55 protein-coding genes and 3 pseudogenes (1 of these 58 running past the window's edge) are annotated in these 55959 nt (G+C 60.8%); 5 read left to right on the top strand and 53 right to left on the bottom strand.

From position 1 onward, the window contains the following. Positions 1 to 291 (top strand): annotated as a pseudogene (locus BT116_RS07350) (IS4 family transposase); the annotation flags it as partial. 45 nt (positions 292 to 336) lie between these two features. Here BT116_RS07350 and BT116_RS07345 read toward each other — a convergent pair. The 11 genes from BT116_RS07345 to ccmA all read right to left on the bottom strand — a co-directional run bounded on the left by BT116_RS07345 (position 337) and on the right by ccmA (position 10193). Continuing rightward, on the bottom strand, positions 337 to 2430 hold the full coding sequence (locus tag BT116_RS07345; RefSeq protein WP_072341678.1) for an LTA synthase family protein: 2094 nt from the start codon (positions 2428 to 2430) through the stop codon (positions 337 to 339). Between the two features lie 375 nt (positions 2431 to 2805). Continuing rightward, a complete protein-coding gene (locus tag BT116_RS07340; RefSeq protein WP_072341675.1) occupies positions 2806 to 3213 on the bottom strand; it encodes a hypothetical protein in 408 nt (135 codons plus the stop codon). A 14-nt stretch (positions 3214 to 3227) separates the two neighbouring features. Then, positions 3228 to 4430, bottom strand: coding sequence for a c-type cytochrome biogenesis protein CcmI (gene ccmI, locus BT116_RS07335; protein WP_072341672.1), 1203 nt, complete (start codon positions 4428 to 4430; stop codon positions 3228 to 3230). Further along, positions 4423 to 4896, bottom strand: coding sequence for a cytochrome c-type biogenesis protein (locus BT116_RS07330; protein WP_003199166.1), 474 nt, complete (start codon positions 4894 to 4896; stop codon positions 4423 to 4425). Before BT116_RS07330 ends, ccmI begins: the two co-directional genes overlap by 8 nt. After that, positions 4893 to 5429 carry a DsbE family thiol:disulfide interchange protein gene (locus BT116_RS07325; RefSeq protein ID WP_072341669.1) on the bottom strand — a complete coding sequence of 179 codons (537 nt, stop codon included), beginning with the start codon at positions 5427 to 5429 and terminating at the stop codon, positions 4893 to 4895. The genes BT116_RS07330 and BT116_RS07325 overlap by 4 nt, the downstream gene beginning before the upstream one ends. Next, a complete protein-coding gene (locus BT116_RS07320) occupies positions 5426 to 7414 on the bottom strand; it encodes a heme lyase CcmF/NrfE family subunit (RefSeq protein ID WP_063322385.1) in 1989 nt (662 codons plus the stop codon). The genes BT116_RS07325 and BT116_RS07320 overlap by 4 nt, the downstream gene beginning before the upstream one ends. Positions 7415 to 7417: 3 nt before the next feature. Then, complete coding sequence (gene ccmE / locus BT116_RS07315) at positions 7418 to 7873, bottom strand: cytochrome c maturation protein CcmE (protein ID WP_063322386.1); 456 nt, start codon at positions 7871 to 7873, stop codon at positions 7418 to 7420. Continuing rightward, the gene (gene ccmD / locus BT116_RS07310; RefSeq protein ID WP_003199159.1) at positions 7870 to 8046 is read right to left on the bottom strand and encodes a heme exporter protein CcmD; all 177 of its coding nucleotides are present in this window, start codon (positions 8044 to 8046) and stop codon (positions 7870 to 7872) included. The genes ccmE and ccmD overlap by 4 nt, the downstream gene beginning before the upstream one ends. Further along, the gene (locus tag BT116_RS07305; protein ID WP_072341666.1) at positions 8043 to 8798 is read right to left on the bottom strand and encodes a heme ABC transporter permease; all 756 of its coding nucleotides are present in this window, start codon (positions 8796 to 8798) and stop codon (positions 8043 to 8045) included. Before BT116_RS07305 ends, ccmD begins: the two co-directional genes overlap by 4 nt. A 94-nt stretch (positions 8799 to 8892) precedes the next feature. Beyond that, on the bottom strand, positions 8893 to 9561 hold the full coding sequence (gene ccmB / locus BT116_RS07300) for a heme exporter protein CcmB (protein WP_003199151.1): 669 nt from the start codon (positions 9559 to 9561) through the stop codon (positions 8893 to 8895). After that, positions 9558 to 10193 (bottom strand): cytochrome c biogenesis heme-transporting ATPase CcmA, encoded by a 636-nt coding sequence (ccmA, locus tag BT116_RS07295; protein ID WP_072341663.1) that lies wholly within the window; start codon positions 10191 to 10193, stop codon positions 9558 to 9560. Before ccmA ends, ccmB begins: the two co-directional genes overlap by 4 nt. Positions 10194 to 10392: 199 nt before the next feature. Between ccmA and BT116_RS07290 the strand changes: the two genes are divergently transcribed. From BT116_RS07290 to BT116_RS30395, 4 genes and pseudogenes are all read left to right on the top strand, one after another. Further along, a complete protein-coding gene (locus BT116_RS07290; RefSeq protein ID WP_072341660.1) occupies positions 10393 to 11964 on the top strand; it encodes a flagellar hook-length control protein FliK in 1572 nt (523 codons plus the stop codon). Continuing rightward, positions 11961 to 12290, top strand: coding sequence for an EscU/YscU/HrcU family type III secretion system export apparatus switch protein (locus tag BT116_RS07285; protein WP_072341657.1), 330 nt, complete (start codon positions 11961 to 11963; stop codon positions 12288 to 12290). Before BT116_RS07290 ends, BT116_RS07285 begins: the two co-directional genes overlap by 4 nt. 312 nt (positions 12291 to 12602) lie before the next feature. After that, positions 12603 to 12788 (top strand): annotated as a pseudogene (locus tag BT116_RS30400) (EscU/YscU/HrcU family type III secretion system export apparatus switch protein); the annotation flags it as partial. 322 nt (positions 12789 to 13110) lie between these two features. Next, positions 13111 to 13296, top strand: a pseudogene (locus BT116_RS30395) (EscU/YscU/HrcU family type III secretion system export apparatus switch protein); the annotation flags it as partial. Positions 13297 to 13540: 244 nt separating this feature from the next. Here the strand turns inward: BT116_RS30395 and BT116_RS07270 are convergent. The 42 genes from BT116_RS07270 to BT116_RS07065 form a co-directional block, all read right to left on the bottom strand. After that, positions 13541 to 13936: a DUF2802 domain-containing protein gene (locus BT116_RS07270; protein ID WP_003183966.1), complete on the bottom strand. Its 396-nt coding sequence runs from the start codon at positions 13934 to 13936 to the stop codon at positions 13541 to 13543. 1 nt (position 13937) lies between these two features. Beyond that, complete coding sequence (locus BT116_RS07265) at positions 13938 to 14423, bottom strand: chemotaxis protein CheW (protein WP_003199144.1); 486 nt, start codon at positions 14421 to 14423, stop codon at positions 13938 to 13940. 72 nt (positions 14424 to 14495) lie between these two features. Beyond that, on the bottom strand, positions 14496 to 15371 hold the full coding sequence (locus BT116_RS07260; protein ID WP_072341654.1) for a CheW domain-containing protein: 876 nt from the start codon (positions 15369 to 15371) through the stop codon (positions 14496 to 14498). 96 nt (positions 15372 to 15467) lie between these two features. Beyond that, on the bottom strand, positions 15468 to 16259 hold the full coding sequence (locus BT116_RS07255; RefSeq protein ID WP_053120309.1) for a ParA family protein: 792 nt from the start codon (positions 16257 to 16259) through the stop codon (positions 15468 to 15470). A 49-nt stretch (positions 16260 to 16308) separates the two neighbouring features. After that, positions 16309 to 17193, bottom strand: a complete 885-nt coding sequence (gene motD / locus BT116_RS07250) for a flagellar motor protein MotD (RefSeq protein WP_072341651.1) — start codon at positions 17191 to 17193, stop codon at positions 16309 to 16311. A 231-nt stretch (positions 17194 to 17424) separates the two neighbouring features. Then, positions 17425 to 18165 carry a flagellar motor protein gene (locus BT116_RS07245; protein WP_063322393.1) on the bottom strand — a complete coding sequence of 247 codons (741 nt, stop codon included), beginning with the start codon at positions 18163 to 18165 and terminating at the stop codon, positions 17425 to 17427. Next, positions 18165 to 19298: a protein-glutamate methylesterase/protein-glutamine glutaminase gene (locus BT116_RS07240; protein WP_072341648.1), complete on the bottom strand. Its 1134-nt coding sequence runs from the start codon at positions 19296 to 19298 to the stop codon at positions 18165 to 18167. Before BT116_RS07240 ends, BT116_RS07245 begins: the two co-directional genes overlap by 1 nt. 48 nt (positions 19299 to 19346) lie before the next feature. Then, entirely contained in the window at positions 19347 to 21599 is a 2253-nt protein-coding gene (locus tag BT116_RS07235) for a chemotaxis protein CheA (protein ID WP_072341645.1), read from the bottom strand. Positions 21600 to 21629: 30 nt separating this feature from the next. Continuing rightward, positions 21630 to 22415 (bottom strand): protein phosphatase CheZ, encoded by a 786-nt coding sequence (locus tag BT116_RS07230; RefSeq protein ID WP_063322395.1) that lies wholly within the window; start codon positions 22413 to 22415, stop codon positions 21630 to 21632. Positions 22416 to 22433: 18 nt separating this feature from the next. Then, positions 22434 to 22805, bottom strand: coding sequence for a chemotaxis response regulator CheY (locus BT116_RS07225; protein WP_003199125.1), 372 nt, complete (start codon positions 22803 to 22805; stop codon positions 22434 to 22436). Positions 22806 to 22972: 167 nt separating this feature from the next. After that, complete coding sequence (fliA, locus tag BT116_RS07220) at positions 22973 to 23716, bottom strand: RNA polymerase sigma factor FliA (RefSeq protein WP_014337177.1); 744 nt, start codon at positions 23714 to 23716, stop codon at positions 22973 to 22975. After that, the gene (gene fleN / locus BT116_RS07215) at positions 23713 to 24546 is read right to left on the bottom strand and encodes a flagellar synthesis regulator FleN (protein WP_072341642.1); all 834 of its coding nucleotides are present in this window, start codon (positions 24544 to 24546) and stop codon (positions 23713 to 23715) included. The genes fliA and fleN overlap by 4 nt, the downstream gene beginning before the upstream one ends. Before the next feature lie 116 nt (positions 24547 to 24662). After that, the gene (gene flhF, locus BT116_RS07210; protein ID WP_063322396.1) at positions 24663 to 26012 is read right to left on the bottom strand and encodes a flagellar biosynthesis GTPase FlhF; all 1350 of its coding nucleotides are present in this window, start codon (positions 26010 to 26012) and stop codon (positions 24663 to 24665) included. 11 nt (positions 26013 to 26023) lie between these two features. Beyond that, a complete protein-coding gene (flhA, locus tag BT116_RS07205; RefSeq protein WP_072341707.1) occupies positions 26024 to 28153 on the bottom strand; it encodes a flagellar biosynthesis protein FlhA in 2130 nt (709 codons plus the stop codon). 339 nt (positions 28154 to 28492) lie between these two features. Further along, positions 28493 to 29629 (bottom strand): flagellar biosynthesis protein FlhB, encoded by a 1137-nt coding sequence (flhB, locus tag BT116_RS07200; protein ID WP_072341639.1) that lies wholly within the window; start codon positions 29627 to 29629, stop codon positions 28493 to 28495. Positions 29630 to 29632: 3 nt separating this feature from the next. Then, positions 29633 to 30409, bottom strand: coding sequence for a flagellar biosynthetic protein FliR (gene fliR, locus BT116_RS07195; protein WP_170845951.1), 777 nt, complete (start codon positions 30407 to 30409; stop codon positions 29633 to 29635). A 10-nt stretch (positions 30410 to 30419) separates the two neighbouring features. Beyond that, a complete protein-coding gene (gene fliQ, locus BT116_RS07190; RefSeq protein WP_003184009.1) occupies positions 30420 to 30689 on the bottom strand; it encodes a flagellar biosynthesis protein FliQ in 270 nt (89 codons plus the stop codon). Between the two features lie 23 nt (positions 30690 to 30712). Then, on the bottom strand, positions 30713 to 31462 hold the full coding sequence (gene fliP / locus BT116_RS07185) for a flagellar type III secretion system pore protein FliP (RefSeq protein ID WP_072341633.1): 750 nt from the start codon (positions 31460 to 31462) through the stop codon (positions 30713 to 30715). After that, positions 31462 to 31872, bottom strand: a complete 411-nt coding sequence (gene fliO / locus BT116_RS07180) for a flagellar biosynthetic protein FliO (protein WP_072341704.1) — start codon at positions 31870 to 31872, stop codon at positions 31462 to 31464. The genes fliP and fliO overlap by 1 nt, the downstream gene beginning before the upstream one ends. A 27-nt stretch (positions 31873 to 31899) precedes the next feature. Next, positions 31900 to 32358 (bottom strand): flagellar motor switch protein FliN, encoded by a 459-nt coding sequence (gene fliN, locus BT116_RS07175; RefSeq protein ID WP_072341630.1) that lies wholly within the window; start codon positions 32356 to 32358, stop codon positions 31900 to 31902. Between the two features lie 72 nt (positions 32359 to 32430). Continuing rightward, positions 32431 to 33399: a flagellar motor switch protein FliM gene (gene fliM / locus BT116_RS07170; RefSeq protein ID WP_003184019.1), complete on the bottom strand. Its 969-nt coding sequence runs from the start codon at positions 33397 to 33399 to the stop codon at positions 32431 to 32433. A 9-nt stretch (positions 33400 to 33408) separates the two neighbouring features. Beyond that, entirely contained in the window at positions 33409 to 33912 is a 504-nt protein-coding gene (fliL, locus tag BT116_RS07165) for a flagellar basal body-associated protein FliL (RefSeq protein WP_072341628.1), read from the bottom strand. Between the two features lie 229 nt (positions 33913 to 34141). Next, complete coding sequence (locus tag BT116_RS07160; RefSeq protein ID WP_072341622.1) at positions 34142 to 35518, bottom strand: flagellar hook-length control protein FliK; 1377 nt, start codon at positions 35516 to 35518, stop codon at positions 34142 to 34144. Between the two features lie 88 nt (positions 35519 to 35606). Beyond that, on the bottom strand, positions 35607 to 35951 hold the full coding sequence (locus tag BT116_RS07155; protein ID WP_063322400.1) for an Hpt domain-containing protein: 345 nt from the start codon (positions 35949 to 35951) through the stop codon (positions 35607 to 35609). Between the two features lie 31 nt (positions 35952 to 35982). Next, positions 35983 to 37689 carry an ATP-binding SpoIIE family protein phosphatase gene (locus tag BT116_RS07150; RefSeq protein ID WP_072341619.1) on the bottom strand — a complete coding sequence of 569 codons (1707 nt, stop codon included), beginning with the start codon at positions 37687 to 37689 and terminating at the stop codon, positions 35983 to 35985. A gap of 5 nt (positions 37690 to 37694) precedes the next feature. Continuing rightward, positions 37695 to 38000: an STAS domain-containing protein gene (locus BT116_RS07145; RefSeq protein WP_053182985.1), complete on the bottom strand. Its 306-nt coding sequence runs from the start codon at positions 37998 to 38000 to the stop codon at positions 37695 to 37697. A gap of 102 nt (positions 38001 to 38102) precedes the next feature. Next, positions 38103 to 38552, bottom strand: coding sequence for a flagellar export protein FliJ (fliJ, locus tag BT116_RS07140; protein ID WP_072341617.1), 450 nt, complete (start codon positions 38550 to 38552; stop codon positions 38103 to 38105). 6 nt (positions 38553 to 38558) lie between these two features. Then, positions 38559 to 39917 carry a flagellar protein export ATPase FliI gene (fliI, locus tag BT116_RS07135; RefSeq protein WP_072341614.1) on the bottom strand — a complete coding sequence of 453 codons (1359 nt, stop codon included), beginning with the start codon at positions 39915 to 39917 and terminating at the stop codon, positions 38559 to 38561. After that, positions 39907 to 40752: a flagellar assembly protein FliH gene (gene fliH, locus BT116_RS07130; RefSeq protein ID WP_072341611.1), complete on the bottom strand. Its 846-nt coding sequence runs from the start codon at positions 40750 to 40752 to the stop codon at positions 39907 to 39909. Before fliH ends, fliI begins: the two co-directional genes overlap by 11 nt. Before the next feature lie 7 nt (positions 40753 to 40759). After that, entirely contained in the window at positions 40760 to 41779 is a 1020-nt protein-coding gene (gene fliG, locus BT116_RS07125; RefSeq protein WP_003199086.1) for a flagellar motor switch protein FliG, read from the bottom strand. Then, on the bottom strand, positions 41772 to 43556 hold the full coding sequence (fliF, locus tag BT116_RS07120; RefSeq protein ID WP_072341608.1) for a flagellar basal-body MS-ring/collar protein FliF: 1785 nt from the start codon (positions 43554 to 43556) through the stop codon (positions 41772 to 41774). Before fliF ends, fliG begins: the two co-directional genes overlap by 8 nt. A 15-nt stretch (positions 43557 to 43571) precedes the next feature. After that, a complete protein-coding gene (gene fliE, locus BT116_RS07115; protein ID WP_003199082.1) occupies positions 43572 to 43898 on the bottom strand; it encodes a flagellar hook-basal body complex protein FliE in 327 nt (108 codons plus the stop codon). A gap of 188 nt (positions 43899 to 44086) precedes the next feature. Further along, positions 44087 to 45481 carry a sigma-54-dependent response regulator transcription factor FleR gene (gene fleR / locus BT116_RS07110; RefSeq protein WP_072341605.1) on the bottom strand — a complete coding sequence of 465 codons (1395 nt, stop codon included), beginning with the start codon at positions 45479 to 45481 and terminating at the stop codon, positions 44087 to 44089. A 5-nt stretch (positions 45482 to 45486) separates the two neighbouring features. Further along, positions 45487 to 46695, bottom strand: a complete 1209-nt coding sequence (locus BT116_RS07105; protein ID WP_072341602.1) for a sensor histidine kinase — start codon at positions 46693 to 46695, stop codon at positions 45487 to 45489. A 110-nt stretch (positions 46696 to 46805) separates the two neighbouring features. Beyond that, complete coding sequence (locus tag BT116_RS07100) at positions 46806 to 48281, bottom strand: sigma-54 dependent transcriptional regulator (protein WP_003199076.1); 1476 nt, start codon at positions 48279 to 48281, stop codon at positions 46806 to 46808. A 168-nt stretch (positions 48282 to 48449) separates the two neighbouring features. Then, positions 48450 to 48746, bottom strand: coding sequence for a flagellar protein FliT (locus tag BT116_RS07095; RefSeq protein WP_072341599.1), 297 nt, complete (start codon positions 48744 to 48746; stop codon positions 48450 to 48452). A gap of 11 nt (positions 48747 to 48757) precedes the next feature. Continuing rightward, a complete protein-coding gene (fliS, locus tag BT116_RS07090; protein ID WP_072341596.1) occupies positions 48758 to 49153 on the bottom strand; it encodes a flagellar export chaperone FliS in 396 nt (131 codons plus the stop codon). 132 nt (positions 49154 to 49285) lie between these two features. Next, complete coding sequence (gene fliD, locus BT116_RS07085) at positions 49286 to 50716, bottom strand: flagellar filament capping protein FliD (RefSeq protein ID WP_072341593.1); 1431 nt, start codon at positions 50714 to 50716, stop codon at positions 49286 to 49288. 82 nt (positions 50717 to 50798) lie between these two features. Next, complete coding sequence (locus tag BT116_RS07080; protein WP_072341590.1) at positions 50799 to 51164, bottom strand: flagellar protein FlaG; 366 nt, start codon at positions 51162 to 51164, stop codon at positions 50799 to 50801. A 72-nt stretch (positions 51165 to 51236) separates the two neighbouring features. Beyond that, positions 51237 to 52085, bottom strand: a complete 849-nt coding sequence (locus BT116_RS07075) for a flagellin domain-containing protein (RefSeq protein WP_072341585.1) — start codon at positions 52083 to 52085, stop codon at positions 51237 to 51239. A 276-nt stretch (positions 52086 to 52361) separates the two neighbouring features. Then, positions 52362 to 53288 carry a ketoacyl-ACP synthase III gene (locus BT116_RS07070; protein WP_072341701.1) on the bottom strand — a complete coding sequence of 309 codons (927 nt, stop codon included), beginning with the start codon at positions 53286 to 53288 and terminating at the stop codon, positions 52362 to 52364. 233 nt (positions 53289 to 53521) lie between these two features. Continuing rightward, on the bottom strand, positions 53522 to 55959 hold the 3' portion of the coding sequence (locus tag BT116_RS07065) for a glycosyltransferase (RefSeq protein WP_072341580.1). Its footprint extends 1051 nt past the window's final position; the window shows 2438 of its 3489 coding nt (coding positions 1052–3489); its start codon lies beyond the right edge, outside the window — the gene reads right to left on this strand; its stop codon occupies positions 53522 to 53524.

Raw genomic sequence — 55959 nt, 5'->3', positions numbered from 1 at the left:
TTGGGCTACAACTTGTTGCGCTATCAGATGGTGGAAATGAGTCGCCACTGTCCTGGCATTTACCCGTGCGAAATGAGCTTCACCGCCTGCACTTGGGCGATTCTCGGGTTTATCAACAGCGTCTCCGCCGACCGTTCCGGGAACATCCCCAAGTATTTGGCCGAGCTTCATGCTTCAGCGCCGCACTACGTGCTGCCGCATCGACGTGAGGAGCGCGTTTATCCTCGGGCGATTCGGCTGAAATCACCGAAATATCCGATCAGAAATAGAAATGCCAGTCAGCTTAACTGACTGGCATTAGGCCTTGGCAGGCCTCTTTTTTATGTGCGCCGTTTATCAGTCCGGCTTGCCGTCAACAACGCCGGCGGTGTTATCCAGCAGGCTCTTGGTCGCGGTTTGCAGGAAAGATTCGAGCTTGAGTTTCATCGGCGCGGTGTCCGGTGCATTCGGGATGATTTCCGCACGTGGGTTGGCGCCCAGTTCATAGCGATACATCTTCGGTTCCATTTCCTTTTCCTTCGGCAGGACCAGGATTTGGTCATCGCGGATGATCGCCGTGGTCTGCTCGCTGCCCGACGGCTTGATCACACCAAAACCGGGATCGCCTTGCGGCAGGTTCAACAGGTCACGGCCCCAGCACTGGTTCCGTACTTGCCCACCGATCCGGCCCATGATGGTCGGCACGATGTCGACCTGGGTACCCACGGTGTGGTTACGCTGGCCGAATTTCTCCTGGACACCCGGGCCGATCAACAGCATCGGCACGTTGAAACGGCCCAGGTCCATCTCGGTGATCTGGCGTTCGTTGCCAAAGCCATGGTCGCCGACCACGACGAACAGGGTTTCCTTGAAGTAAGGCTCCTTGCGGGCCTTCTCGAAGAACTGGCCCAGGGCCCAGTCGGCGTAGCGCATGGCGGTCAGGTGTTCGTTCAGGCGACCACGGTCGGTGACCCGCTCGACCGGCAACGGCGTCGGCAGTGCATAAGGGGTGTGGTTGGACAGGGTTTGCAGCAAGGCATAGAACGGCTTGCCGTTTTCCCGCGCCTTGAGCTCGATCAGGCCACGGTCGAACATGTCCTGGTCGGACACGCCCCAAGTCGGATCGGAGAACACCGGGTTCACGAAGTCGTTACGCCCGATGAATGTGGTCATGCCCTGGCTGCTGAAGAAACCCGACTGGTTGTCCCAGGCAAAATCGCCGTTGTAGACATACACGTCGTCGTAGTCACGGGCGCTGAGCAGTTGCGGCAGGCCCGACAGCTTGTGGCTGCCCTCCGGCGTCTGCATCAGGTATTCGAAACCCGGCAGGTTAGGGAAGCACGCCATGGTGGCGAACATGCCTTGGTGGGTGTGGGTACCGTTGGAAAAGAAACGGTCGAACAACAGGCCTTCCTTGGACAGTTTGTCCAGGTAAGGCGTGATGTTGCCCGGCGCGCCCAGGGCGCCCACCGAGTGACCGGCCATGCTTTCCATGAGGATCACGACCACGTTCTTGATGGGCAGGGTCTTGTCCGCCGGTGGCGTGTAGTCGCGGCGCACGGCGGCTGTCGCGGTATCCACCAGTTTATCGTCAGGCATCACCAGCATGTCGCGCACGGTCTGCTGCGCCAGCGGTTGCTCAAGGGTGGCTTTCCAGATGTTGTCGCGATCTTCGGACATCCGGCTCTTGGCCGCGGCCACCAGCGACAAGGTGCCGTTGAGGCCCAACTGGTTGGCGAAGTTCGAGTCGGTGGTGTAGACGTCGCCCCAGCGCAGGGGCGGCCCTTGGCGCAAGGTGCCGCGCGCGGCGGTCACGGCGACCAGCAGGCAAACGACAAACACCGCGACACGCCCATACCACGGGGCGATCTGCCGAGTGCCAATGGTGCCGCCACTGAATGGCCCACGGGGACGCGTAGCGCGGTCGGCACCCTTGAACGCCAGGCTGAGGATAATGGTGCCGCCGGCCCACGCCAGCAGGTAGCGCACCACCGGGAAACCGTACCAGAGCATGCTCATCACGGTTTTCGGGTCTTCCTTTACGTACTGGAAGACCAGGCCGTTGAGGCGCTGGTGGAATTCACGGTAGAAATCCATCTCCATCAAGCCCAGGAACAGCGCGATGCTGGAAGTGACAGTCAGCCAGAAACGAAAGAACCCACGGGCCGCCATGGCCCTTGCGCTGAACAACGCCAGCAACAACGGGATGCAGAGGTAGACCACCAGGCGCAAGTCGAAACGCAGGCCGTTGACGAAGGCTTCAACGAAGGTCGAGGCCGGTGTGTCGAGGATCATCTCGCGGTTATAGACCAGCAGTGCCACGCGCAACAGGCTGAACATGACCATCATCACCAAGGCACAAAGCAACGTGTAGGCCAGGTGCGATTTGACGGTCGGTTGCAGCAGGCGATGCGTGGTGCGCTGCTGACTCAGGGCGTCCGGGATTGCCATGTCGTTTAAGGACCCTATCGGAATTGGAGTGACAGAAAGAAACAACGGCGCGCCCTCTGTTGGCCAGAGCCTGGCCTCGGGGCTTGCGCGAGTGCGCAAATGTTGCACGAACGGCTACGGCATTGCCATTAAATAACCGGCGGCGATATGAGCGCGGGGGATTGTCCGCAAGATTTTGTGAAAATTTCGTTCAAAGAATATTCAGAAACACAAAATCCCCGGCCTGGTCCGGGAAGCTGTGGCGAGGGGATTTATCCCCGTTGGGTCGCGAAGCGACCCCATCACTGTGGATTCAATCTGCCTGACATACCGAGTCATCAGGTTTCAGGGCTGCTTCGCAGCCCAGCGGGGATAAATCCCCTCGCCACAGGGACCTTAATGAAACTGGCGTCCAAGACCCGCCGGCACGCCTTCGATGGTGGTGTCTTCCCATGGGCCATTCGGGCTGACGGAACGGCTCCAACCATTGTTCCAGCGGTAATAGGTTCGCTGGCGATAAAACGTGTTCGTCTGGTTGTCCAGCACATAGACCCCAAGCTTGGCGTCCCAATGGCTGTTGCCACCCGGCGGCGGGGCGAAGCTGGCGGAAGTACGCGGCAGCGGTTTGGCCGGTTTGTTCGGAATGACCGGTTTGCCCGGCGGTGTGGACGGCGCCGGTTTGCTGGTCGGGGTCGACGGCGGGATCGGTGGCAGCGGCGCCGAGGGCTCCGACGGACGCTGGACCGCACAAGCGCTCAGGCCCATGACGAGCGTGAGCAGGGTGATACGAGCGATGGCGGTCATGGTGCGAATTCCTGTTATTTGTCCGGACTGTCGATGGTCAATTGTTGCTGCGCCGTGGTGCTGCTCGCCAGGGGCTGGCTGCGGCCGATCCACTCACCCGCGGTCGGCTGGCCGGCCCGGGAGATGCGCGCCACCAGTTGGACTTCGGGGAAGTTCGACAGTTTCAACTGCGGCATCATGGCGTCCGCGTCACCCAGCTCTACCGTGACCGGCAGATCGGCGACCGTCAGGCGCTTGGCGGCCAGCGGCGCAGGTGGGCCGGAAACGGCGCGGGCGAAGATGAACACACTGTCGCCCGGCTGCACCTTGGCCTTGAGTGCCGGCGCCAGGTCCACGCGCACCTTGAGCAATGCCCCGGCCTTGACGATAGGCGCCTGGGCGACCTTGCCGCCACTGGCCTGCAGCTTCTCGGTGGCACGGGTAATGCCGCCCTGCAGCGCCTCCCGGGACTTGTCGCCCTCCGGCAGTTGCGCGAGCAGACGCCCCCAGTAATCGATCGCATCCTGATAACGCTCGCCTTCAAACGCGGCGATGCCCAACAGGCCGAGACTGGTGACTTCCTTCGGATCGAGCTTGAGCGCTTCGTCGGTCAAGGCCTGGACTTTATCCGACCATTTCTTGCCATCGGCGAAATACTGCGCCTGGGCCCACTGGCCCAACAGCTCCGGTTGACGACCGGCGACGGCCACGGTGCGCTCGAAGAGCTTCGCCGCGTCCGCCGGCCGATCCTGAGCCATGTAGGTACGCCCGAGGAAGTACAGCCCCTCGGCATTATCCGGCTGCGCCGCCACCGCGCGCTCCAGGCGCAGGGTCATCTCTTCCATCGACTGCGGCGCCTGGGCGAATTCACGGGTCAGCTCGACCTTGTCACTGGCACCGAAATGCAGGTAAAGCGCCAGGCCCAATACTGGCACCAGCACAGCGGCGAGCAACGGCAATGGCTTGCCCAGCCGGGATTCGCGCGGCGCATCCGCACCTTCGGTGTCGGCGAGCAGTTCACGGGCGGCTTCGGCGCGACCGGTGTCCAGTTGTGCGGCGTTGAGCACGCCCTCCTCCCGCTCGGTCTGCAATTCGGCGACACGTTCCTGATACAACGCCACGTTGAGTGCGGTACGGTCCTCCTCCAACTGGGCGCGGCGACCACGCAGTACAGGGATCAACAGAAAACTCAGGGCAACCAGAAGAAGCAGACCTGCGGCGAGCCAGAAATCAATCATGCTTGGTTTTATCCAACAGTTGGTCGAGGCGCTGGCGCTCTTCGACAGAAAGCGTGTCCGGGGCGGCGGTGCGCTGGACCCGGCGGCGGCGCACGATCACTGCAATGACAACGAAACCACCAAACAACAGCCCGGCGGGGCCGAACCAGAGCAGCGCCGTCTTGGAGGACAGGGCGGGGTTGTAGCGCACGAACTCACCGTAGCGATCGACCATGAAATCGATGATCTGCTGGTTGTCCTTGCCCTCGCCGAGCATGCGGAAGATTTCCTTGCGCAGGTCGGCGGCAATAGGCGCGTTGGAGTCGGCAATGTCCTGGTTCTGGCACTTGGGGCAGCGCAGCTCCTTGGTCAGTTCGCGAAATCGCTCGCGCTCGCCGTCGTTGGCGAATTCGTAGGTATCAATGGCGGCATGGGCCACACCGGCAAGGCTCAGGCCGAGGATGGCGGCAGCTAACCAGCGCTTCATGGCTTGGCCTCGTCCACCAGTGCCTGATACTTGGCGGCCAGTTTCTCGCGCCAGACCTGCTCGTCGATCACGCCGACGAACTTGTCGCGGATGATGCCCTTGGCATCGATGAAGAACGTTTCCGGCGCGCCGTAGACACCCAGGTTCAGGCCCAGGGAGCCGTCTTCATCGCGAATGTCCAGTTGATAAGGATTGTGGAACTCGGCCAGCCATTTCAAGGCGTCGGCATTGACGTCCTTGTAATTGACGCCGTAGATCACCACACCGTTCTGGGCCAGCTTGTTCAACACCGGGTGCTCGACCCGGCAGGAGATGCACCAGGTGCCCCACACGTTGACCAGCGCCGGCTTGCCCAGCAGGTCGGTGCGGGTCAGGGTCTTGTCGCCCTGCACCGATGGCAGGGAAAACTCCGGGAACGGCTTGCCGATCATCGCCGAGGGCAACTCGCTCGGGTTCAGGTACAGCCCGCGGTACAAAAACACCGCCATCAACAGGAACAGCGCCAGCGGCACCAACATCAACCAACGTTTCATGCAGTGGCTCCCGTCATGCCCAGGGTCTCACGCACCCGGGTTTTCACCTTGACTCGATAACGACGATCCAGCGCCGCCAACACCCCACCCAGGCCGGTGAGCAAGCCACCGAACCAGATCCAGCGTACGAACGGCTTGACGTGGACCCGTACCGCCCACGCGCCGTCGCCCAGGGACTCGCCCAGCGCCACGTAGAGATCGCGGGTGAAACCGGCATCGATGCCGGCTTCGGTCATGACCGAGTTCTGCACGGTGTAGAGACGTTTTTCCGGGTGCAGCACGGTGATTTCCTGGCCGTTGCGAATAACCCGCACAGTGCCTTTATCGGACGTGAAGTTCGGGCCCTCGAAATGTTTGGCGCCCTCGAAAACGAACTGATAGCCGGCCAGGTCCATGGACTCACCCGGCGCCAGACGCAGGTCGCGCTCGGCGCTGTTCTGGCTGGACAGCACCACGCCCAGGGCGCAGACGGCGATGCCCAGGTGGGCGACCTGCATGCCCCAGTAACTGCGGGTCAGGGTCGGCAGGCCCTTGATCAGGCCTTTGTGCCGGGTCTTGTCGAAGATGTCCCGTACACCCGCCAGCAATACCCAGGCCGCCAGCACGAACGTCGCCAACACCGCCCAGTTGAAATCGCCATACGCCACGCCGGCCACCACGGCCAGAGCAGCCGTGCCCAGCAGCACCGGGGTCAACATGCCCAGCAGCCACTTGACCGGGGTGTCTTTCCAGCGCACCAGCACACCGATAGCCATTACCACCATCAGGATCGCCATCAGCGGGATGAACAGCGCATTGAAGTACGGCGGCCCCACCGACAGCTTGGCGCCGGACAATGCATCGAGCACCAGCGGGTACAACGTCCCCAGCAGGATCATCGACGCGGCCACCACCAACACCAGGTTGTTGCCCAGCAACAGGGTTTCCCGTGACCAGAGGTTGAAGCCGACCTGGCTCTTGACCACCGGTGCACGCAGGGCGAACAGCGTCAGCGAACCGCCGACCACGAACAGCAGGAACATCAGGATGAACACGCCGCGCTCGGGGTCAGAGGCAAAGGCGTGCACCGACGTGAGTACGCCGGAACGCACCAGGAAGGTCCCCAACAGGCTCAGCGAGAACGCCGCGATGGCCAGCAACACGGTCCAGCTCTTGAACACCCCGCGTTTTTCCGTGACAGCCAGGGAGTGAATCAGCGCCGTGCCCACCAGCCAGGGCATGAAGGAAGCGTTTTCCACCGGGTCCCAGAACCACCAGCCGCCCCAGCCGAGCTCGTAGTAGGCCCACCACGAACCAAGGGTGATGCCGATGCCGAGGAAGGCCCAGGCGACGATGGTCCACGGACGCGACCAGCGTGCCCACGCGGCATCGAGGCGCCCACCGAGCAACGCGGCGATAGCGAAGGCGAAGGCCACGGAGAAGCCGACGTAGCCCATGTAGAGCATTGGCGGGTGAACGATCAGGCCGATGTCTTGCAGCAAGGGGTTGAGGTCGCGGCCATCCGTCGGCATCTGCGGCAGGATGCGCTCGAACGGGTTGGAGGTGACGATCAAAAACAGCAGGAAACCGGTGCTGATCATGCCCATTACCGCCAGCACCCGGGCCAGCATCACTTGGGGCAGCTGCCGGGAAAACACCGAGACGGCGAAGGTCCAGCCAGCGAGGATCAACGCCCAGAGCAGCAGCGAGCCTTCATGGGCGCCCCACACTGCGCTGAACTTGTAGTACCAGGGCAAGGCGCTGTTGGAGTTGCTGGCGACGTACGCCACCGAAAAATCGTCAGCCATGAAGGCATAGGTCAGGCAACCGAAGGCAAACAGCATGAAGGCGAACTGGCCCCATGCCGCTGGCTGGGCCAGGCTCATCCACAAACGGTCGCCGCGCCAGGCACCTAGCAACGGCACCACGGCCTGCACCAGTGAGAAACACAGGGCCAGGATCATCGCCAGGTGGCCCAACTCGGGAATAAAGATGCCAGCAGTCATCGATCAGCCCTCCTTCACGGGAGCGGGCGCCGACTGGCCGCTGTCTTTCAGCGCCTTGGTCACTTCCGGCGGCATGTATTTTTCGTCGTGCTTGGCCAGCACTTCATCGGCCACCACCACGCCGTCGGCGTTGAGCTTGCCCAGGGCGACGATGCCCTGCCCTTCGCGGAACAGGTCCGGGAGAATGCCGCGATAGGTGATGGTCACGGTCTTGTTGAAGTCGGTGACATTGAACTTCACATCCAGTGAATCCCCGGAGCGCTCCAGCGAGCCTTTTTCCACCATGCCGCCAGCGCGGATGCGGGTGTCCTTGGGTGCTTCACCGTTGGCGATCTGGGTCGGGGTGTAGAACAGGTTGATGTTCTGCTTCAGGGCGCTCAGGGCCAGGGCGACCGCGACACCGACACCCACCAGGATCGCAAGAATGATGACAAGACGTTTTTTGCGCAGCGGATTCACTGACCGTTCTCCCGGCGCAGACGACGCGCCTCTTGTTGCAGATACCGCTTGCGGGCCAGGATCGGCACCGCCACGTTGAGGGCCAGCACCACCAGGCAGATGCCATAGGCTGACCAGACATACAGGCCATGATGGCCCATGGCGAGGAAATCGCCGAATGAAGCGAAACTCATCGAGCGGCCTCCAGACTGTTCTGCACTTCGGCCTTCACCCAACTGGCCCGGGACTCGCGCTTGAGCACTTCCAGACGCATGCGCAGCAACAGCACCGCGCCGAAGAAACAGTAGAAGCCCAACACGGTCAGCAACAGCGGCAGCCACATCTCGACGGGCATCGCCGGTTTCTCGGTCAGCTTGAACGTGGCGCCCTGATGCAGGGTGTTCCACCACTCCACCGAATACTTGATGATCGGGATGTTGATCACCCCGACAATCGCCAGCACCGCGCAGGCCTTGGCGGCACTGTCACGATTGCTGATGGCGTTGCCCAGCGCAATAAGACCGAAGTACAGGAACAGCAGGATCAGCATCGATGTCAGTCGCGCATCCCAGACCCACCATGATCCCCAGGTCGGCTTGCCCCAGATGGCCCCGGTGACCAGCGCCACGGCCGTCATCCAGGCACCGATGGGCGCGGCGCATTGCAGGGCTACGTCGGCCAGCTTCATCTTCCACACCAGCCCGACCACACCGCACACCGCCAGCATCACGTAGACGGACTGGGCCAGCATCGCCGTGGGCACGTGGATGTAGATGATGCGAAAGCTGTTGCCTTGCTGGTAGTCCGGCGGTGCGAAAGCCAGGCCCCAGACCACGCCAGAACCAATCAACAACAATGCAGCGATGCTCAACCATGGGAGCAGTTTGCCGCTGATGCCGTAGAACCACTTGGGTGAGCCGAGCTTGTGAAACCAGGTCCAGTTCATCGTTGTTTCCATCACGGTTGCGGCTCGCCGTCACGAACCGCCGGGGCAGCCTTTACTTCCAAAGAAGTGGTCAATTTTTGACCAGGCCTCGTTATTATTCGCCGACGCTGATCTTCAGGCCAGCGGCTATTGCAAAGGGTGTCAGGGTTATCGCCAGGGCGGTCAGGCTCCCAAGCCACAGCAGATAACCGGTCGCGGGCATGCCTTGCAGCGCCGCTTGCAAGGCACCACTGCCCAGGATCAGGACCGGGATATACAACGGCAGGATCAGCAGCGCCAGCAACAGGCCGCCGCGCTTCAACCCCACCGTCAACGCCGCGCCCACCGCACCGAGCAGGCTCAGCACCGGCGTGCCCAGCAGCAGCGACACCAGCAGCACCGGCATGCACGCGCCGGGCAGCCCCAGCATCATTGCCAGCAGTGGCGAGAGCAATACCAGTGCCAGCCCGGAAAAAACCCAGTGTGCCAGTACCTTGGCCAAAACCAGAAGGGCCAGGGGGTGCGACGAAAGGACCCACTGTTCCAGTGAGCCGTCTTCGAAATCACTGCGGAAAAGCCCGTCCAGCGAGAGCAGGACCGATAAAAGCGCGGCGACCCAGACCAGTCCCGGAGACAAGGTTTGCAACAATTGAGTCTCCGGCCCGACCGCCAACGGGAACAATGCAATGACAATCGCGAAGAACACCAGTGGATTGGCCAATTCGGCCGGACGACGGAACAGCAGGCGCGCCTCGCGGGCAAGCAACAGGCCAAACACACTCATACGGCCCAGTTCCCCAGATCAATGTTGCGATAACCGGCCGGCATCCGCACCAGCGTGTGGTGGGTAGTCAAGAGCACCATGCCACCGTTTTCACAGTGCTGGGCCAAGTGTTCCTCGAGTTGCGCGACGCCCTGCTTGTCCAGGGCGGTGAATGGCTCGTCGAGAATCCACAGCGGCGGGCCGTCCAGGTACAGCCGGGCCAGGGCCACGCGGCGTTGCTGGCCGGCAGACAGGGTGTGGCTCGGCACGTCTTCGAAGCCGCGCAGCCCTACCGCCGCCAACGCCTGCCAGATCGCTTCGCGGCCGACCGGCGTATGCAATGCGCAGAGCCAACTGAGATTTTCTTCGGGGGTCAGCAAATCCTTGATACCGGCGGCATGGCCGATCCAGAGCAGATTGCGGGCCAGCTCGCTACGCTGGCCGTGCAAGGGCTGGCCGTTGAGCAACACCTGGCCTGCGGTCGGTTGCATCAAACCGGCCAGCAGGCGCAGCAGGCTGGTCTTGCCGCTGCCGTTGGGACCGCTGATCTGCACCATATCGCCGGGCGAGAGTCTCAATTCGAGATTTTCGAAAAGCAGCCGCAAGTCTCGCTCACAGGCGAGGCCAACGGTTTGCAGGAGAGGACTGGTCAAGGGATCGCGGGCCTTATACGGTTCAAGTCGGCGGTGCAGCGGCCGTTAAAGAGGTGCAGCATAGATGCTTTGACGGCCTGTTCCACAGAGCTGCGTCAAACAATTGCAAGGTTTTCGCCACTCCCTGAAAGACGGGCGGCATTATACATGTGATGCCCTACTCTAAAGAGGGCTTATTTTCCCCAGGGTAAGACCGCAGATGACAGGCGACATCAACATCCTGCCGCTGCCCCAGGCCACGGCAACGACGCGTATGCCAGCGGTGACGGGCGAGCTGCTCAAATTGCTGGCACCGGCCGAAGGGCTGATCGGCCCCGGCCAGACCGCCCAGGCCGAAGTGCTGTCGCTCAAGCAGGCGGACCAGACCTTCCAGTTGCTGCTCAAGGTCACGTTGGACAGCGGCCGCCAGATCACCGTGCAGGCCAGCAGCACCCAGCCGTTGCCACAGGGCACCAGCCTGGCCGTGACCCAACCGTCCGCCAGCAACCTGGCCATCACCGTGCAACAGGCCGTCGCTTCCAACGTCGCCACCCTGACCCGCATAGACACCGCACAGTTGCCGGTCGGCACCCTGCTGCAAGGCAAGGTGCTGACCAGCCAGGCCCTGCCGCAATTGCCGGGACAACCGGCGGTGTATCGCTCGTTGGTGAGCCTGCTCAACACCGCCCAGGCCGGCAGCACCCTGGACATCGACAGCCCGCAACCGCTACGAATCGGCACGCTGTTGAGTGCCCAAGTACAAGATGCCCAGACGCTGAAGTTCGTTCCGCTGAGCAACCGCCAGGAGCAATTGGCGGTGAGTCAGCAGTTGGTCACGCAAATGAGCCAGCAGGGCTCGCTGGACAATCTGATCACCGTCCTGCAAAACCTGCCGGCCAACGATGACACCGGTGCCGAGCTGCGCGCCGCGGTGACACGCCTGTTGGCCAGCCTGCCGGATGTCCAGCAACTGAGCACGCCCAAGGGGCTGGCCCAGGCCATGGTCGCCAGCGGTGTGTTCCTGGAAAGCAAGTTACTCGCCGGGCAGCCGCCGGGGCCCGCACCCGACCTCAAAGGCGACCTGCTCAAGCTGATCGCCCAACTGACGCCAGCCCTGCCCGCATCCACCAACCTCACGGCCATCATTGCCGCCAACACCCTGGCCCAAGTACTGCCCAGTTTTGTCCGCAACGCCCTGGGAACCCTCGGCCAGGTCAGCGCCAAGCCGCAACCCACCAGCTTCCCCCTGCCCTCGCGCCAGATGAAAGGCCAGGACGAAGAAGGCGACCTCGAACACCTGCTGCGCCTCGCCGCTGCCGCCGTGTCCCGCCTGCAAAGCCACCAGCTGTCGAGCCTGGAGCAAACTGGCCTGACTGACGACGGTCGGCTGATGAGCACCTGGCAATTGGAAATCCCGATGCGCAATCTGCAGGACATCGTGCCCTTGCAGGTCAAGTTCCAGCGCGAGGAAACCCCGCCCCGGGAGCAACCCAACGAGCGCAGGGAAGAACGCGAGCCAAAACAGCAGCTCTGGCGGGTGGAATTGGCGTTCGACATGGAACCGCTGGGGCCGCTGCAGGTTCAGGCGCAATTGCTCAGCGGCAGCCTGTCGAGCCAGCTGTGGGCCGAACGGCCGTACACCGCGAGCCTGATCGAAAGCAACCTGACAGCGCTGCGTGAGCGCCTGGTGACCTGTGGCCTGAACGTCGGCGACCTGGACTGCCACCTCGGCACTCCGCCCCAAGGCCCCAAGACTCGCCTGGAACAACGCTGGGTGGACGAAACCGCATGACAATCCACACCGAACCCCGCCAGGCCATCGCCCTCAAGTACGACGGCCACCACGCCCCGACCCTCACCGCCAAGGGCGACGAAGCCCTGGCCGAGGAAATCCTGCGCATCGCCCGGGAAAGCGAAGTGCCGATTTATGAAAACGCTGAATTGGTGAAGCTGTTGGCCCGGATGGAATTGGGCGACAGCATCCCGGAAGAGCTGTACCGCACGATTGCCGAGATCATCGCCTTTGCCTGGAACCTCAAGGGCAAGTTTCCCCAGGGCTACGACCCGAATGCGCCGAGTGTCGAGAAGGACGTGACGGACCGCGGCGACGACTACTGATCTGTGGCGAGGGGATTTATCCCCGTTGGGTTGCGCAGCGACCCCAATTTTTTTAGGCGGCTGCTGCGCACCCGAGCGGGGATAACACAGGGGCTGGGCTGGAAAAATTGATTCGCCAGAAAAACCTGTGGGAGCGAGCTCGCTCGCGATGGCGGACTCACATTCAACATCTCTGTTGACTGTTACACCGCTATCGCGAGCAAGCTCGCTCCCACAATGGGTTCTGGGCGAAGGTGATCAGCCGCCCTTGTGCAGCTTGCTCATCAACTCCGCCTCGGCTTGGGTCAGTTCGTCAGTACTGGCGTTCGCGATGACGCTGAGTTGGTGAAGCTGTTGGCCCGGATGGAATTGGGCGACAGCATCCCGGAAGAGCTGTATCGCACGATTGCCGAGATCATTGCTTTCGCGTGGAACCTCAAGGGCAAGTTTCCCCAGGGCTACGACCCGAATGCGCCGAGTGTCGAGAAGGACGTGACGGACCGCGGCGACGACTACTGATCTGTGGCGAGGGGATTTATCCCCGTTGGGTTGCGCAGCGACCCCAATTTTTTTAGGCGGCTGCTGCGCACCCGAGCGGGGATAAATCCCCTCGCCACAGGGGCTGGGCTGGAAAAATTGGTTCGCCAGAAAAACCTGTGGGAGCGAGCTTGCTCGTGATGGCGGACTCACATTCAACATCTCTGTTGACTGTTACACCGCTATCGCGAGCAAGCTCGCCCCCACAATGGGTTCTGGGCGAAGGTGATCAGCCGCCCTTGTGCAGCTTGCTCATCAACTCCGCCTCGGCCTGGGTCAGTTCGTCAGTACTGGCGTTCGCGATGACGCTGAGTTGGTGAAGCTGTTGGCCCGGATGGAATTGGGCGACAGCATCCCGGAAGAGCTGTATCGCACGATTGCCGAGATCATCGCCTTCGCGTGGAACCTCAAGGGCAAGTTTCCGCAAGGTCATGACCCGGATGCACCGAGTGTCGAGAAGAACGTGACGGACCGCGGCGAGGATTACTGATCTGTGGCGAGGGGATTTATCCCCGTTGGGTTGCGCAGCGACCCTATTTTTAGACGGCTGCTGCGCACCCGAGCGGGGATAAATCCCCTCGCCACAGGGGCTGAGCGGGAAAAATTGGTCCGCCAGAAAAACCTGTGGGAGCGAGCTTGCTCGCGATGGCGGGCGCACATTCAACAGTTGTGTTGACTGTTACACCGCTATCGCGAGCAAGCTCGCTCCCACAATGGGTTCTGGGCGAAGGTGATCAGCCGCCCTTGTGCAGCTTGCTCATCAACTCCGCCTCGGCTTGGGTCAGACCGCAGGCTTGGGTCAGTTCGTCGACGCTGGCGCCCATGCCCACCAGGCGGGCGGCCTGGGCGAAGGACAGGCTGGAGGGGTCGCGCTGTTCCAACTGGGCGAGTTTGTCCGGCAACGGCGCGACCACGGCACGCAGCTCATGGAGCGCTTCGCCCATGCGCACGGTGCCGTTCTGGTAATCATCGACGCGCTTGGCCAGGTCCTTGATGCGCTGATCGCGCAGCGCATCGCCCTGAGCCTGCTGAGCGGCGATCTGCCGCTGGCCGCGTATGTACGCCAAGAACATCGCCAGCGTGCCTGCCCAGAAAAGGAACAGGACAATGACTGCTACCTCAAGAATCAAATCAGATACTCTCCAGTTCCGACCACTCTTCTTCGCTCATCATCTTGTCCAGTTCAACCAGAATCAGCAACTCGTTGTTCTTGTTGCACACGCCCTGAATGAACTTGGCGGATTCTTCGTTACCCACGTTCGGCGCAGTCTCGATTTCCGACTGACGCAGGTAAACCACTTCAGCGACGCTGTCGACCATGATGCCAACTACTTGCTTGTCGGCTTCGATGATGACGATCCGGGTGTTGTCGCTGATCTCGGCATTCATCAGGCCGAAGCGCTGGCGGGTATCGATCACCGTCACCACGTTGCCACGCAGGTTGATGATGCCCAGCACATAGCTCGGTGCACCCGGTACCGGGGCGATCTCGGTATAGCGCAGCACTTCCTGAACGCGCATCACGTTGATGCCGTAGGTTTCGTTATCGAGCTTGAAGGTTACCCATTGCAGAATCGGATCTTCAGAACCCTTTTGAGACGACGCCTTATCATTCATACCCTGACCCCTCGAAAAACCGCCTGTGGCGGCGTGTATTCTGTCCGGCGACGCGGTACGCCGCCGGTTGTCTTATTTCGGTTTCTGGACCGGCTTCTTGCTGCCGCCCAGGTGTTTTGCCCCGCCGCTGGCGATCAGCTCCGCCAGCTCGGAAACGTCCAGCAAGGCGCACATATGCTCGATCACCGTACCGGCCAGCCATGGCCGTTGCCCTCGATGGCTGCGCCACTTGATCTCGTTCGGGTCCAGGCGCAGCGAACGGCTGACCTGATGCACCGCCAAACCCCATTCGTAACCTTGCACCGAAATCACGTATTGCAGGCCCTGGCGAAAATCATCGCGATAACGGTCCGGCATGACCCAGCGCGCGGTATCCAGCACCTTCAGGTTGCCGGCCTGGCTCGGCAGGATTCCGAGGAACCATTCCGGCTGGCCAAACAACGGTGTCAATTCCTGCCCGGCCAGGGAGTAAATCGATCCCAGGCATACCAGTGGCACCGCCAGGGTCAACCCGGCCACATCGAACAACAGACACTCGAACGGCTCGGCGGCCCAGGCCGGACGGTCGTCGCCCGGCACCGGTGGTGGCGGGTTGCTCGGCGGCAGGTGGATTTCCACCACCGGCGTCACCAGGCCTTGCAGCAACGGTGCAACGGTCGAGACCGGCGCCAGGATCGGCGCAGGCGCGTCCATGACCGCCACCTGAGGCTTGATGAACGGTGCCTCGACCGCCGCAGCCACTACTGATTTCCGTGCATCACGGGCCTGCTCTTCGAGCACGGCCGCCTGGAACTCATCCAGCACACCCTTGGCTTCGACATTCTCGGGCAACGCCTCGATCAGGCTGGGCTGTGGTGGCAATTCTTCGGTCGCTTCCTGCAATAGCCCATCCAGATAGGATTGCAGGGCCATTTGCGGACGCGAAGTTGTCTTTATCGGGCGGCTCATAGGAACAGTGCGCCACTTGAAGAGGTTATCGGCATGAATGCGCTAGGACTTGAGCGTTCGCAAGCGAACGCAATGCCAGTGGAAAGCCTCGTCACCTTAAGCCACCTGCTGTGGAACAAGCTGCTGGGCCAACAAGTGCTTGAGCAGTGCCCGGTAGGCCAGCACGCCACGGCTCTTGCCATCGAATTGCGAGGGCGTCACACCCGCGCGGCTGGCGTCCCGCAAGCGGGTATCGACGGGGATATAGCCTTGCCAGATGTCCTCCGGGTACATGTCCCGCAACACCCGCAAGGTGCCCAGGGACGCCTGGGTGCGACGATCGAACAAGGTCGGCACGATGTTGAAGGCCAGCGTCTGCTTGCGCGAGCGGTTGACCATCGCCAGTGTATTGACCATGCGCTCCAGGCCCTTGACGGCCAAGTGCTCGGTCTGCACCGGGATCACCAACTGCTGGCTGGCAGCCAAGGCATTGACCATCAGCAAACCCAGCAACGGCGGGCTGTCGATGATCGCGTAATCGAAATCTTGCCACAGCTGCGCCAGACTCTTGGCGATCACCAAGCCCAGCCCGCTCTGCCCGGGCGACTGTCGCTCCAGGGTGGCGAGAGCGGTGCTCGATGGCAGCAGGGAAATCCGCTCGTCGCTGGTGGACAACAGCAACTGCCCCGGCAGGCCCTCGGGCACAACGCCCTTGTGCAGGAACAGGTCGTAGTTGCTGTGCTCCAGGCTATCGGGATCGTAGCCGAAATAGCTGGTCATCGAGCCATGGGGGTCCAGATCGACGATGACCACGCGCTTGCCCGCCTCGGCCAGCAACCCGGCTAAAGCGATGGAAGATGTGGTCTTGCCCACACCACCTTTTTGATTGGCGACTGCCCAGACTCTCATTCGGATCGTTCCTCCCGGCCGAAACAAGCTCGACCGAGAAATAGCTCGGTTATAAAGCGGGTGACGGAGAATTGACGGCACTCTGTCTTCCCGGCGACTTGACCGGAGCCGGTGCAGTTTGTGTGCCAGCCCGCTTCAAGGCGGCGTCCGGTTTTGCATTGGCCGTGCCGGTACCGGTCAGGCTGCGGCGCACATCGAGGTTTCGCGACACGACCAATACTACGCGCCGGTTACGCGCGCGCCCCTCGGCCGTGGCGTTATTGGCCACCGGCTGGAACTCGCCATAACCCACCGACGCCAGGCGACCGGGGTTCACGCCCTGCATGGCCAACATGCGCACGATGCTCGCCGAACGGGCCGAGGACAGCTCCCAGTTGGTCGGGTACTGTGCGGTACGAATCGGCTGGTCATCGGTGAAGCCCTCGACATGGATCGGGTTGTCGAACGGTTTCAGGATCGCCGCCACCTTATCGATGATATTGAAGGCCATATCACTGGGCATGGCATCGCCGCTGCCGAACAACAGGCTGGAGTTGAGCTCGATCTCGACCCACAGCTCATTGCCACGCACGGTCATCTGGTTCGAGCTGATGAGATCACCGAACGCCGCGCTGATGTCATCAGCGATGCTTTTCAGCGGATCGCTGCCACCGGCGATACCGGCATCGACCTGCTCGGCATCCCTGACCAGCGGCTTGGCCGGCGTCGTGGTCTTGGGTCGCTCATCACCTATGGGGATGGGCTTGAGGGCGCGGTCGGAGTCGGAAAAGACCCCAATCAACGCCTCGGAAATGACTTTGTACTTACCTTCGTTGACCGACGAAATCGAGTACATGACCACGAAAAAGGCGAACAGCAGCGTAATGAAGTCGGCATAGGAAACCAGCCAGCGTTCATGGTTGACGTGTTCTTCATGATGCCTGCGACGTGCCATGTTAGAACGTGCCCAAAGTAAATGACGAAACAGAACCTGCCGCGGTCCTTGTGGCAAGGGGATTTAGCGCAACGTCGCAACGCCCCGCAGGGTTGCGCAGCAGCCCCAAGGCAAACGACTCGATCAACCTGACATATCGAAATGTCAGGTTTTGGGGCCGCTTCGCGACCCAACGGGGATAAATCCCCTCGCCACAGGTTTGGCGCAATCCTGAGCGTCCTACGCCCCCCATCAGTCCATGAAACCCTGGAGTTTCAACTCAATGGAGCGCGGGTTTTCACCTTCGGCGATCGACAGGATCCCTTCCAGCAGCATTTCGCGATAGCGCGACTGGCGCAACGCGATGGACTTGAGCTTGGCAGCGATCGGCAGCAGCACCAGGTTCGCGCTGGCCACGCCATAGATCGTGGCGACGAACGCCACGGCAATGCCGCTGCCCAGTTGCGATGGATCGGCCAGGTTGCCCATCACATGGATCAGGCCCATCACCGCACCGATGATGCCGATGGTCGGCGCGTAGCCGCCCATGCTTTCGAATACCTTGGCCGCCTCGATATCGCGACTTTCCTGGGTGTAGAAATCCACTTCCAGGATGCTGCGGATGGCTTCCGGCTCGGCGCCGTCCACCAGCAATTGCAGGCCCTTGCGCGAGTAGCTGTCAGGTTCGGCATCGGCCACCCCTTCCAGGCCCAGCAAGCCCTCCTTGCGCGCGGTCAGGCTCCAGTTCACCACCCGGTCGATACCACCGGCCAAGTCGACACGGGGCGGGAACAGAATCCAGATCAGCACTTGCATGGCGCGTTTGAAAGCGCTCATGGGCGACTGCAACAGCGCCGCGCCAATGGTGCCACCGAGCACGATCAACGCCGCCGGGCCGTTGGCCAGCGCGCCCAGATGCCCACCTTCCAGATAATTGCCGCCAATGATGGCGACGAACGCCATGACGATGCCGATCAGGCTGAGCACATCCATTACAGGCACGCCTCGACCAGGTGTCTACCGATGTCGTCCAGCCCGTACACCGCGTCGGCGAGGTCCGCCTTCACGATGGCCATCGGCATGCCGTAGATCACGCAGCTGGCTTCGTCCTGGGCCCAGATCGCACTGCCACCTTGCTTGAGCAGGCGCGCACCTTCGCGACCGTCGGCGCCCATGCCGGTGAGCACCACCGCCAGAACTTTGTCACCGTAGGACTTGGCCGCAGAACCGAAGGTAATGTCCACGCAAGGCTTGTAGTTCAGACGCTCATCACCCGGCAGGATTTTCACCGCGCCGCGGCCATCGATCATCATTTGCTTGCCGCCCGGCGCCAGCAGGGCCAGGCCTGGACGCAGGATGTCGCCATCCTCGGCTTCCTTGACGCTGATGTTGCACAGCTTGTCCAGACGCTCCGCGAAAGCCTTGGTGAACGCCGCCGGCATGTGCTGGATCAGCACGATGGGGGCCGGGAAGTTGGCCGGCAACTGGGTCAGGACCCGTTGCAGTGCCACCGGGCCACCCGTGGACGTACCGATAGCGACCAGCTTGTAGGCTTTGCGCTTGGGTGCCGGCGACGTTGCACTGGCGGGTGCCGAACGCGTAGGCGCAGGTGCCGGCGCGCTGCGTACCGGGGCCGGATTGAAACTGCTCGATGCCGTCGGCGCTGGCGCAGGGCTTGGCGCCGCAACCGGGGCTGGCGCCGGTGCGCTGTAGGCACCGACACGGCGATTGCTGCGGGAAATGCTGTGGACCTTTTCGCACAGCAACTGCCGGACCTTGTCGGGGTTGCGCGAAATGTCTTCGAAATTCTTCGGCAGGAAATCCACCGCCCCGGCGTCCAGCGCATCGAGGGTCACCCGGGCGCCTTCATGGGTCAGGGACGAGAACATCAATACCGGGGTCGGGCAGCGCTGCATGATATGCCGCACGGCCGTGATGCCGTCCATCATCGGCATCTCGTAGTCCATGGTGATCACGTCCGGCTTGAGCGCCAGGGCCTGATCAATCGCCTCTTTGCCATTGGTCGCGGTACCGACGACCTGAATACTCGTGTCCGCCGAAAGAATTTCCGAGACGCGGCGGCGGAAAAACCCCGAATCGTCCACCACCAGGACTTTAACTACCATAAACACTCCGTTAGACGAGGCGCGGCCCTGGGCCACGCTCCTCCAGAATCAAATACGCCGGGCGGCGTAACGCTTGAGCATGCTTGGCACATCGAGGATCAACGCGATGCGGCCGTCGCCGGTGATGGTGGCGCCGGACATGCCCGGGGTGCCCTGGAGCATCTTGCCCAACGGCTTGATGACCACTTCTTCCTGGCCCACCAACTGGTCGACGACGAAGCCGATCCGCTGGGTGCCCACCGAAAGGATCACCACATGGCCTTCGCCCTGCTCCACATGAGCGGCGGAGCTGACCAGCCAGCGCTTGAGGTAGAACAGCGGCAGTGCCTTGTCCCGTACGATCACCACTTCCTGGCCGTCCACCACGTTGGTGCGCGACAGGTCGAGGTGGAAAATCTCGTTGACGTTGACCAGCGGGAAGGCGAACGCCTGGTTGCCCAGCATCACCATCAGGGTTGGCATGATCGCCAGGGTCAGCGGGACCTTGATGACGATCTTCGAGCCCTGGCCCTTGGTCGAGTAGATATTGATCGAACCGTTGAGCTGGGAAATCTTGGTTTTCACCACGTCCATGCCCACGCCACGGCCCGACACGTCGGAAATCTCGGTCTTGGTCGAGAAACCCGGGGCGAAGATCAGGTTGTAGCACTCGGTGTCGCTCAGGCGGTCAGCGGCATCCTTGTCCATCACACCGCGTTTCACCGCGATGGAACGCAGCACGTTAGGGTCCATGCCTTTGCCGTCGTCGGAGATCGACAGCAGGATGTGGTCGCCTTCCTGCTCGGCGGCCAGGATCACCTTGCCGCTGCGGACCTTGCCCGAGACTTCGCGTTCTTCCGGCGACTCGATGCCGTGGTCGACCGCATTGCGCACCAAGTGGACCAGCGGGTCGGCCAGGGCCTCGACAAGGTTCTTGTCGAGGTCGGTTTCTTCACCCACCAGTTCCAGGTTGATTTCTTTCTTGAGCTGGCGAGCCAGGTCGCGAACCAGGCGCGGGAAGCGCCCGAAGACTTTCTTGATCGGCTGCATCCGGGTCTTCATGACCGCGGTCTGCAGGTCCGCCGTGACCACATCGAGGTTCGACACGGCCTTGGACATGGCTTCATCCTGGCTATTGAGGCCCAGGCGCACCAGACGGTTACGCACCAGCACCAGTTCGCCGACCATGTTCATGATCTCGTCCAGCCGCGCGGTATCGACCCGAACGGTGGTCTCGGCTTCGCTGGCCGGTTTTTCCGCTGGCGCAGCCGCCGCAGCACGGGCGGGCGCCGGAGCAGCAGCGGCTGGCTTGGCGGGCTCGGCCTTCGGTTCCGGTGCCTTGGCAGCGGGTTTGGGCGCAGCCTTGGCCGCCGGCGCAGCCGTAGCGGCAGCAGGCGCAGCAGAAGCGGTACCGACTTCGCTGAACTTGCCCTTGCCATGCAGTTCGTCGAGCAGTGATTCGAATTCGTGATCGCTGATCAGGTCGCTGCCTGCGGTAGCAGCGGCAGGCTTGGCCGGTGTCGGCGCCGAAGCGATGGCTGAATCCAGCGCGTCAACGGCAAAGGTGCCCTTGCCATGCAACTGATCGAGCAAGGCTTCGAATTCGTCGTCGGTGATGTCCGAGCTGTCGCCCGCGGCTTTCGGGGCGACCGGGGCCGCCGGCGGGACCACGGCATCAGGCGCGAACTGGCCCTTGCCATGGAGCTGGTCGAGCAGTGACTCGAACTCGGCATCGGTGATTTCATCGCTGGCAGCCCCATCGGCGACCGATGCAGCAGGTGCAGCCGGAGCGACCGGCGCCTCGGCCTGTGCCTTGACGGTGTTCAGGGAGTCCAGCAGTTGTTCGAATTCGTTATCGGTGATGTCGCCCGATGCCTCGGCGACCGGTTCTTCAACCGCAGCTTCGGCAACCGGAGCCGCTTCGTCAGCCGATTGCGGCTCGGCCAGGCGCGCCAGCGCAGCGAGCAGTTCAGGGGTGGCAGCGGTGATCGGCGAGCGCTCACGCACCTCGCTGAACATGCTGTTGACCGCATCCAGCGCTTCAAGCACCACGTCCATCAGTTCCGAATCAACGCGACGCTCACCCTTGCGCAGGATGTCGAACACGTTTTCGGCAATGTGACAGCACTCCACCAGCTCGTTGAGCTGGAGGAAGCCGGCGCCTCCTTTTACAGTGTGGAAACCGCGAAAAATTGCATTGAGCAGATCCGCATCATCTGGTCGGCTTTCCAGCTCGACCAACTGTTCGGACAGTTGCTCTAGAATCTCGCCGGCCTCAACCAGGAAATCCTGAAGGATCTCTTCATCGGCGCCGAAGCTCATTAATGGCTGCTCCTAAAACAGGGCTAAAACTCAGAATCCAAGGCTGGACAGCAAATCGTCCACATCGTCCTGACCGGACATAACGTCTTCTCTTTTATCGGCATGAATCTGCGGACCTTCACCCTGAGAGAGATGTTTTTGTGGATCTTTTTCAGCGAGCATCGCTTCACGGTCGTGTTCGATGCCTGCAAAGCGGTCGACCTGGCTGGCCATCAACACCAGTTTGAGCAGGTTGCTTTCGACTTCGGTGACCAACTGGGTCACGCGCTTGATCACCTGGCCGGTCAGGTCTTGATAGTCCTGAGCCAGCAGGATGTCGTTGAGGTTGCTGGCCACGGCGCGGTTCTCGTTGCTGCTGCGCGTCAGGAAACCGTCGACCCGACGGGCCAGCTCCCGAAACTCTTCGGCGCCGACTTCGCGCCGCATGAACCGACCCCAGTCGGTGCTCAAGGCCTGGGCTTCGTCGCTCAGGCCGTTGACCAGGGGCGTTGCGCTTTCCACCAGGTCCATGGTGCGGTTGGCCGCAGCCTCGGTCAGCTTGACCACATAACCCAGGCGCTCGGTGGCGTCGGTGATCTGCGAGACTTCCTCGGCCTGCGGCATATTCGGGTCGATCTGGAAATTGACAATCGCGCTGTGCAATTCACGCGTGAGCTTGCCCACCTCCTGATACAGACCGCGGTCACGGGTCTGGTTGAGCTCATGGATCATTTGAACCGCATCGCCAAAGCGACCTTTTTCAAGGCTGTCGACCAGTTCGCGGGCATGTTTTTTCAGGGTCGATTCGAAATCGCCCATTGAAGATTCGTTATCCATAGCTCCCCCGTGGCGCCGTTAACCGATGCGTTCGAAGATTTTTTCGATCTTCTCTTTCAACGCCTGGGCCGTGAAGGGTTTGACCACATAACCGTTTACACCGGCCTGGGCCGCTTCGATGATCTGCTCGCGCTTGGCTTCGGCAGTGACCATCAGCACCGGAAGGTGCTTGAGTTTTTCGTCGGCACGCACCTGGCGCAACAGGTCGATACCGGTCATGCCTGGCATGTTCCAGTCGGTGACCAGGAAATCGAAGTTGCCACTGTGCAACATCGGGAGCGCAGTGGTCCCGTCATCTGCTTCGGCCGTGTTGGTGAACCCAAGGTCACGCAACAGGTTTTTTATGATCCGCCGCATCGTTGAGAAGTCATCAACGATGAGGATTTTCATGTTCTTGTCCAATTCGACCTCCAAGCAGTCTTAAACGCGCCCAGCACCTGGACGCGCCATTTCAATCAATCCGGCACAACACTCGACAACGGTCTGGAGCACAACGGATGGAGACTGGCGCAACACCTGCCAGGCCAGCCTCGTTCGCAGTGTCCCCACACCGCCTGTCAACGCGCTCGCCACTCCCCCAAACGCCCCCGCAAACGGGCCGCGCACTGGCTGTGTAACTGGCTGACCCGCGATTCGCTGACCCCCAGGACCTCACCGATTTCCTTGAGGTTCAGCTCTTCGTCGTAGTACAGCGCCAAGACCAGCCGCTCACGCTCCGGCAAATTGGCAATCGCATCCGCCAGCGCGCTCTGGAAACGTTCGTCTTCCAGGTCACGCGACGGCTCCATGTGAGCACTCGCGTTATCCTCGTGCAGCCCTTCATGTTCGCCGTCCTGCAACAGGTCGTCGAAACTGAACAGGCGGCTGCCCAAGGTATCGTTCAAAATCCCGTAATAATCGTCGAGACTCAACTGGAGTTCGGCCGCAACCTCGTGATCTTTAGCGTCACGCCCGGTTTTAGCTTCAATTGCCCGAATTGCATCACTGACCATGCGGGTATTGCGGTGTACCGAACGCGGCGCCCAATCGCCCTTGCGGACTTCATCGAGCATCGCACCGCGAATGCGAATACCGGCATACGTCTCGAAACTCGCGCCCTTGCTCGCGTCGTATTTGTTCGACACTTCGAGCAGGCCAATCATGCCCGCCTGGATCAAGTCTTCAACCTGGACACTGGCCGGCAACCGCGCCAGCAAGTGATAGGCGATACGCTTGACCAGTGGCGCGTAACGCTCGATCAATTCGTATTGGGCGTCCCGTGCCGATTTTTTGTAGAGATGGTTGTAACCGCTGGCTGTCATAGCACGGGCCCTGCTGTTTGTTGCACAAGACGCTCGACGAAAAATTCCAGATGCCCGCGAGGGTTGGCAGGCAGTGGCCAAGTATCGACCTTCTGGGCGATAGCCTTGAACGCCAGCGCGCATTTGGAACGTGGAAAGGCTTCATAAACGGCACGTTGCTTCTGGACGGCCTTGCGTACGCTTTCGTCGTAAGGCACTGCGCCGACGTATTGTAGGGCGACGTCCAGGAAACGATCCGTGACCTTTGTCAACTTGGCGAACAGGTTGCGTCCTTCCTGCGGGCTCTGGGCCATGTTGGCCAGGACGCGGAAGCGGTTCATGCCATAGTCGCGGTTAAGCAACTTGATCAGGGCATAGGCGTCGGTGATGGACGTCGGTTCGTCGCAGACCACCACCAGCAGCACTTCCTGGGCCGCCCGGACAAAACTGACGACCGAGTCACCGATACCGGCTGCGGTGTCGATCACCAGCACATCGAGGTTGTCGCCGATGTCGCTGAAAGCCTGGATCAGGCCCGCGTGCTGGGCCGGGGTCAGGTGAACCATGCTCTGGGTGCCTGAGGCAGCCGGCACGATGCGAATCCCGCCCGGCCCCTGCAACAACACGTCACGCAGCTCACAGCGCCCTTCAATCACGTCCGCCAGCGTGCGCTTGGGTGTAAGCCCCAACAGCACGTCGACGTTCGCCAGGCCCAGGTCGGCGTCCAGCAGCATGACCCGTCGGCCAAGCTCTGCCAGAGCCAGGGACAAGTTCACTGACACGTTAGTCTTCCCGACGCCACCTTTGCCGCCGGTCACCGCGATCACCTGTACGGGATGCATGCTGCCCATGTTCGTTCTTTACCTTGTCTTACTTAGACGGAGGCCACATTACTGGCTGCGCGTTCACATACGGAACAATGCATGGCAGACCATCGATGTAGGTACAAAAAATATTCATGATTACCTCAGCCGACCTGCTTGGTCGGGCTGTGGTAGATATCAGCGAACATATCAGCCATGGCTTCTTCGCTGGGTTCTTCCTGCATTTGCACACTCACGGCACGACTGACCAGTTGATGACGGCGCGGCAGATGCAAATCATCCGGGATCCGCGGCCCGTCGGTCAGGTAGGCCACCGGTAATTCATGACCGATCGCCAGGCTCAACACCTCGCCCAGGCTTGCCGTTTCGTCCAGCTTAGTCAGGATGCAGCCGGCCAGCCCGCAGCGCTTGTAGCTGTGGTATGCGGCGGTTAGAACCTGTTTCTGGCTGGTGGTTGCCAATACGAGATAATTTTTTGACTTGATACCGCGTCCGGCCAGGCTTTCGAGCTGCATGCGCAGGGCTGGATCGCTGGCTTGCAGGCCTGCGGTATCGATCAGCACGACGCGTTTGCGCAGCAGCGGCTCCAGCGCCTGGGCCAGGGACTGACCCGGATCCACATGGGTCACCGACACATTGAGGATCCGGCCGAGGGTCTTGAGCTGCTCCTGGGCACCGATGCGGAAACTGTCCATGCTCACCAGGGCAATGCTCTGGGCGCCGTACTTGAGTACATAACGGGCGGCGAGCTTGGCCAGGGTGGTGGTCTTGCCCATGCCGGCAGGACCGACCATGGCGATTACCCCGCCTTCTTCCAACGGCTCGACTTCCGGGGTCGCGATCATCCGCGCCAAGTGCGCCAGCAACATGCGCCAGGCCTGGCGAGGCTCCTCGATATCATTGATCAGCGCCAGCAGGTCCCGGGACAACGGGCCGGACAGGCCGATGCGTTGCAGGCGACGCCACAGGTTGGCCTGGGCTGGACGGCTGCCTTGCAGCTGGTTCCAGGCCAGGGAGCCGAGCTGGACTTCCATCAGCTCACGCAGGCTGTTGAGTTCAAAGCGCATCGAATCCAGGGCGCGCGGATCGACACCCCGGGCAGGTGCTGCGGGCGCCGGCTCAGGACGACGCGGTTCGGCGTGGGCCTGCTCGATCAGCGGTTCGGCAGCGGTCAAAGGCAGGCCGGCCGTCAGCGGCTGACCGGCGAACAATTGACGATTGGTGCCTGCCGCGCCCTCGCCTTCGCTGCTGCGCAGGCTCAGCTCGGCCTGGGCGCTGGCGATGCGCGATTGGGTCTTGCGCAGCTCGTCTTCGAGTTCCATGTTCGGAACCCGGGGAGCCAGCGCCGACAATTTATAATCCAGCGCAGCCGTCAGTTCGACACCGCCAGCGATCCGGCGATTACCGATGATGGCCGCTTCAGCGCCCAGCTCGTCACGAACCAGCTTCATGGCCTGACGCATATCGGCGGCGAAAAAACGCTTCACTTGCATAAACCACTACCTCAGCCGTTGGGCCCTACTGTCGCAACGATGGTCACTTGCTTGTTGTCCGGTATTTCCTGGTACGCCAGCACATGCAGCCCCGGAACCGCGAGGCGCCCGAATCGCGAGAGCATCGCGCGAATCGGACCGGCCACCAGGAGGATCACCGGTTGGCCTTGCATCTCTTGCCGCTGGGCTGCTTCGATCAGCGAACGCTGCAGCTTCTCGGCCATGCTTGGCTCCAGCAGAACACCCTCTTCCGAGCCTTGTCCTGCCTTCTGCAGACTATTGAGCAATATCTGTTCCAACCTTGGCTCCAAGGTGATCACAGGCAGCTCAGACTCAGTGCCTACAATGCTTTGGACGATTGCGCGGGACACGCCGACCCGAACCGCAGCCACCAGGGCGGCGGTATCTTGACTCTTGGAAGCGTTGTTGGCGATAGCCTCGGCAATACTGCGTATGTCGCGCACGGGCACCTGTTCGGCCAACAGCGCCTGCAGTACCTTGAGCAACTGCGACAACGAAACCACACCCGGCACCAGCTCTTCGGCCAGCTTCGGCGAGCCTTTGGCCAGTACTTGCAGGAGTTGCTGGACTTCTTCGTGGCCGATCAGCTCGCTGGAGTGCTTATACAGAATCTGGTTCAAGTGGGTCGCCACCACTGTACTGGCGTCCACCACGGTGTAGCCGAGGGACTGCGCCTGGGCCCGCTGGCTGATTTCGATCCACACCGCTTCCAGGCCGAAAGCCGGATCCTTGGCGGTGATGCCGTTGAGGCTGCCGTAGACCTGCCCCGGGTTGATCGCCAGCTCGCGGTCGGGGTAGATCTCGGCTTCGGCCAGGATCACCCCCATCAGCGTCAGGCGGTAGGCACTGGGCGCCAGATCGAGGTTGTCGCGGATATGCACGGTGGGCATCAGGAAGCCCAGGTCTTGGGAAAGCTTCTTGCGCACCCCCTTGATCCGTGCCAGCAACTGACCACCCTGGTTGCGGTCGACCAATGGAATCAGGCGATAACCGACTTCCAGGCCGATCATGTCGATTGGCGTCACGTCGTCCCAGCCCAGTTCCTTGGTTTCCATGGCACGGGCCGGCGACGGCAGCAATTCCTGCTGGCGCTTGACCTCTTGCAGGGCCTGGACTTTCTGCGCGTTCTGCTTCTTCCAGAACAGGTAGGCACCACCCGCTGCGGCGGCGGCCATGGTCAAGAAGGAAATGTGCGGCATCCCCGGCACCAGGCCCATCACCGCCATCAGCCCAGCGGCAACCGCCAGGGCCTTGGGCGAAGCGAACATTTGCCGACCGATCTGTTTGCCCATGTCTTCGGAGCCCGAAGCACGGGTTACCATGATCGCAGCGGCTGTGGATAACAACAGTGATGGCAATTGCGCCACCAAACCGTCACCAATGGTCAACAAGGCGTAGACCTTGCCGGCGTCGCCAAACGTCATGTTGTGCTGGAAGATACCGACGGCCATGCCGCCGATCAGGTTGATGAACAGAATAAGCAAACCGGCGATGGCGTCACCGCGCACGAATTTGCTGGCACCGTCCATGGAACCGTAGAACTCGGCCTCCTGGGCCACTTCCAGGCGACGCAGCTTGGCCTGGCTCTGGTCGATCAGGCCGGCGTTGAGGTCGGCGTCGATCGCCATTTGCTTGCCGGGCATCGCATCGAGGGTAAAACGCGCACTCACCTCGGAAATCCGCCCGGCACCCTTGGTCACCACGACGAAGTTGATGATCATCAAGATGGCGAAGACCACGATACCGACCACGTAGTTGCCGCCGATCACCACCTCACCGAAGGCCTGGATCACCTTGCCGGCGGCAGCGTGCCCGTCCTGACCATGGAGCATGACCACGCGGGTGGATGCCACGTTCAGCGCCAGGCGCAACAACGTGGCCACCAGCAGAATGGTCGGGAATACGGCGAAATCCAGCGGCCGCAGGGCGTATACGCACACCAGCAGCACAACGATCGACAGGGCGATGTTGAACGTGAAGAACACGTCCAGCAGGAACGGCGGCACCGGCAGCATCATCATGGCGAGCATGACCAGCAGCAACAGCGGCACGCCCAGATTACCCCGGCTGAGGTCTACGACATTGCTGCGCGCGGTGCTGAATAACTGAGAGCGATCCACCAATATTCCCCGTTCCTGTGAAGCAAACTTTTGACGCCCGGAGGGGGCGCAGACGGGGTATTGCAAGAAGCCTTCCAACTTTGGCCGCGGGTAGGAACGGAGGGCGTTACAGGAAAAATCATGCCCCGCCGAACGCAGACCCTGTGGTGAGGGGATTATCTCCGACGGGCTGCGAAGCGGCCCCTGAATCTGGGATATTCAGGTATGCCTGGGGAATTGAGTGGGTCTGGTTTGGGGCCGCTTCGCAGCCCAGCGGGGATAAATCCCCTCGCCACAGGGCCGCCGTGTCCCCGCTCCAAACAGTTCTGCACCTGGTTCAACGCCTGCCGATAGCCAGACTCAGGAATCACGTCGCAAATCCGGCGGAATCGGCAAATCCTTGAGTGGCTCTGGACGCTTGCCCTTGCCGGCGCGGTGTTGGCGGATCTGGTAGACGTAGGCCAGCACCTGGGCCACGGCCAGGTACAGGCCACCAGGGATTTCCTGGTCGAGTTCAGTGGAGTAGTAAATCGATCGCGCCAGGGCCGGGGATTCTAGCAGCATCACTTCATTGGCCACGGCGATTTCACGGATTTTCAGCGCCAGGAAGTCACTGCCCTTGGCCAGCAACACCGGAGCGTTGCCTTTCTCGGGGTCGTACTTGAGCGCCACGGCATAGTGGGTCGGGTTGGTGATGACCACATCGGCGTCTGGAATCGCCGCCATCATCCGCCGCTGGGACACCTCGCGCTGCAACTGGCGAATCCGCTGCTTGACTTCCGGCTTGCCCTCCGAGTCCTTGTGCTCGTCGCGCACTTCCTGCTTGGTCATCATCAGCTTCTGTTTGCTCTGATACAGCTGGATCGGCACGTCGATGGCGGCGATCAGGATCAGGCCGCAGGCTATCCACAATGTGCTCCAACCCACCAACTGCACACTGTGGATGATGGCCTGCTCCAGCGGTTCGTGAGCGATGCGCAACAGATCGTCGATGTCGGACTGCAACACCGTCAGCGCGACAAACAGAACCAGCAGGAATTTCCCGAAAGCCTTGAGCAGTTCCATGAGCGCCGAGGTCGAAAACATGCGTTTAAGACCAGCGGCGGGGTTCATCCGACTGAATTTGGGGGCCAGGCTACCGGCGGCGAACAACCAGCCGCCCAGGGAAATCGGGCCGATAACAGCGGCCAGCAACAGGAAGATCAGAACCGGCTGCATCGCCAGAATCGCGATTTTGCCTGAGTGCAGCAGATACTGGGCCATGGACCCCGGCGTGAGCAGCACCTCACGGGGCAGCGAGAAATTCAGCCGCATGATTTCCAGCAGGTCCAGGGCCAACCCGCCACCATAAATCAACAACCCACCCACCCCGGCCAGCATCACCGCCAGGGTATTGAGTTCCTTGGAACGTGCGATCTCGCCCTTTTCCCGGGATTCGCGCTGGCGCTTTTCCGTGGGGTCTTCTGTCTTGTCCTGGCCACTCTCGCTCTCGGCCATGGTTCAGCGTGCCTGTGCCATGTCGCGTAGCAGTTGCAAGGCCTGGATGGCCAGCGGCTGATACTGGTTGAGGATATCCCCCAGGCTAATCCAGAAAATCACCATGCCCAGCGTGAGGATCAGCGGGAAACCGATGGAGAAAATGTTCAACTGCGGCGCCGCCCGGGTCATCACGCCAAAGGCAATGTTGACCACCAGCAGCGCAGTGATCGCAGGCAACACCAGCACCATCGCCGAACCCAGGACCCAGCCGAGTTTGCCGGCGATTTCCCAGAAATGATTGACCAGCAACGCGCTGCCCACCGGCAAGGTGGTAAAACTCTCGGTCAATACCTCGAACACCACCAGATGCCCGTTCATGGCAAGAAACAACAGGGTTACCAGCATCGTCAGGAACTGACCGATTACCGCCGTCGTCACGCCATTGGTGGGGTCGACCATGGACGCGAAGGCCATACCCATCTGGATAGAAATGATCTGCCCCGCTACCACGAACGCCTGGAAAAACAACTGCAACGAAAAGCCCATCAAGGCGCCGATGAGGATCTGCTCGGCGATCAGCATCAGGCCGCTGAGGTCCAGGGCATTGACCGGCGGCATCGGTGGCAACCCGGGCACAATGACCACCGTGATCGCCAAGGCGAAATACAGCCGCACGCGGGTCGGCACCAAGGTTGTACCGAACACCGGCATGCTCATGAGCACCGCGGCGACGCGAAACAGCGGCAGGATGAACGACGCCACCCACGTACTGATCTGGGTGTCCGTCAGCGCGAGCATCGACATGAGGTCATCCGATCAACTGCGGAATACTGCCGTACAACTGCAGGATGTATTCCATGAAGGTCTGCACCAGCCAGGGCCCGGCGACGATCAGCGTCACCAGCATCACCAGCAGGCGCGGCAGGAAGCTCAAGGTCTGCTCGTTGATCTGGGTCGCGGCCTGGAACATCGCCACCAGCAACCCCACCAGCAGGCTGGGGATCACCAGGATGGCAACCATCATGGTGGTCAGCCAGAGCGCTTCACGGAACAGGTCTACCGCTACTTCAGGCGTCATATCGCCCTCCCCGCACAAAAGGCCTAAACACCACCGAAACTGCCCGCCAGGGTACCGATGATCAGCGCCCAGCCATCGACCAGCACAAACAGCATGATCTTGAACGGCAGGGAAATGATCAGTGGAGAGAGCATCATCATGCCCATGGCCATCAGGATACTGGCGACCACCAGGTCAATGATCAGGAACGGGATGAAAATCATGAAGCCGATCTGGAACGCGGTCTTGAGTTCGGACGTCACGAACGCTGGCACCAGGATGGTCAGCGGCGCCTGGTCGGCACTGGGAATGTCGGTACGCTTGGACAGGCGCATGAACAGCTCCAGGTCGCTGCTGCGAGTCTGGGCCAGCATGAAATCCTTGATCGGCACTTCAGCCTTGGCCACGGCATCCTGGGCAGTTATTTTTTCTGCCAGGTAAGGTTGCAACGCATCCTGGTTCACCCGGTCGAACACCGGCGCCATGATGAACATGGTCAGGAACAGCGCCATACCGGTGAGGATCTGGTTCGAGGGGGTCTGTTGCAGGCCCAGGGCCTGGCGCAGGATCGAAAAGACAATGATGATCCGGGTGAAACTGGTCATCAGCATGACGAACGCCGGGATGAAACTCAGCGCGGTCATGATCAGCAGGATCTGCAGGCTGACCGAGTATTCCTGGGCCCCTTCGGCGTTGGTTCCGAGGGTGATCGCCGGGATCGACAGCGGATCGGCGGCGAACACCAACGGTGCGGCCAGCATCAAGGCCAATGCCAACAGAATGCGCAACGGCATTACTTTTTATCCTTCTGGTCTTTACCCAACAGTTCCATGAGACGCTGGGCAAATTCGGGGCTGGCCTGCTCGGCGGAGGGCACCTGCACCGGCTCCTTGAGGACGTGCAAGGCGGTGATGGTGCCCGGGCTCAAGCCGAGCAGGATCTGCTCGTTACCGACCTGCACCAGCACCAGCCGGTCGCGCGGTCCGAGCGCGCGGGAACCGACGATGTCGATGACCTGCCCCTTGCCAGCCGGCCCCGCCTGCTGCACACGCCGCAACAACCAGGCGAGAAAGAAGATCAAGCCCAGCACCAGCAGCAAGCCAAGCACCAACTGCGCCAATTGCCCGGCGACGCCACTACCTGCTACCGGCGCAGCGGCGGCCGTGGCAACCGGTTCGGCCGCCAGCACACTCAATGGCAGCATCGCGGCTGCAGCGAAGAAACCTTTCACTCAGCGCAACTTCTTGATGCGTTCGCTCGGGCTGATCACGTCCGTCAGGCGAATGCCGAACTTCTCGTTGACCACTACCACTTCGCCATGGGCGATCAAGGTGCCGTTGACCAGTACGTCGAGCGGCTCGCCGGCCAGGCGGTCCAGTTCGATCACCGAGCCCTGGTTGAGCTGCAGCAGGTTGCGGATGTTGATGTCGGTGCTGCCCACTTCCATGGAGATCGACACCGGGATATCGAGGATCACATCCAGGTTCGGGCCATCCAGCGTGACCGGCTCGTTGCTCTTGGGCACGCTGCCGAACTCTTCCATCGGCAGGCGGTTGGACCCATGGTTACCACTATCGGCGGCCAGCAAGGCGTCGATGTCGGCTTGCCCGGCATCGCCGGTTTCTTCCAGGGCCGCGGCCCATTCGTCGGCCAGCGCCTGGTCATCCTGGGTATTCATATCGTCAGCCATCATGTGTCCTCGGCGGGCAAAAATTCAGTTAGAAGCAAAAAACCGTTACAAACTTAAGGCGTTCGACACCGCTCAACGGCGTTCGATCGGCTCGATCACCTGCAACGCCAGGTTGCCTTTGTGAGAGCCCATCTTGACCTTGAAGGCCGGCACGCCATTGGCGCGCATGATCATGTCCTCCGGCATCTCGACGGGGATGATGTCCCCCGGCTGCATATGCAGGATGTCCCGCAGACGCAGCTGCCGGCGAGCGACCGTCGCACCGATCGGCACGTCGACATCCAGCACGTCCTGGCGCAAGGCATTGATCCAGCGCTCGTCCTGATCGTCGAGGTCCGACTGGAAACCGGCGTCGAGCATTTCACGCACCGGCTCGATCATCGAGTACGGCATGGTCACGTGCAGATCGCCGCCACCGCCATCGAGTTCGATGTGGAAGGTCGAGACCACAATGGCCTCGCTCGGGCCGACAATGTTGGCCATGGCCGGGTTCACTTCCGAGTTGATGTACTCGAAGTTCACTTCCATGATCGCCTGCCAGGCTTCCTTCAAGTCGACGAAGGCCTGCTCCAGCACCATGCGCACCACCCGCAACTCGGTCGGGGTAAATTCCCGACCTTCGATCTTGGCGTGACGGCCGTCACCACCGAAGAAGTTGTCCACCAGCTTGAACACCAACTTGGCGTCAAGGATGAACAACGCGGTGCCGCGCAGCGGCTTGATCTTCACCAGGTTGAGGCTGGTGGGCACGTACAGCGAGTGCACGTACTCGCCGAACTTCATCACCTGCACGCCACCGACGGCCACATCGGCCGAACGGCGCAGCATGTTGAACATGCTGATGCGGGTGTAGCGGGCGAAACGCTCGTTGATCATTTCCAGGGTCGGCATGCGTCCGCGAACGATGCGATCCTGGCTGGTCAGGTCGTAGCTTTTGACGCTGCCCGGTTCAGCAGCGTTTTCGGTCTGTACCAGACCGTCGTCGACACCATGCAACAGCGCATCGATTTCGTCCTGGGACAGCAGGTCCTGCACGGCCATGTCGTGTTCCTACTGCAATACGAAGTTAGTGAAGAGCAACTGTTCGATCACCACTTTGCCAAGCTCTTTCTGAGCGACTTCCTGCACGCTGGCCGTGGCTTTCTGACGCAACATTTCCTGGCCGACCGGAGTGGCCAGGGTGTCGAAATTCTGTCCGGAAAACAGCATCACCAGATTATTGCGGATCAGGGGCATATGCACCCGCAGCGCCTCCAGGTCAGCCTGGTTGCGACCTTGCAGAGTAATGCTGACCTGCATGTAGCGTTGACGACCGTTCACGGTGTAGTTGGCCACGAAAGCGGGCGCCATCGGTTCGAAAATCGCCGGCTGCTTGCCCACTGGCGCAGCTTCGACCGCGACTGCCGGCTTGCTTTGAGCGCTGTGCATGAAATACCAGGTCGCGCCCACAGATACACCGATCGCCAGGAGCAACCCCACCACGATCATGATGATCAGCTTGAGTTTGCCTTTGGTTGCAGGGTCTTTTACAGCTGCTGCTTCACTCTTCGCCATGCCAATAATCCGTCACTAATCGGGGTTTTCACTGTTGCACGGCAAGGCTGGAGCAAGTGTTATGCCAGAAGTGACAAGAGAGAAGATGGCGGGCCGGATGCAATCTTTGATCGCCCTGAAACCAATGTGGGAGCGAGCGTGCTCGCGATAGCGAAGGATCAGTTACGCGCAAGGTGACTGACAAGCCGCTATCGCGAGCACGCTCGCTCCCACTGAGGGGGGTGTGACATCAGGCGTAGTAGTCGACCGCACTGGTGCCAATGACGCTGGTGGTACTGGCCGCCACTTCCGCAACGCTGGCCGGCAGGTGTTCATCCGCTGAGTCCACTCGCCCACCGGACGACGTCGTGCGCCCGGCCTGGGCTTGCTGCTGGGCCTGCTGCCCCTGGTTCTGCGAGCCTCGGGATTGATCGGACACGCTGACATCGACCTGGCCCATGCCCTGCTGGGCGAAACTGTCCCGCAGGCGATGCATCTGACCCTCGAGAGCTTCGCGAACGCCGGAATGGGCGCTCATGAACGTGACCTGGGTCTGCTGGTCCGGAACCATGTTCACCCGGATATCCAGGCGTCCGAGTTCGGCGGGTTGCAACTGGATGTCGGCCGCCTTGAGATTGACGCTGGACAGGTACATCACCCGGTTGACCACCTCTTCGGTCCAACCGCTCTGATTCATCGCGATAGGTTGATTGACCGGCACCGCGTTGGCGGTCTTGGGCGTAGCAGCCTGGGTCAGGGCGGCCAGGCGGTTGGCGAAATCGTCCACGCGAGTATCACTGGAAGCGGCGCTCAGGTCCTTGAGGCCCTCGTTGATCAAGCCGCCGAATGCCTTGTCACCGCCCTGCTGGCTACCGGACTCGGTACTGTTCTGGTCGGCCTGCACGGTGAGCATGCTCGCCATGCCTGCGGCGAAGGTCTGCGCCGAAGTCGGCTCACCGTCGAGCGTCGCCGGGGCAGCAGTCTTGGATTGCGCCTGGCTGGAGGCGGAAACATGACCGCCCTGCTCCATCGCCAATCGCAAGGCGGGCAATGCGTCGAGCGGGTCGGCTTCAGGGTCAAAGGTTGGGTCGACCTCCGGGACCACCGCAGCCTGGGCTGGCGCGACCAGCGGGGCAAGCGGTGCCGCGGCTGTGGTGACCTGAACCTCGGTCGTGGCCACAGGCGCAGGTTCCGGTGCGATTGTCGCCACCGGCACCGTCACGTCGGGCAGCAATCCTGGATCAAGGCTCGGATCGACGGGTGCTGTAGCATCCGCCACTGGCGTTTCAGCCAAGTCGGCGTTGTCGTCACTGGCGGTCTCGTCGTCGGCGCTAACCGGTTTGTCCGCGGGCAAGGGTTTGCCGCTATCGGCAACCGTCGGTTCCGAGGTGGCAGGGGTTTGGTTGCCGGTGTCTTTTTTGACGGTGTTACTGGAAGCGTTGTCGCGCGCCGATTTCACTGGTGGCTCAGGGGCCGCCGCAGCCTTGTCAGGCGCCTGCTTGGCGAAGACTTGAGCGAAGCTGGAGGCTCTATCCCCGAGATCCGGGGCCGCTGCCGGTGAATTGACGGCGGCCTTGGGCTTGGCCTGGACAGAGGCCTGAAGCAGTGTATTGGGGGTAACGGGCATAAAAAGGTCTCCGCTGCACTGGAATCATAGGTACAGTCGAGACTAGGCAATGCAAGGCACGGGCCAACGTCTGCCTGACCGTCAAATCTCAGCAGTGAAAGCCTTCGCGCTCTTCCCTGCAAAGCTTGCGAACATAAGCAAATTCGCTGTCGATTTCGTTGACCAGTTTCTCGATACCGCCCAATGACGGCTGCTTGGCACGTTGTTCCAGTTCGCCACACAGCTCGGCCAGGCGGATAGCGCCCATGTTGCTGCTGCTGCCCTTGAAGCTGTGGGCCGTGGCGCTCAGTTTTTCAGCGTCCCGTGCCTCATGCAGCACACGCAAGCGAGCCTCCGAGTCATTGAGAAATGTATCCAGCAACTCCAGATACCCCTCCTCCATGACTTCCTTCAGCGTGCTGAGGACGTCGCGGTCCAGATGAATCTCGTTCACTTGTTCGCTCCCTGATCAAGAATGGCGCCGATTATGCCGGAGCCTCCCAGAAAAACTCCACGCGCGCACTACGACCATCGTCTGACCAACTGGCTTGGTGGCTCAACTGGCGTACCAGGCTCACGCCGCGCCCCGACAACCGATCAGTGTCCACAGGACGCGCCAGCACCCTTGCGACGTCAAAACCCTCGCCACTGTCCTCGACCTCTATGGCCAGGCGACCACCCTCGCCGCTTGGCGAGACATGCAAGTGCACCCGCACATAGCCGTCGCTCAGTTCATCCAGGCGCGTATTGCGCTCTCTGTAGTAGCGGGCAAAACCCACTGCGTCACGCTTGAGGCTGGAGTCGAGCCCCAGCACCCCATGATCCAGGGCATTGGAATACAGCTCCGACATGACGCTGTAAAGGGCGCCACTTTGCACCCTGAGCCCATGGACCTCAAGTAACAACTGCAGCAAATAGGGCATCGGATTGAAGCGTTTGAGCGTCTGTGCCCGGAATTCGAAGCTCACCGACCAATCCAGCGGGCTGGACTGGCCGCTATCGGAATAGACCGGTGGCGGCGGATTGAGTTGCGTCGGGGCGACCAGTCGCAACTCGACCATGCTGAAGTCATCCCGCGACTCACCGCGAAAATCTCGCAAGGCCTGCTGGATGTCTTCAAACAGCAGGTCGGGTTCACGGTTGGCGGCAAATACCTGTTGCAGCCGTTCAACGCCAAACAGTTGCTCGTCTTCGTCAGTGGTATCGATCACGCCATCGGACAACAGGAACACCCGGTCACCCAGCGACATGGTATGCACTTCGGTGCGGTCATCGAATAATTGAGGGGTGAGCACGCCCAATGGCAGGTGACGCGCCGGCAATGGCGTACGCACGCCGCTGAGGCTGTCATGCAGGTATCCATCGGGCATGCCGCCGTTCCAGATCTCTACCGTGCAACGCTGGAAGCTCAGGCATAACAACGTCGCGCAACAGAACATGTCCACGGGCAGGATGCGTTTGAGCTTGGCATTCATCTCTCGCAGGATCTGCGCCAGGCCATAGCCTTTGGCGGTCATCCCGTAGAACACTTCCGCCAGCGGCATCGCGCCGACCGCCGCCGGCAAACCGTGGCCGGTGAAATCCCCCAGCAGGACGTGCATGTCGCCGGCCGGATTGAACGCTGCCAACAGCAAGTCACCGTTGAACAAGGCATAAGGCGATTGCAAGTAACGGATGTTCGGCGCGCTCAGGCAGCCGGAGTGGGCGATCTTGTCGAACACGGCCTTGGCGACCCGTTGCTCGTTGAGCAAGTAGTCATGATGCCGGGCAATCTGGTCGCGCTGCTCCACCACCGTGGCCTGCAACCGACGCAAACGGTCCATGGCCTTGATCTTGGCCGCCAGGATCACTTGGTTATAGGGTTTGGCCAGGAAGTCGTCGCCGCCCGCCTCCAGGCAACGGGCCAGGGCTTCGCTCTCGGTCAACGAGGTGAGGAAAATGATCGGGACCAACTGGTCCCCGGCCAACTGCTTGATTTTCTGCGCGGCTTCGAAGCCGTCCATTACCGGCATCATTGCGTCCATCAACACCAGGTGCGGACGCTTTTCCAGATAGACCTCGACCGCTTCGGCGCCATCGGCCGCAGTGAGCACATGATGCCCCTGGCGGCGGACGATGGTCGACAACAGCAGTCGATCAGCGGCACTGTCTTCGGCAATCAGGACCGTCAGTGGCTCCGACGACGATTGCATGGCGATCAACTGATGTCGAACAGCTTGTCAAAATTGGAGATCGCAAGGATTTTCTTGACGTCGCTGCTGCTGTTGACGACCCGGATGTCCGACTCGTCGCCACCGGCATGATCACGTAACAGCAAGAGCATGCCCAAGGCGGAACTGTCGAGATAGGTGGCTTTCTTCAAATCCACCACAATGGACTCGGGCTTGTTATTGAGTCTCTCGTAAGACTCGCGAAACTCTTGGTGCCGTCCGAAATCGAATCGACCTTCGATCGAAATCGTCAATTTCTTCCCATCTTGGGATACTTCTGTAACGACTGACATGTTCAGCTTCCCTGTCATGGACATACGTGTACAAGGTGTAGCATCAGGTAGAGGTCTGAGCAAGGTTTGGCCTCGATCATCCGACAAAATCCTGGTTTCCCATCAATAGGGATTCTGACGCGGCAGGCGCTGGGACAACTCATCCAGCAGTTTCTGTTCGCGCTTGTCTTCCAATTGCCGCGCCTCATCAATATAGCGCTGCACCAGTTTACGCAACCCTTCGACCCGGGCAAACGCCTCTTGCCAGCTCTGACGGGCCTTCACCAGGTTGTTCTGGTGCCAGACCAGGCTTTGACGCTGCTGGTCGATAGCGGTACCCAACTGCGCGAGGAATCCTTGGTAACCCAACAACCACTGCCCGGAAACCCCATGGGCGCCACGGGCGATCCACTGTTCCTGGTATTCGAGTCGAAAGTTTTCGAGGTCAGCCAGCTTGCTTTCGGCGACTTTGACCTGGCCCTGGAAATAGGCCAGTCGCTGGACGGCGGTCTTCTCGGCCTTTTCGGCCATGTCCACCACTGGCGCCAGGCGTGCCGCACGACTCGTGGCCATGGCCGGTTACGTGCCTGAGACCGGGGCGAAAATAGTCTGCAAGTGCGCTTCGCTGGCGCCCATGCCGATGTTGTCGTTCAGGCTCTGGCGCAGATAAACGGCCATGGACGGGTAAAGACTGATGGCGGTGTCGGTCTCGCGATCACCGCCGGGGACATAGGCGCCGACGCTGATCAGGTCGCGGCTTTGCTGGTAGCGCGACCAGTACTGCTTGAACTGCTGGGCCCGCTTCAGGTGTTCGGCACTGATCACCGACGGCATGACCCGGCTGATGGACGCCTCGATGTCGATGGCCGGGTAATGCCCTTCTTCGGCCAGGCGTCTGGACAGCACGATGTGCCCGTCGAGTACGCCCCGGGCCGAGTCGGCGATGGGGTCCTGCTGGTCGTCGCCTTCGGACAGCACGGTATAGAACGCGGTGATGGAACCGCCGCCCTTTTCCGCATTGCCGGCGCGCTCCACCAGTTTCGGCAGCTTGGCGAATACCGAAGGCGGATAACCCTTGGTGGCCGGCGGCTCGCCGATGGCCAAGGCGATTTCCCGCTGGGCCTGGGCAAAACGGGTCAGCGAATCCATCAGCAACAGGACGTTCTTGCCCTTGTCGCGGAAGTACTCGGCAATGCGCGTGCAGTACATGGCTGCCCGCAGGCGCATCAAAGGCGCATCGTCCGCTGGCGAAGCCACCACCACCGAACGCTTGAGCCCTTCCTCGCCAAGAATGTGCTCGATGAATTCCTTCACCTCACGACCCCGCTCGCCGATCAGTCCCACCACGATGATGTCGGCCTCCGTGAAGCGGGTCATCATGCCCAGCAGCACACTCTTGCCCACCCCGGTACCGGCAAACAGGCCCAGGCGCTGGCCGCGTCCGACCGTCAATAAACCGTTGATGCAGCGGATACCCACGTCCAGCGGTACGCTGATGGGGTCGCGCTTGAGGGGGTTGATCGTCGGGCCGTCCATCGGCACCCAATCTTCGGCCTTCATGCCGCCCTTGCCATCCAGGGCGCGCCCGGCCCCGTCCAGCACACGCCCGAGCATGCTCATGCCCATGGGCAGGCGACCGTTATCGGCCAGGGGCACCACGCGCGCACCCGGGGCGATGCCAGCAACGCTGCCCACTGGCATCAAGAAGACCTTGCTGCCGGAAAATCCCATGACCTCGGCTTCGACCTGCACCGGGTGGTAGCTGTCGTCGTTGATCACCATGCAACGGCTGCCCATGGCGGCACGCAGGCCCTCGGCTTCGAGGGTCAGGCCGACCATGCGCAGCAGGCGACCTTCCAGGATCGGTTGGCCGGCCAGCTCGCTGGCCTCGGCGTAGCTGCCCAGGCGCTTGCCGAAGCTGGTTCGCTCAAGGCGCATCGCGGCTGTCCAGTGCAGAAGCGTCCAATTCAGGTACATCCAAGCCAGCATCGGCCGGCGCGGCATCAGCGCTGATCAGGGGTTCGTCCGGCAACTCCAGGCTCAGGTCGGGAGCGGCTGGATGCAGGGCCTGCTCGTGCAACTGGTCGAACAATTTGGCCATGATCTGGCTGATGCGGGTTTCAACGGTTGCGTCGATGCGGCTGTGTTCGGTTTCCACACGGCAACCGCCGGGCAGCAGCGAAGCGTCCTCGACGATGCGCCAGGTTTCTTCATGGCGTTCGCGCAGGGCCTTGACCAGCTCGAAGTCCTGGGGATTGATGTACAGCCGCACGTTGCCCACGCCCAATGGCAACAACTTGAGCGCTTCGCGCATGACATGTTCGATCTGGGTCGAATCGATGGCCAGTTCACGCTGGATGACTTGCCGGGCAATGTGTTGCACCAGCCCGACCAGGGATTTCTCGATCTGGGTGTCCTGTTCGGCGATGGGGTCGAACAGGTTGAGCATCAGCGATTCCAGCGCACGGAGCTTGGCCGTCAGCGCCACGTCGGCTTCCTGGCGGACCTTGAGCGTGGTGCTGTGGAAGCCTTCCTTTTCACCCACGGCAAAGCCTTCGTTGTAGGCCTCCTGGCGAATGCTCTCGACTTCCTCGAGGGTCAGTGGCTGGACTTCTTCCAGCGGCACTTCCTCCGGTTCCGGCAGCTCTTCCACCGGTTCCGGCTCAGGCTCGGGAACATGGGGGTCGAAGCTGGGCAGCGACCAGACGTCGAAACCACCGACGTCACGGGCGCGGATCAGGTCGCTGGGTGCTTCATCACTCTTGGCAGGCATAACGACCTTAGATCATCTCTTCGCCGCCCTTGCCACCGAGAACGATCTCCCCGGCTTCGGCCATGCGGCGGGCGATGGTGAGGATTTCCTTCTGTGCGGTTTCCACGTCGCTGACGCGTACCGGGCCCTTGGCCTCGAGATCGTCGCGCAACAGTTCGGCCGCCCGTTTGGACATGTTCTTGAAGATCTTTTCCTTGACGCCTTCGTCCGACCCCTTGAGGGCCAGTACCAGCACGTCGGACGACACTTCGCGCAACAGCGCCTGGATGCCACGATCGTCGACATCGGACAGGTTGTTGAACACGAACATGAGGTCTTCGATCTGACCGGACAGGTCTTCGTCGAACTCGCGGATCGAGTCCATCAACTGACCTTCGATCGAACTGTCGAGGAAGTTCATGATGTCCGCCGCGCGCTTGATGCCGCCCAGGGTGGTGCGCGAGGCATTGGAGTTGCCCGAGAACTGCTTCTCGAGAATCTGGTTCAATTCTTTCAGGGCCGCCGGCTGCACGGTGTTGAGCGAAGACACCCGCAGGATGATGTCCAGGCGCACCTTGTGGTCGAAGTTGCCCAGCACTTCACCGGCCTGGTCCGGGTCGAGGTAAGCCACCACGATCGCCTGGATCTGCGGGTGCTCGTAACGGATCACGTCGGCAACCGCCCGCGGCTCCATCCACTTGAGGCTGTCCAGGCCGCTGGTGTTGCCGCCCAGCAGGATCCGGTCGATCAGGCCGTTGGCCTTGTCCTCGCCCAGTGCCTGGGTGAGCATCTTGCGCACATAGTCGTCGGAACCGACGCCCAGGCTGGTCTGATCGCCGACGATGTCGACGAATTCACTCATCACTTGCTCGACCTGCTCACGGTGTACGTTGCCCATTTGTGCCATGGCCACGCCCACCCGCTGGACCTCCTTGGGGCCCATGTGACGCAGCACCTGGGCAGCGTCGGTCGAACCCAGGGACAGCAGCAGGATCGCGGCTTTGTCGACCCGGGACAATTTGGCAACAGCGGCTCGATTATCACTCATCTGCGTTAATCCACTCTTTCACGACCTGGGCCACACGACCCGGATCTTCTGCCACCAGACTCTTGATAGCGTTCAACTGAGCGTCATAACCTTCGCTCGGACTTGGCAGCAGAATGCTCTGCGGCCCGCCGAGGCTGACGCGATCGTTGGCCAATTCGCCATCCAGGCCGCCCATGCCTCCCAGCTCTACATCACCCAGGCCTGCCAACTGCTTGTTCTTGCCGCCGTTGGTGATGTTGTTCAGTACCGGACGCAGTACACCGAATACCAGGATCAGGATGAACAGCACGCCCAGTACTTGCTTGACCACATCCCAGAACCAGGGTTGCGAATAAAAGGGAATATCGGCGATCACTTCGCCGCGCTCGGAGGAGAACGGCACGTTGATCACGCTGACGCTGTCGCCACGGCTGGCGTCGAAACCGACGGCGTCCTGCACCAGGCGAGTGAAGCGCGCCAATTCGTCGGCGCTCCATGGCGCACGCGTGGTTTCGCCATTGGCCGGGTTGACCTTGACCTGATCGTCCACCACCACCGCGACCGACAGGCGAGTCAGACGACCCTGCTGCTGCTTGGTGTGGCTGATGGAACGATCGAGCTCGAAGTTCTTGGTCGACTGCTGACGCTTGTCCGCCGGGTACGGCGCCAGCATCGGCTGGCCGGTGGCCGGATCCATGATCTGCTGGCCGTTGGCATCCACCAGCGGCTGGCCTGGCTGCACCATGCTGGCCGATCCCGCGGCACCACCGGTGGTTTGCGGCGCGCTGGCCGGCGACGGCGGCTGGTTGCTCAATGCACCGGGGACACCTTGCGGGCCATTGCTCGCGGTGCGCTGCTCATTGACCGATTGCTCACTGCGCAAGGCCGGCTGATCAGGGTTGAACTGCTCGGAAGTCGATTCGACCGCACTGAAGTCCACATCGGCCGAAACTTCAGCCTTATAGCGGTCATTACCCAAGACCGGTTGGAGGATGTTGTGCACCCGCTGGGTCAGCATGCCTTCCATGCGACGGCTGTAATCGAATTGCTTGCCGGCCATGGTCAGTTCGGAGTTTTCCGCCTGATCGGACAGCAGCGTGCCTTTCTGATCGACCACGGTGATCTGCGACTTGCTCAGCTCAGGTACGCTGGTCGCCACGAGGTTGACGATGGCCATGACCTGGCCCGGCTCCAGGGAGCGGCCCGGATACAGCTCGACCAATACCGATGCGCTGGGCTTGCGCTCATCGCGCACGAACACCGAGCTTTTCGGAATCGCCAGGTGCACACGGGCGCCCTTGACGTTGTTCAGGCTGGAAATGGTCCGCGCCAGCTCACCTTCCAGGCCGCGACGATAACGGGTCGCTTCCATGAACTGACTGGTGCCCAGGCCCTGATCCTTGTCCAGGATCTCGAAACCGATGTTGCCATCGGTAGGCGTCACGCCAGCGGCGGCGAGCTTGAGGCGCGCACGGGCAACGTCATCAGCCTTGACCAGCAACGCGCCGGAATTGGGTTCGACGGTGTAAGGAATGTCGGCGGAAGCCAGGGTTTCCATGACTTGCTTGGCGTCCATGCCCGCCAGGCTGCCATACAGCGGCCGGTAGTCCGGCTGCTGGGACCACAGCACCACGGCAAAACCAATCGCCACGCTGGCAGCCAGGCCGACCAACAGGCCCACCTGACGCAGCATGGTCATCTCGGAGAGATTTTCCAGGAAGGACAGACCGAACAGCGGCGGTTTGCCGTCTACCGGAGTGGCCTTGGCCGGAACGTTATCAACGGCTGCTTCTGCCATGACTCAATAATTTCCTTAAACCGGCATCTGCATGATGTCTTGGTAGGCTTGAACCAGTTTGTTACGAACCTGGGTCAACGCCTGAAACGAGACACTGGCTTTCTGCGAGGAGATCATTACGTCCGTCAGGTCGACGCCACTTTTGCCAATCTCGAAAGCACTGGCCAACTGGTTCGATGCCTGCTGGGTATCGTTCACTTTATTGACGGCCTGACCGAGCATGTCGGAAAAGCTGCTGCCACCCACCTGGGGGACCGCGACCGATTTAGGCTGGGCCATGGCGTCCATTTGCATGGCCCGCATGTCCAGCATCAACCGATTAAATTCAATACCTTGGCTCATGGTCTACTCTCTCTGGCGGCCCGCATTTTTTTGACACTTGCTCAGCGGATATTCAGGTATTAGCAACAAGGGTGCCAGCTCCATGGCCGAAAGAAACAAATGCGCGCGCGGGCATCCGACCCATGCGGTATCGCGAGTAATCAATGAGCGCTTCGCACTCTGGCGGGAGCACGCCCGCTTGCCACGATTCAACTGGCGAAGAGGTAGGCCTCGACGTCCATGCCGGCGTCACGCATCTGCGCCAACTTGTAGCGCAGGGTACGCGGACTGATCCCCAGGCGCTCGGCGGCTTCCTTGCGACGACCACGCTCGGCACGCAGGGTGTCGATGATCATCTGGAATTCACGGCGACGCAGGTCGTCTCCCAAGGCGCCAGCCGACTCACCGTCCACCTCCATCGGGGGGACGAGTGTCGGCGCCGACGGAGGCGACAATGCGGGCAACGGCGCACAGGCCACCGGCCCGGTCAGGCAGAAATCTTCCGGCTGGATCAAACCGCCCTGCTGCAGGATCAGGGCCCGCTGGATGGCGTTATCCAGTTCTCGCACGTTGCCGGGCCAGGGGTAGGCAATCAGGAACGCCTGGGCCTGGGGCGACAGCCGGGCCGCCGCATGCTTCATTTTGTTGACGTGCTTGGCCAGCAAGCGCTCGGCCAGCGGGAGAATATCGGCCGTGCGCTCGCGCAAGGGACGCCAGGCCAGCGGGAATACCGACAAGCGATAGTAAAGGTCTTCACGGAAACGCCCCGCCGCCACTTCGCCGGCCAGGTCGCGGTTGGTGGTCGCCACCACGCGGATGTCCAGACTGATGGGCTTGCGTGCGCCGACTCGCTCCACTTCCCGCTCTTGCAGCACCCGCAACAACTTGGCCTGCAGGCCCATGGGCATTTCGGAAATTTCATCGAGCAGGATCGTGCCACCGTCAGCCTGTTCGAACTTGCCAGCCTGGGCTGCAATGGCGCCAGTGAACGAACCCTTCTCGTGACCGAACAGCGTGGCCTCGAGCATATTGTCGGGAATCGCCGCACAGTTGATGGCAATGAACGGTTCGTTGGCGCGGCGCGATTGCTGGTGGATGTAGCGCGCCAGCACCTCTTTGCCGGTGCCGGACTCGCCGGAAATCAATACGGTCGAATCGCTGCGAGCGACCCGTGCCGCCAACTCCAGCAATTGCGCACTGGCCGGTTCGAGCGCCACCGGCCCCTCGCCTTCGATGACGGGACTGCCCAGGGCATGACGAGCCACCAGGTCCAGCAAGGCCTTGGGTTCGAACGGCTTGACCAGATAGTCCGCAGCGCCCTGGCGCATGGCATCCACCGCGCGCTCGACGGCACCGTGGGCGGTCATCAGCAATACCGGCAGCTGCGGCTGGCGGGCACGCAACAGGCCAAGCAATTGATGGCCGTCCATGCCGGGCATGTTGACGTCACTGACCACCAGGCTGAACGCTTCCCGCCCCACCGCCAACAACGCCTCTTCCGCCGAACCGACGGAGGCGTAATCGTGCCCGGCGAGCACCAGCGTGTCGGCCAGCGCCTCGCGCAGGGCCCGATCATCCTCAACCAGCAACACCTTGATCGCCATTGCTTTCACTCCACCCCTGGCGCATTGGAAAACAGCGGCAAGCACACCGTCGCACAGGTGCCACGGCCCAGCCGCGAGCGCAGTTGCAATTCTCCCTGATGGGCACGGGCCACGGCCTTGACCACGGTCAGGCCCAGGCCGGTGCCAGTGGTCTTGGTGGTGAAGAATGGCTCGCCCAGGCGCGCCAGCACGGCCGGCTCGATACCGCTGCCGTTGTCGCTGACAGACAGGCGCAAGGTGTTGTCCCGTGTGTACAAGTGCACTTTCAGCCGGACGTCGCCACCGCTGGCCTGGATCGCATTTTCGATGAGGTTCAACACCGCGCCCACCAACGTGTCGCGGTTACACAACACTTCGCCGACGTGACTGTCGCACTGCCAGCGGATCGACAGCTCCTGTACATGGGTCAACGCCGCGGCCTGCAGTGATTGCAGCAAGGCCTTGGGAGTGACACGGTCAGTCAACGGCAGCTCGCCGCGAGCGAATACCAGCATGTCCCGCACCTGGTGCTCCAGTTCGTGCAGGCGCTCTTTCAAGCGTCCAGCGAAGCGTTGCTGGGTTTCCATCGGCAATTGCTGTTCAGTCAGATGACTGGCATAGAGCAGCGCGGCAGAAAGCGGCGTACGAATCTGATGGGCCAGCGACGCTACCATCCGCCCCAGGGAAGACAAGCGCTCGTGGCGAGCCAACTGGTCTTGCAGGTGACGGGTTTCAGTCAAGTCATTGAGTAGCACCAATTGCCCGGGTTCGGCATCCAGCGAGCGCGTCGAGATGGACAGGCGCCGACCGTCCTTGAGGGACACTTCATGGCCATCGTCGTCCCGGGGCGCAAAGCAGCGGGCGATGACATGCCGCCACAGCTCGCCCTCCAAGGGCAGGCCGAGCAACTCGCAGGCCGCCGGGTTGGCTTCGCGCACACGGCCGTGGGCGTCGATGACGATCACGCCACCGGGCAACAAGTCGAGGAGATTTTGCAGACGATTGGCCAAGCGCTCCTTTTCCGCCAGTTCCTGCATGCGCTGGGCGCTGACCACGGCCAGCTCACCCTTGAGCTCGGTGACCCGGGCTTCCAGCAGGCTGTAGGAATCCGTCAGTTGGCTGGACATCTGGTTGAACAGCAAAAATGCCTGCTCAAGTCCAAGCCGGCTTGCCTGCTCGGCGGAGGGCATGTGTCCCGGCTCGGGGACAGGAGACATCTGGGCGACTTGGGTCATCGTGCTCTCTCGCTTGGCTGACCGTCAGTTAAACGGAACGTTGCGAGGGCTATAGCAATACCCGTGCCGAAAAAAAACCGCCTGAAAATCAGGCGGTTGGAAAACAGGCGTCAATCATCCGCCTGTTCATCTCCTTCGCGACGGCTCATGCCGTACTTGCGCATCTTCTCCACCAGGGTGGTGCGACGGATGCGCAGGCGTTCTGCGGCGCGGGCCACGATGCCGTTGGCATCGTCCAGCGCCTGCTGGATCAGCCCTTGTTCCAGGCCTCCCAGGTAATCCTTGAGATCCAGGCCTTCGGGTGGCAACAAGGCATTGGCGGTGAAATCCGGCGTGTGACCGTTGATGGCCACCCGCTCCTCCAGGTCGCTGCGCAAGCTGTCGACCATTTGCTCGTCTTCGTCGTCGACGTAGCGGAATTTCTTCGGCAGTTCGTTCACGCCGATCACCCCATACGGGTGCATGATCGCCATGCGCTCCACCAAGTTGGCCAGCTCACGGACGTTGCCCGGCCAGCCATGGCGACACAGGGACATGATCGCCGCCGAGTTGAAGCGGATCGAACCACGTTTTTCGTGCTCCATGCGCGAGATCAGTTCGTTCATCAGCAACGGGATGTCTTCGACCCGCTCACGCAGCGGCGCCATTTCGATCGGGAAAACGTTGAGACGGTAATAAAGGTCTTCGCGGAAACTGCCGACCTCGATCATGCTCTCGAGGTTCTTGTGCGTAGCGGCAATGATGCGCACATCGACGCTCTGGGTCTTGTTGCTGCCCACGCGCTCGAAGGTGCGCTCCTGCAGGACCCGCAGCAGCTTGACCTGCATTGGCAGCGGCATGTCGCCGATTTCATCGAGAAACAGCGTGCCGCCATTGGCCAGTTCGAAACGCCCGGCGCGGCTGGTGATCGCGCCGGTAAAGGCGCCCTTCTCATGACCAAACAGTTCGCTTTCCAGCAACTCGGCCGGGATCGCGCCACAGTTGACTGGCACGAACGGCGCTTCGCGGCGCTTGGAGTGGTAATGCAGGTTGCGCGCGACCACTTCCTTGCCGGTGCCCGACTCGCCCAGGATCAGCACGCTGGCGTCGGTATCGGCGACCTGCTGCATCATCTGGCGCACGTGCTGGATCGCCCGGCTGGTGCCGACGAGGCTGCGGAACAGGTTGGGTTCGCGATGCCTGCCGCGCTCGCGAGCCTGGTCGTACATCTCGCGATAAACCTGCGCGCGATGCAGAGAATCCAGCAGCTTGCTGTAGCTGGGCGGCATTTCGAGCGTGGAAAGTACCCGGCGGCGCTGGTCTTCAGGCAAGTCAAGGGAAGAATTTTCGCCCATTAACAAAACCGGAAGGAACTCATCCCAGGTTGAGAGTGTCTTTAGCAAGCCCAAAAGCGTTGCGGGAGCATTTACGGTCCCGATAAGGACACAGATGACTTCACGACTGGACGACAATGAGCCGACAGCCTGCTGCCAGTCATGGCTTCCGCAGGGTAAATTTTCTTCACCAAGAAAATTCAGGATCACCGCCAAGTCGCGGCGGCGGACGCTATCGTCATCGATCAGGAGAATTTTGGTTTCACGCCACATGCAATAGCAACTTCCCTAGTCAACCCAATGCCCGAAATTAGGGGCAAGCTAGACGCTTGCAGACTTGTCATGCCTGTAGACGCCTTAAATCTGTAAACAGCTACTAGTTAAGTCAAAAAACCGTGCACAGTCAAATTTATGGCGCAACGGGCTCGGATTAACTGAGCATTAACCGAACAGATGGTAAACCTTTGCCGCGTTCTGTGCTTGATGGATCTGTTGCATCTCGTCGACGATCGCCTGACGCTCTCCCGTCGCCGCCTCCAGCAATTGCCGATAGACCCCTAGCAATTCCTCAAGATTGATCCGCAACGCCGCCTCGTCCACCTGAGGCTCACCCAGGACGTCTTCCATGCAGGAACGGCAAGCCAGGTCCAATTGACCGATGGCTTCCCAGTTGCGCTCAGCCAAGGCATCGACCAGGGCATCACGGGTATGTTCGATTCGCTGCAGGACAAGACTCATGAGAGCACTCCTTAGAATTGCGGACCAGGCGCGGCAATGGCATCCCAGCCTTCCTTGACCGTGCGAAGCAGATCGGCGACTTCGTCGAGGAACTTCACATCGGCCTTGACGTTGGCTTCGGCCAGACGTTTCATCATGTAGGTGTAGAGCGCATCCAGTTCGGCCACTGACTCGGCCTGGTTTTCCAGGTCCAGACCTTCACGCAAACCGCCGACGATGCCGATGGCCTTGCTGATCAACACGCCTCTGCTGGCGATATCGTTGCGCTCCATCGCACCCTTGGCCTGGGCGATACGATCCAGGCCACCTTCCATGAGCATCTGTACCAGACGATGGGGGCTTGCTTCGGAGGTTTGCGCCTGGGCGCCAATCTTCTGGTATTGGCGAAGGGCTAACATCGGATTCATGTTCTACCTCATCTGAAAACTTCGGTTCGTATAAACAGCGTATCGACGCTGCGTCAAAAAACTTTAGGTTGAAAAGCGGAAAGCCCGGAACGTTGCCAAAACGTTGCCGGGCTTTTTTGCATCGGTCGAATATCAGCTGTTTTTCTGCCGCGCCGTCATCGCCTCGAACATCGAAGTGATGTTGCTGGCAGTGGCCTTCAACTTGCCGACCAGGGTATCCATGTCGTTGTATTTCTTGGTCAGCACGGCGGTGAGGGTCTCGACCCGGCGATCCAGGGCCGCCTGATCGTTCGCCAGCCGGGTCTGGGTCTTGTTCAGCGCCGTGGTCCGCTGATCCAGGATACCGCCGGTCTGGGAGTAGGGTTCGATAGCCTTGCCCATACGCTCCAGCAGACCATTGGTACCGGTGAACAACGTCTGGACTTCACCGCTGAGCTTCTTGTCGTTCATCGCCGTGGTGAACTTGGTGGTATTGAAATCCAAGGCACCGGTCTTCTGGTTGGTGGTGATACCCAGTTGCGCCAGTACGGTGAGCTTGTCGCCAGAACCGGTCTCCGACAGCGGACCGCGAATCGACGCCAGCAGCGAACGAGGCAACGCGTCACCGGTCAACTTTGCCGGCACGGTAGGGTTACCGTCAGCATCGAGCGAAGGCTTGGTCAGCGCGGTGATACTGGTGGCAATGGCGTTATAGGCGTCGACGAATTTCTGGATGGACGCTTTCAGACCATCATTGTTCGGCGCGACGGTAATGGTTGAAGTAGCGCTCGCTCCCCCGCTAAGCAAATTCAACGTCAGTCCGGAAATAGCCGTGCTTACGGTATTGCTTTTGCTGGTCAGCGCCATGCCGTCGATGGAGAACGCGGCATCCTGCGCCACAGCACCAATCGCGCCCGCCGAAGTTGCTGTCAGCGCAGCGCCGCCAGCACCCACGACGTTCGTCCCGTCTATCTCAAGTCCGGCTATGCCGCTGACTGAGATGTCGGATCCAGCCCCCGTAGTCGTCGAACCTAACACCAAGCGCGAACCAAAGGAGTCGGTCACGATGTTGGCACTGAAACCCGCCGCCTTGAGGGACACGTCGGCGTTGATCGAGTCGCGAACCGATTGCAGGGTCGCGCCTGCCCCCACGTTGAGGTTGTAGTCGACGCCGTTCTGCTTGATGGTCAGCGTTCCGGTCGGGATGGCACTGCTGGCACCACCGGCAAAGGCCGCTGTGGTGACCTTGGAAGCCGTTGCAATTTTATCGACCTTGATTGAATAGGTACCACCCACCGCAGAGTTGCTGGCGGTAGCCGTCAGGACACCAGGGGCGGAAGATGTCGCGGCAAAACCCGAGAATTGCGGGTTCGTGGTACTGGCCAAGTCCTTCATGGCGGTATTGAAGGCCGCCAACAATGACTTCAGGGTTCCGACCCCGGAGATACTGTTGGTAGTCGTCGTCGTCGCTCGGGTGATCTGACCTTGCTTGGCGGCCTTGTCGGAATCGACCAGCGCCTTGACGATCGCGGTGGTATCAAGGCCAGAGCCTAGACCCAAGCCAGGTAGAATTGGACTTGCCATGTGGGACTCCCTTCAGTGTGTCGCCGGCCTTTTGACCTTTACAACGCCCAAAAGAACATAACAACAAAATTCGTGCCGGTTGTCAGGCTTCGGCGCTGAACAACAAGCTGTTTGCATCATTCAAACTGTTGGCCAGTTTCAGAACTTCTTCGTTCGGGATCTGGCGAATCACTTCACCGGAACCACTGGCAATCACTTTGACCACTACTTTGCCTGAAGGCTCATCAATAGAGAACTCCAGGTTGCGCTTGACCGACTGAACAAACTTCTCGATTTCCTGAACGGCCTTCTTGAGTTTGTCCTGCTCGGCGGCAGCGTCTTTAGGCGCTTGCTTGACCGGGGTTACGGTAGCAACCTCGGCTTGAGGCTTCTCCACGGGCTTGTCGACCACTGCGGGCACCGGCTTCGCCGCTGGATAAGACAAGTTCAGCTTCACGCTCATATCCATGTCCATCACCTCTTGAACGGAAAAAGCGAGAGAGCACGCAAGCGCACTCCCCCGCTAAAACTCATCCGGCTATTACTGAAGCAGCTTCAGTACAGCGGATGGCAGTTGGTTGGCCTGGGCCAGAACCGAAGTAGACGCTTGCTGCAGAGTCTGCTGCTTGGTCAGTTGCGCAGTTTCAGCCGCGAAGTCAGTGTCTTGTACGCGACCCAGTGCAGCACTGGCGTTTTCGTTGATGTTCTGCAGGTTGGAGATGGTGCTGGAGAAACGGTTTTGTGCGGCACCGAGGTCGGCACGGGCAGTGTTGATGTCTTGCAGTGCCGAGTCGATCGCAGTGATGGCAGCCGAGAAGTTGGTTTCAGCAATGGCGCTGGTGGAGCCAGCGATGGTGATTGCCGAACCTACACCCATGGTGTCAGCGTCGAAGCTGGCGCTCAGGGTCAGCGTGATCTGGTTGGAGGCACCAGCGTTGGAGCCGACCTGGAAGGTCATGGTGCTGGCGGTACCGTCAAGCAGGTTCTTGCCGTTCAAGTTGGTGCTGTTGGCGATACGGGTCAGCTCGGCGCTCATCTGCGAGAACTCTTTGTTCAGAGCGTCACGATCGGTTGCGCTGTTGCTGTCGTTGCGAGACTGAACAGCCAGTTCACGCATACGTTGCAGGATGTTGGTTTGCTCCTGCATCGCGCCTTCAGCGGTCTGCGCCATGGAGATACCGTCGTTGGCGTTCTTGATCGCCATGGTCTGACCGCGGATTTGCGAGGTCATGCGGGTAGCGATCTGCAGGCCGGCGGCGTCGTCTTTGGCGCTGTTGATTTTCAGGCCGGAAGACAGACGGGTCATCGAAGTGGACAGAGCATCGGAAGCCTTGTTCAGGTTCTTCTGAACGTTCAACGATGTGACGTTAGTGTTTACTGTTAAAGCCATGACGAATTCCTCGTTGGTTGGGTACTGCGGCTTCCGGCCCTGGCAACCGCCGGGTGTGGCCTAGAGAACCTTCGTAATAGTTATCGTCGGGTTGGGAACTTGCTTGAGGGCTTTTTTCAAAAAATTTGCTAGCAGACTGCCACCCCTTGTGAAACAAGGGGTTAGCGTTGGGCAAAGGCCCGAAAAATGGCGTCAAGAAACCGCAGAACAAAACCGCAGGCAAAAAAATAGCGCCACAGGCTGACCTGAAGCGCTAATAGGGAAGGAGGTAATCAATCAATCACGATAAAGAATCGCCGATCCCCAGGACAGGCCTACACCGAAACCGCTAATTGCCACGCGCTTCCATTCGGCGTCCAGGACGTGCTTTTCCAACAGCAGCGGAATGCTCGACGACACGGTATTACCGGTCTCGACCATGTCCTTGATGAATTTCTCAGGATCTCCCTCGAAACGCCGCGCCACGGCATCGACAATCGCCGCACTGCCCTGGTGGATGCAAAACGCATCGATATCGCTCGCCTGCAGTGAGGACTCATTCAGCAGTTCGTGCAAATGAGCCGGCACTTTCAGCAAGGCAAAATTGAACACCTGGCGACCGTTCATGAAAAACACACCGTCGCTGACCTTAAGGTGCGGCGCGCCGGACCCGTCGGTGCCAAATTTGGATTTGCCCAACTGCCAGCTGGCACCCTCCGCCATCCAGGTGGCCGTGGCCGCATCGCCAAACAACATGGTGGTGTTGCGATCTTCAGGGTCGACAATTTTCGAATACGGGTCGGCGGTGACCAGCAATCCGTTCTTCAGCCCTGCAGCCTCCATGAAGCCTTTCAGAGCATATATGCCGTACACGTAGCCCGAGCAGCCGAGCGATATATCGAACGCCGCCACATGGGTCGGCAGCCCGAGCTTGTCCTGCACGATGGCGGCCGTGTGCGGCAACCCCTCTTCGTCACCGTTTTGGGTAACGACGATCAGTGCATCGATTGAATCGCGCGAAAGCTCCGGGTTGTTGGCGAACAACGCGTTCACTGCTTGTACACACAGATCCGAGGTTTCCTGGTCAGCGTCTTTGCGCGGCAAGAACGCCGAACCGATCTTTCCAAGGATGAACTCTTCATCCTTCTCGAATTTGGCACCCTGAGCGTAGTTATCCACACCAGCGGTCGGCACGTAACTCGCTATGCTTTTTATGCCAATCATCATGGCTTCCCGATCATAAATAGCTACTGAATATGTACCCCAGAAACGCGGAGGGGGTGCTTCCAACGATTGAACCGCAGCCCCGGACGCGAAGTTCGATGAACTGAACGCGCCTCCGGCCCGGAGAACACAATACATTGAAGATGCACTTTATGACCTATGCGTCACGCCGTTTTCTATAGGAAAACAATTTATCCTCGCGCGACCATGCAGCGAGGTGATGTTTTTCATATTCAATCGGGCAGCCAGATGTCGCGTGAAACCAACAACGCGGGGCCTGTCAGCGTCCAGTTGCGGCCCACACGTTCACGCAGGGCATCCCCAACCTGTGCTGCGGCATCAAGATCACTCAGAAAAGCCCGAATGCCATCCATCCACGCTTCGTAACTGTTGTTGACGCGCATGATTGGCAAGTCGATTCGATAGGCCTCGACGTCGCTGCAAATGACTGGATAGCCACACGCCCCATATTCCAATAATCGCAGGGGAGTCTTGAAGCGGCTGGCTGAGCTGTCACCCAGCGGCGCCAATGCCAGATCGAGATTCAGCGATGCCAACTTCTTCGGATAGGAGGCAATATCGACGTTGCCATGACACTCATGAACGAAGGGGCGTAGATGATCCGGACATGGGCCAAGCACCACCCATTGCACCTCGCCAGCAAGGTCTTTCACCACATTGGCAAGCATATCAAGCTCACTGGCGTCGCCGATGCCTCCGGCCCAACCGATTCGCGGCTGATCTGCGCAACGGCGCTGACTGTCCAAGCCGCCCCAGTCTCCCGGGGACAGATGGGGAGAAAAGACCCGGATATCGGAATGAAACCCTTTGAATGCCTGCGCCATTGCCTCGCTGTTCACCACCAGCCGATCCATATAGGACAGGCCCTGATATAACGTCGAGAGTGCCTGCTCGGACAACGATGGATATTCACTTGTATCGTAGATTTTGAAGGCCTTGGAAAAAGCCCCCATGCGCCGCATCGCCTCAAGGTTGCTATCGCTGACCGGCTGCGCCATCACAATGACATCTGCGGAGTAGCGCTCCAGTTCCACCATGGTAAGCAAGGCGGACGACAAGCGGCCGTCGATCAATCCGGCCTCATGCAGCGCGTTGAAGGACTGGATGACTCGACGCCCACCAGGGGCCCCTTGAGTGCCGGGATAAGCTAAAACAGTCGGCAGAGCCTTACAGGCTGCCAAGGGACGCCAGGACAGCTTCGAGTCCGCGAGCTTGAACGCCGCACCGGTCGCAAGCGAAAAATTGAGGTTGTATGCCGGATCCCGAGCCAGTTGAGGCAACCATCGCTCATATAAACGGTATTGCTGCTCCGGCGAAGCCGCGGGACTTTCCGACTCGCTAACCAACAACTTCACTCGCGGCGTCCACACATTCAAATAACCGGTTTGCTGGGCCTTCAGGCAAAGATCCACATCCGCCCAAGGCGCAAGTTCTTCGTCAAAGCCCCCCAGCGCCAGGAAGAGCTCCTGACGCAGCATCAGGCACTGGCCACTCACAGCACTGTAGTTCTGATCCACTTGTCCCCGGAGCATATAGCCTGCCGTATCGGCGCTCTGGCCTAGCAATGGTCTGCCCACGGTACCGCCCAGCCCCGTCAACAGCCCGGCATGACGCAGCTTACCGTCCGCATCAATCAACTTCGCCCCGACACACCCTACTTCTGGGCGCATGACATGGTTAAGCAATTGTTGCAGCCAGCCCTGCTCGATCACCCCGATGGCGCAGTCGAGGAACAAAAGCACATCGCCCCTTGCTCCACTGGCGGCCTGGTTGCGAATGGCTTCGACCGATGCGCTGGAAGAGAAACGCAGTACCTGGATATTGTCGACATCCAATTGCTCAATGCCCGACAACCAATCGCACAGGGTCGACTCTTCATTACCACGGTCCAGCAACAGTAATTCGTAGCGGCTGTACAGCGTCTGCCCCAACAGGCTATCGAGGCATCGCTGTGCGTGAGGTAACTGGCCATCGATCACAATCACGATACTGACCATTGGCGCATCGGCATGGTTGTAGTTCAGCTCGTAACAACCCGCCATTCTCGTATCAACGTGCGCCGCCGAGAACCCACGTACACGCAGGTGCTGCTCGATAAGCCCCCGCTCTTGGGGGTTATCCTGCAACGTCAGTAAATCGCTGATCACCAAGGGCTCGCTGATATGCCCCAACCCCTCGAGGCCGCCTGTTTCGATCAGGCGAAGAATGAACTCCAGCTCGAAGGCGTCTGGGTAATCGGTCACGAAACCGCCCATCCCCTGCCAGACATCCCGACGGAACAGCCAGTGCCCAACCATGGTGGCAGGCAGACTGAGCAGCAGGTCAAGATTGAAATCCGGACGCAGCATCAAGTCCAGGTTGCCGTTGGCATCGCGCATGACTTCGTCAGCATATACCGCCCGCAGTGCTGGCGCATTGATCAGGTCCAGAGCGGCGGTCAAGAAACCGCTGGACGTCAATTCATCCCCAGCCCTGAGTACCATGAACCAATCGGCACTCGACTCGAAAAGCCTTTGATTGATGAGTTCCAGACGTTGCGAGCCTGCGGCAATCTGGAACGCTTCGAGATTGACCTGGGGAGCGATGCTCGCCACATCAAGGAGCGCCAGCACAGTCACTCGAATCGAGGCGTAGCGGTCATCGAGGGCGT

The sequence above is a fragment of the Pseudomonas sp. NFACC16-2 genome (genome assembly GCF_900119205.1).
Lineage (GTDB): Bacteria > Pseudomonadota > Gammaproteobacteria > Pseudomonadales > Pseudomonadaceae > Aquipseudomonas > Aquipseudomonas fluorescens_Q.
Note: the sequence above shows the minus strand (reverse complement) of the source record. Positions and strands in the feature narration are given on the sequence as shown.

Bases quoted from the DNA above. Each gene is read 5' to 3' on its own strand.
- BT116_RS07105 (WP_072341602.1), bottom strand. From the start codon at position 46,695: ATGACCCAAGTCGCCCAGATGTCTCCTGTCCCCGAGCCGGGACACATG.
- fliA (WP_014337177.1), bottom strand. From the start codon at position 23,716: ATGACAGCCAGCGGTTACAACCATCTCTACAAAAAATCGGCACGGGAC.
- flhF (WP_063322396.1), bottom strand. From the start codon at position 26,012: ATGCAAGTGAAGCGTTTTTTCGCCGCCGATATGCGTCAGGCCATGAAG.
- fliS (WP_072341596.1), bottom strand. From the start codon at position 49,153: ATGAATCCGATGTTAGCCCTTCGCCAATACCAGAAGATTGGCGCCCAG.
- ccmD (WP_003199159.1), bottom strand. From the start codon at position 8,046: ATGAGTTTCGCTTCATTCGGCGATTTCCTCGCCATGGGCCATCATGGC.
- BT116_RS07285 (WP_072341657.1), top strand. From the start codon at position 11,961: ATGACAATCCACACCGAACCCCGCCAGGCCATCGCCCTCAAGTACGAC.
- BT116_RS07080 (WP_072341590.1), bottom strand. From the start codon at position 51,164: ATGGATATGAGCGTGAAGCTGAACTTGTCTTATCCAGCGGCGAAGCCG.
- BT116_RS07305 (WP_072341666.1), bottom strand. From the start codon at position 8,798: ATGAACTGGACCTGGTTTCACAAGCTCGGCTCACCCAAGTGGTTCTAC.
- BT116_RS07160 (WP_072341622.1), bottom strand. From the start codon at position 35,518: ATGCCCGTTACCCCCAATACACTGCTTCAGGCCTCTGTCCAGGCCAAG.
- ccmB (WP_003199151.1), bottom strand. From the start codon at position 9,561: ATGAGTGTGTTTGGCCTGTTGCTTGCCCGCGAGGCGCGCCTGCTGTTC.
- fliO (WP_072341704.1), bottom strand. From the start codon at position 31,872: ATGCTGCCATTGAGTGTGCTGGCGGCCGAACCGGTTGCCACGGCCGCC.
- BT116_RS07235 (WP_072341645.1), bottom strand. From the start codon at position 21,599: ATGAGCTTCGGCGCCGATGAAGAGATCCTTCAGGATTTCCTGGTTGAG.
- fliF (WP_072341608.1), bottom strand. From the start codon at position 43,556: ATGGCAGAAGCAGCCGTTGATAACGTTCCGGCCAAGGCCACTCCGGTA.
- BT116_RS07070 (WP_072341701.1), bottom strand. From the start codon at position 53,288: ATGATTGGCATAAAAAGCATAGCGAGTTACGTGCCGACCGCTGGTGTG.
- fliN (WP_072341630.1), bottom strand. From the start codon at position 32,358: ATGGCTGACGATATGAATACCCAGGATGACCAGGCGCTGGCCGACGAA.
- BT116_RS07230 (WP_063322395.1), bottom strand. From the start codon at position 22,415: ATGGATAACGAATCTTCAATGGGCGATTTCGAATCGACCCTGAAAAAA.
- BT116_RS07145 (WP_053182985.1), bottom strand. From the start codon at position 38,000: ATGTCAGTCGTTACAGAAGTATCCCAAGATGGGAAGAAATTGACGATT.
- BT116_RS07075 (WP_072341585.1), bottom strand. From the start codon at position 52,085: ATGGCTTTAACAGTAAACACTAACGTCACATCGTTGAACGTTCAGAAG.
- BT116_RS07325 (WP_072341669.1), bottom strand. From the start codon at position 5,429: ATGAAACGTTGGTTGATGTTGGTGCCGCTGGCGCTGTTCCTGTTGATG.
- BT116_RS07095 (WP_072341599.1), bottom strand. From the start codon at position 48,746: ATGAGTCTTGTCCTGCAGCGAATCGAACATACCCGTGATGCCCTGGTC.
- BT116_RS07100 (WP_003199076.1), bottom strand. From the start codon at position 48,281: ATGTGGCGTGAAACCAAAATTCTCCTGATCGATGACGATAGCGTCCGC.
- motD (WP_072341651.1), bottom strand. From the start codon at position 17,193: ATGGCACGTCGCAGGCATCATGAAGAACACGTCAACCATGAACGCTGG.
- fliP (WP_072341633.1), bottom strand. From the start codon at position 31,462: ATGCCGTTGCGCATTCTGTTGGCATTGGCCTTGATGCTGGCCGCACCG.
- fliE (WP_003199082.1), bottom strand. From the start codon at position 43,898: ATGAGCCAAGGTATTGAATTTAATCGGTTGATGCTGGACATGCGGGCC.
- flhB (WP_072341639.1), bottom strand. From the start codon at position 29,629: ATGGCCGAGAGCGAGAGTGGCCAGGACAAGACAGAAGACCCCACGGAA.
- fliQ (WP_003184009.1), bottom strand. From the start codon at position 30,689: ATGACGCCTGAAGTAGCGGTAGACCTGTTCCGTGAAGCGCTCTGGCTG.
- fliL (WP_072341628.1), bottom strand. From the start codon at position 33,912: ATGGCGAAGAGTGAAGCAGCAGCTGTAAAAGACCCTGCAACCAAAGGC.
- fliM (WP_003184019.1), bottom strand. From the start codon at position 33,399: ATGGCCGTGCAGGACCTGCTGTCCCAGGACGAAATCGATGCGCTGTTG.
- fliI (WP_072341614.1), bottom strand. From the start codon at position 39,917: ATGCGCCTTGAGCGAACCAGCTTCGGCAAGCGCCTGGGCAGCTACGCC.
- fliR (WP_170845951.1), bottom strand. From the start codon at position 30,409: ATGCTCGCGCTGACGGACACCCAGATCAGTACGTGGGTGGCGTCGTTC.
- ccmI (WP_072341672.1), bottom strand. From the start codon at position 4,430: ATGATTGATTTCTGGCTCGCCGCAGGTCTGCTTCTTCTGGTTGCCCTG.
- fliG (WP_003199086.1), bottom strand. From the start codon at position 41,779: ATGAGTGATAATCGAGCCGCTGTTGCCAAATTGTCCCGGGTCGACAAA.
- BT116_RS07150 (WP_072341619.1), bottom strand. From the start codon at position 37,689: ATGCAATCGTCGTCGGAGCCACTGACGGTCCTGATTGCCGAAGACAGT.
- BT116_RS07245 (WP_063322393.1), bottom strand. From the start codon at position 18,165: ATGGATGTGCTCAGCCTGATCGGCATCGTCATGGCGTTCGTCGCCATC.
- BT116_RS07290 (WP_072341660.1), top strand. From the start codon at position 10,393: ATGACAGGCGACATCAACATCCTGCCGCTGCCCCAGGCCACGGCAACG.
- fleN (WP_072341642.1), bottom strand. From the start codon at position 24,546: ATGGGCAGCATGCATCCCGTACAGGTGATCGCGGTGACCGGCGGCAAA.
- BT116_RS07340 (WP_072341675.1), bottom strand. From the start codon at position 3,213: ATGACCGCCATCGCTCGTATCACCCTGCTCACGCTCGTCATGGGCCTG.
- fliJ (WP_072341617.1), bottom strand. From the start codon at position 38,552: ATGGCCACGAGTCGTGCGGCACGCCTGGCGCCAGTGGTGGACATGGCC.
- BT116_RS07265 (WP_003199144.1), bottom strand. From the start codon at position 14,423: ATGAATGATAAGGCGTCGTCTCAAAAGGGTTCTGAAGATCCGATTCTG.
- fleR (WP_072341605.1), bottom strand. From the start codon at position 45,481: ATGGCGATCAAGGTGTTGCTGGTTGAGGATGATCGGGCCCTGCGCGAG.
- BT116_RS07330 (WP_003199166.1), bottom strand. From the start codon at position 4,896: ATGAAGCGCTGGTTAGCTGCCGCCATCCTCGGCCTGAGCCTTGCCGGT.
- BT116_RS07345 (WP_072341678.1), bottom strand. From the start codon at position 2,430: ATGGCAATCCCGGACGCCCTGAGTCAGCAGCGCACCACGCATCGCCTG.
- BT116_RS07255 (WP_053120309.1), bottom strand. From the start codon at position 16,259: ATGAGAGTCTGGGCAGTCGCCAATCAAAAAGGTGGTGTGGGCAAGACC.
- fliD (WP_072341593.1), bottom strand. From the start codon at position 50,716: ATGGCAAGTCCAATTCTACCTGGCTTGGGTCTAGGCTCTGGCCTTGAT.
- BT116_RS07320 (WP_063322385.1), bottom strand. From the start codon at position 7,414: ATGACTGCTGGCATCTTTATTCCCGAGTTGGGCCACCTGGCGATGATC.
- fliH (WP_072341611.1), bottom strand. From the start codon at position 40,752: ATGCCTGCCAAGAGTGATGAAGCACCCAGCGACCTGATCCGCGCCCGT.
- BT116_RS07225 (WP_003199125.1), bottom strand. From the start codon at position 22,805: ATGAAAATCCTCATCGTTGATGACTTCTCAACGATGCGGCGGATCATA.
- BT116_RS07240 (WP_072341648.1), bottom strand. From the start codon at position 19,298: ATGGTAGTTAAAGTCCTGGTGGTGGACGATTCGGGGTTTTTCCGCCGC.
- BT116_RS07260 (WP_072341654.1), bottom strand. From the start codon at position 15,371: ATGAGCCGCCCGATAAAGACAACTTCGCGTCCGCAAATGGCCCTGCAA.